Source organism: Rhizomonospora bruguierae (assembly GCF_018397995.1).
Taxonomy (GTDB): Bacteria; Actinomycetota; Actinomycetes; order Mycobacteriales; family Micromonosporaceae; genus Rhizomonospora; species Rhizomonospora bruguierae.
Window position 1 is genome coordinate 1 of record NZ_BBQH01000028.1, and the last position, 57,375, is coordinate 57,375.

Genomic DNA, 57,375 nt, shown 5'->3' on the forward strand with positions numbered 1-57,375 from the left:
TTTACCATCTCACCTCCCTGCTGCTCACTCATGGGCTATGGACGGCCAGCGGCCACACCTCAGCAGGCATTCTGAACACGACCAACGGGACAGCGACAAGAGACCCATTCAGGTGTCACCGCCGCACGCTGCCGCATGAACCGCCCCGGTCTACCCGCCGTCATACGTGCATGCAGCCAAAGAACGCATCGAATGACCCCTACCTCAGCCAACTTGAGACACTTCAGGATCAGCTCCAGCAAGCGGGGGCCGCACTGGCCGAGACCGAGGTGACCGGCATCGCCGGCGAGGGCGCCGTCCGGGTGACGCTCGCCGCTTCGGGCCAGCTCCGCGAGCTCCGCCTCGACCCGCGGGTGGTGGACCGCAACGACGTCGCGCGTCTTGAGCGGCTCATCATGGAGGCCCACGCTGACGCGTCCGATGGGATCCAGGGGCTTGCGGCCGGTCTGGCGGCCCCGCTGTCGAACCTGGCCGCGACGCTCCAGGCCCAGGTACAAGCCGGCTGACCTGTCGACAGGGCCCAGGTGACCGGTGTCAACGCACACCAGTCACCTGGTGACCTATCGGACGATGTCACGGCCGGCGGTGACGAAGATGTCGAGAACGCCAAGGGCGCCAAGGGTCGCCGGCGCCGCGAGGACCATGCAGAGGGTGCCGACCACGTCGACGAGCCGGCGCCGTTGCGGACCGGCGAGGTCGGGTAGTGCGTCGGGCTCCTCGTCGGGTCGCTGGGCCATCGCCACCGTCACTCCAGCCACGACAAGGACGAGGCCCAGACCGACCAGGATCATCGAGATCAAAGCCCAGCCGACGACAGCCGCTCCCGCGGTCAACAGCCCGAACGCGCCGACCATGCCGGCCAGGCCCAGCAGGGCCGCCTCCGCGCGGACGATGGATTGGCGGGCCCGCACGAGCACGGCGATCACGGCTACGACGGCGAGCGCCACGGCATACAGTTGGCCCGACCGGGCGAGTGCCGGCACGGCGACGACCAGCGCGACGACCGGGCCCAGGACGACGACGGGCATCAGCCGCTGGGCGCCAACCAACCAGCCGGTTATCTCCTGACGATTGCTCACCTCCGCGCGGCGGGTCCGGCGCACGTACGCGGCGATCGTGGCCGCCACGGCCCTGGACACCGCGATGAGCGCCAGCGCGGTCGCCGTGGCCGCGGCCGCCACCTGGATGCGGTCCGCGTCGATCACGGTGAGGATCGGCACCAGCACGGCCGCCAGGCCGAACTGCAACTCCACGGCGAAGAGGACCGCTTCCGGCACGGCGGCGAGGGTCAGCAAGGCGGCCGCGTTGGCGCCGACGACCGCCCCGATCCAGGTGAGGGTGGCGCCGCCGAGCGAGTGCGCGAGCAACGCCCCGGCGACCGCGAGGCAGGGCACGGACACCAGCGACATCGCCAGCGGGAGCCCCGGCGGCGTGTTCGTTGCGCGGACCTGGAAGCCCCACGCGGTGGCCAGGAGCGTCAACGCCGCGGCGGTCAGGCTCACGGCCGGGACGAGCCGGTCGGCGTCCCGGTGGAGAGCCAGCACGGCGGCCACCGCGACGAGCCAGAGGAGTCCGGCGACGGTGACCGCCAGACCACGGTTGCGGCTCGCCTGGCTGAGCTGCCGGGCCTGGTCGAGCACGAACTCGTCCGTGTCCTCCACCACCGGAATCAGGGTCGGATCGCGGGCGATGTCACACAGGTAGAGGACCTGCCCGTCGAGGATGCCGGCCTCGACCAGCGACGCGCCCAGCGGCAGCGGCGGCGCCCCGGCCAGCGCCAGCGACCACACCGGGTGCTGACCCTTGCGATCCAGCCCACACAGCGTCGCCAGGTCGGCGACGTACTCGCCGACCGGCGCCCCGCTCGGCAGCGCGATGTCGACCCGCCTGCCGCCGCCGGCGACGGTGATCCGGCTTCGCTCGTCCTGCATGGCCACTCAGTTCTCCACGACGACCGGGCCGACGCCGGGGCTTCGCCGCCAGAGGTTCGGGTCCTTGGGGTCGACATCCGGAGGTTCTTGGGTGAATGCCGAGAATGCCTCGATGACGGCTCCCTCGGCCGCGTCGAAGTTCGCGGCCACGCGCGCGAGTGCCACCGCCATCTTCACGAGTACGGCATCGTTCGGTGTCTCGTCGCTGAGATTTTCCTTGCCGGTTCCGAAGAGATCGCGGCCGAGCTCGTTGTATCGATCGAAGTACGCCTGCACCTCGGTGGCGGTGCTCCCCGCCCAGCTGCCCGGCATGGTTTCCCACGTCCTCGACAGCTCGGTCAGCTGCGCGCCGTAGTCAAGGATGCGCTCCTTCAGGTCGACGGTGGCCAGCTTGTACAGCTGCATCGGGTCGATCCTGATCGACTCCCAGTTGTAGTTCCCGCTGGCCATGGTCGGTCTCCTCTCTCGGAAAGTCCGTCACGGTGTGGGAGACAGGGAGGCGACGTTGGCCTGTTCCGCCGCGGTGATGTTCGCCTGCACGGTTTCCAGTCGCCGGACCGCGTCGTCGAGCTTTTCCTCCATCTCCGTGGCGGCGAGTTCGAACTTGCCGGCGAGCGTCGAGAAGGAAAGCGACGAGCGCGAGTGCCATACGTCCTCGACCAGCTTGAAGGTCGCGCGGAGGGCGGCGTTGTGCTCCCGTACCTTGCCGTGCACCCGCCGGGTGGTTTTGATGGCCGCGTCCAGCGCGACCGGGTCGACGTCGAACATCCCAGGGACCGCCTCGGCTAGCCGGCCCGCCAGGCGGCGGTGTTGCCCTGCTCCAGCTCCACGTAGTTCAGCCACACGCGATCCATCGCGACCGCGATGTTGTTGAGGAACCCCTCCGGCCCGAGCAGCGAGTCGGCCGAGGCGTCCCATGCGGCCTGGTGCTCCGTGTAGGCGACTGCCGCGTCACCGCTCCACGTGTCCCGCAGCGCGACGACACGCGCCTTCAGCCGGGCGAGTTCCCCACCCAGCGTCGCCGCCTTGGTGTGCAGGTAGGGCCCCGCGTCGCCCAGCTCGGCCGGCACCCGAATGCGGTCGTAGATTGTCATCCCGTCCTCCCTTCGATTGCTGATCACGATCAGAGGTTCGCCGGCGGCAGCGTCTCCCCGGTGCCGGCCACGTAGGCGACGTTGTTCAATTCGCCCGTGGTGTAGCCCTCCATGTTGTTCCGCAGCCCAACGGCGATGCCGTGCAACGCCGCCAGCAGGGCCTTGGTGTTGCTCTCCCACGGCCCGCCGGGTCCCATGATCTTCTCGAACTCCTTCTGCGCCGGCCCGATCCACGGGCCGTTGAGCCCGAGTACGTACGACTTGAGCGCCGCTAGCTCGGACTCCAGGGCGACTGCCATGGCGTCACAGTCATTAGCGGTGGTGCTCAGCTCTCTGGCTCTGGTATCGAACCCGTTGATCATGGTGTGGCCCGCCTCCTCCTGCCGGCCCTCGCCGACCGTCCGATACCGACCGTGCCAGGTGGACCGGTGCGTCGGGTAGGTCCCGAAACGATGGACATCCCGCTGCGTCCGATGGGAACATCGCCGCCCGCTCAGCGGTGGCTCGTAGTCGGGGCTTCGACCTCGACCGCCCGATCTGCGATGGCGATCTGGGTCAACAGCGGCGGCTGGCCCCGCCGCACCAGGACGGCGCGGCCGGGCGGGCGGCGAGCCGCCCGCTCCTCACCCACCAGGGCCCCCTCGCGCGGGTCCCCGGAGAGGATGAGCCCGTTGGTACCCAGTTCCCGCAGCCGCACGGTCAGCAGATCCGAGTGGGAGGTACGCGACGCGCCGGCGACGCGGCGGGCGAGGACGATGTGCAGCCCGACCTCGCGCGCGTGGGGAATGAACCCGACCAGCGGGCCCAGCGGGTTCGCGGCGCCGAGCACGAGGTCGTAGTCGTCCACGACGAGGTAGATGTCCGGCCCATCCCACCAACCGCGCGACGCCAGCTGCTCGGGCGTGACGTCCGGGGGCGGCATCCGCTCCTTGAGCCGCTCGACCAGTTGGTTGACGTAGGTGCTCGCCGCCGCCGCGTCCGGGGCGTACGCGGCCAGGTGCTCGTCGGGCACCACGCCCAGCATGCCGCGCCGGTAGTCCACGAGCAGCGCACGCGCGCGTGTGGCCGGCTGCCGCCGCACGAGGTTGGTCAGGAACGTCCGCAGGAACTGGGTCTTGCCGGACCCGCTGTCGCCGAACACCAGCAGGTGGGGGTCGGCGCTGGTGAGGTCCAGACCGACCGGTCGCAGGTCGTGCTCGCCGATCCCGATGGGCATCCCGGCCGCATCGTCGATCTCCATCGCGAGCAGCTGCGAGGTCGACAGCCGGTCAGGCAGCAGTCGCAGCCTGGGGGCCGCCGGGCCGGTCCACGCGGCCGTCACCTTCTGCAGGACGTCCTCCTGCGCTTCCCGGAGCCCCTCGGCGCTCTCCCGCCCGTCGACCCGGGGCAGCAGGAACTGGACGAACAGCCCGGGGCCGCTCAGGCCGCGCCCCGGCAGCGCCGGCATCGCCGCCGCCGGACGCCGGGCGATCTCCGACTCGCTCGGGTCGTTGAGCCGCAGTTCGAAGCGGACCCCGATGCTGTCGCGCACGGCCGGCCGGATGTCGAGCCACCGGCCGACGGTCAGCATGAGGTGGACGCCGGCGCCGAGACCACGGGCCGCGATCTCCTGCACCTGCGGCTCGAACTGCTCGCTCTGGGTCCGCACAGCGCCCCAGTTGTCGATCATGAGGATAATGTCCGCCGCGCGCAGGCCGGCCGGAAGCAGTCCGGCCGCCCGGCGCTGCCGGAACTCGGTGATCGAGTCGATGCCCAACGCGCGGAAGGTCGCCTCCCGCTCCGTGATCAGGGCGCGAACCTCGGCCAGCGTGCGGTCGACCACCGCGAGGTCGGCTCGGTCGGCGACCGCGGACACGTGCGGCGCGCTCGTGTACGGGTGCAGCGTCCCCCCGCCGAAGTCGACGCAGTAGAACTGCACCTCGTCGGGCGTGTGGGTGAGCATCGTGGCCAGCAGGATGGTTCGCAGCAGGGTGCTGCGGCCCATGCGCGGTGCCCCGACGATCGCCAGATGCCCGTGATGGCCGCCGAAGTCCAGGAGCATGGGCTGCTGCTCCTGTTGCAGGGGCAGGTCGACCACGCCGATCGGCACCTTGAGCGAGCCCAGCAGGGGCCAGTCGCGGGCGGACAGTCCGCGGCCGGGGTGGACGGCCGGCTGGCCGAACATGTAGTCCAGCGGAATCGCCGCGGGCAGCGGGGGCAGCCACACCTGGTGGGCGGGCCGGCCGACCATTTTGATCCGCTCCACCACAATGGATAGCTCGGTCGGCCCGCTCGGCTCGTCCGCGCCCGTCGCCGGAACGTTGTCGGGCTCCTCGGTGGTGGTCGACCGGAACCCGAAGGGGACGATGGTGGGGCCGATCCCGGCGGTCATGGTGGCCCGCTCGGCGGGGCTCAGATACGGCGCCGACACGTGGGCGACCCGGAACCGGCGGTAGACCGTTTCGTCCACCTTGAGGTACGCCGAGCCCGGCAGCGCCGGCAGGCGGTAGGCGTCGTTGGTCCCGATCACCGTACGGCTCTCCACCGCGCTGAAGGTGCGCAGGCAGATCCGGTACGACAGGTGGGACTCCAGGCCGCGCAGCCTGCCCTCTTCCAGCCGCTGGGTCGCCATCAACAGATGCATGCCGAGGCTGCGTCCCACGCGTCCTATTTGGACGAAGAGGTCGGTCATGTCGGGCCGGCCGGAGAGCAGCTCACCGAACTCGTCGACAATGATGAGCAGGTAGGGCAGCGGAGGCAACGGCTGCCCGTCGGCGCCCGTGCCCCCGGCCGCCCGGCGCCGCTGGTACTCGTGGATGGAGTCCAGGTTGCCCGCCGCCCGCAGCATCCGTTGCCGGCGCTGCTGCTCGCCCCGCAGGGCCGCGTGCACGCGGTCGATCATGCCGGCGTCATCGGCCAGGTTGGTGATCAGGCCGGCGACGTGAGGCAGTCCGCTCAGCGGCGCGAACGCCGCACCGCCCTTGTAGTCCACCAGCACGAAACTCAGCAGCTCCGGCGGGTGGGTGATGGACAGGCCGGTGACCAGGGTGCGCAGCAGCTCACTCTTGCCCGAGCCGGTGGCACCCACGACCAGCCCGTGCGGCCCGTACCCGCCCCTGGCCGACTCGTTGATATCGAGCACAACGGTCTGACCCTCGCCGTCGGTGCCGACCGGAACCCGGAGGAGGTCTTCGGGCGCGGTGGCCTTCCAGCGCTGCGCGATGTCGGCGTCGCCGGGGTCGCCGGCGACCAGCATCTCGGTCAGCGGCACCGTCCGGGCCAGCGTCTGCTCCTCGTCGTCGACGAGCCGCAACGGCGACAGACCCCGGGCGATCAGTTCGCAGAGGCTCGGCGGCACGGCGTCGGGCGTGCAGTCCTCCATCGCCGTAGGCCCGCCCGGGCCGCCTTCCGCGCTCAGCTGCCCGTCCTCAGTCAGCCGGATCCGCAGGTCGACCCGGCTCGGCTCATCGCTTTCCTGTTCGGACAGAAACACCAGCGTGTAGCCCAGCTGCGGGCCGGCGCTCTCGACCAGCGAGCGCACCAGGTTCGAGCGGCCCCATTCGGACTTCGGCTCGAACCTGGTGAACACGACCACCAGGCGCCGCTGGACCGGCGTACCGCGGTCCATGGTGATCTGGGCGCGGCGCGTCCGCTGGCGTTCCCGGCGCTCCTGCAGGTCCTGTTCGAGGTAGTCAGCCAGTTCCTGGGGCGCCCGGGCGACCAGCGGCACCACCCCGGCGTCGCCGCTGGTGCCCGGTTCGAACGCGTGGGGCAGCCACTTCGCCCATTCCCAATCGCCGTTGTCGGAGGCATCTATCGCCACGCCGACGTCGTCGGGGGCGTGCAGGACGACCAGCTGGCACAGCAGGGCCCGGGTTACGGCCGCCGCCGCCCGATGCGGGCCGAGGATGCTGACCACCCCGCACGCGCCGAGGTCGGCGACGAACGGTTGCGCGTCGACCTTGCCCATCCGCGCCGCCAGCCGGCGGGCCGACCGCAGCGACTCCCAGTCGTAGTCGGCCATCGGGTCGAGCCGGTTGCCAATCTCGATCGGGCTGGCCAGGTCCGTCCGGCCGACCCCCATGCGCAGGTGCAGGAAGTCCGGGTCGACGGGCCGCCGTTCCCACACCCGGTCGAGGGACCGGACGATGCCCCACAGCCCTTCGGGCTCCGGGTGCAGCGTGGCTGCGGTCAGCCGCTGGGCGGTGGCCACCTCACGGGCCTGTTTCCGGGCGATCGTGAGGTTCGCCCGGTACTTGCGGCGTTGCCGCCGGCTGGCGCGGCGTCGCGTACCACGCGTGTGCAGGGCCATACCGATGGTGGTGCTGATCGCTACCGCGACATACATCGCGCCGATCACGATCATCAACGGCCGACCGAAGCTGATCATGTATACGGACATTCCGATACTCGACATCATCGCGAAGACGATGGTGAACATCGACCCTGCGCTGGCCGTTCCCTTCGCTTCCGGCGGGTTGGGTAACGCGACCTTGTCGTGGGGCGGCTCGGCCGGACGGAACCGCGCCGGCCGGTGGAAGGCGAGACGACTCATGGGGCTCTCGCTTCTGCGTTCAGGAGGAACAGGTGACGCGGGCCTGCGCGACGGCCAGGCGGCTGGTGGGGGTGGTCGGCACACCCTGGTCGCCCAACGCCAGCGCGAGCCCGTTCCTGGTGGTGGGGAACGTGCCGATCGCCACCCACTGACCGGGCGCGGCTGCCTGGTCGACCACCTGCTCGGCTAGCGTGCCGCCGCTGCGGCCGGCGCGCACGACGTAGGTCGCCTGCCCCGCCGCGTCCTGGGGCCGTTCGGGCACCGGCACATAGACCGCCAGCTCGCAACGGGTGTACTCCGGTCCAGGAAGGAACCACCACATCGCCGCCTGGCGCGCCGTGCCCCGGTCGGGGTCACCGCTCATCGGGATCGTCTGGAAGGTGCCGTGGCACCCGTCGCGGTTCCAGGCCCCGGTGGCCATCGTGGTCCATTCCGGCGTACGGCCAGTCACGTCGAAGCCGTGGTCGGCGGTGCTCTCGCAGTCCCACCCGGCCACCGCCGTGTACGCCTCGGCCGGCGGCGTCGTCGTCGCCGTCGCCTCCGACGGCGGGAACGCGAGCTGCAGCACGACGCCGACCAGCAGCGCGAGAACGCTGGCGATCGAGCCCACGACGGCGACCGTCGCCGGCCGCGCCAGGGGTCGCTCCGCGCCGGGTTGTGCCCAGACATGTTCGTCGAACGCCCGGACGAACTCCTGGCGGTCGCGCCAGGACAGGCGGCGCGGGCCCGGATCGGACACCGTCATCACCGACCGCGGTCATGGTCGTCGCCGGCCGCACCGTAGCTGCTGGCCACCCCAAGCTCGCCGGAGGCGGCGGGACGTACGCCCCGGGGAATGGGCACGGTCGGTGTCTCGGCGACCCGCCGCGGCGCGGGCGAAGCCTCGTCGTCGGGCGCCCCGGGTTCGGGCGCGTCGGGCGCGCCGTATCGGACGACCCGGCGGATACGCCAGAACAGGAAGACGCCCACGATCAACGCCAGCACGACCGTGACCAGGATCGCGGTGCGGGACGGGGGCGATGACGTGTCCGGCGTGGACCGGGCGCCCGCCGCCGACCCGGTCGGCTCGGCCGGCCCCGCCTGCCCGGCCAGCGCCACCGCCTGGGCGGGGTCGATGAGGCCGAACCCGTACTGCGGATCGGGCGCCTCGCCGGAGGCCATGGGACTCGCGGAGCGCAGGATGTCGTTGACGATCTGCGCCGCGGGCGCGTCCTTGTCGGCGCCGCGCAGGAGCGCCGCCTCCCCTGCGACGAACGCGACCGCGTACTGCACGCCCGAGCCGGAAAACGTTCCGGTGCCCAGGATCCCGACGCTGGACACGCCCACTCCGGGGGCGACCACGTCCACGTCGCCCGCCGCGTACGTCGCGGCCAGTTCGCCGTCCACGCCCATCCCGCCGACCTGGATCACTTCCGCCGGCCAGGTCCCGGCCTCGCCGGTCGACGCGCCCATCACCACCACGACGTCGTGGCTGGCCGCTTTGCGGATCGCCGCGCCGACGGGCTCCTGGGCGGGGTCGACGTAGGAGCCCAGGGCGATGATCCGGGCGCCGGCGGAGACCGCCACCTCGATCGCGGCCGCCTGGTCGGCCACCGTCGCCTTCGGCTCGTTGGTCGCGATGCGTACGGGCAGGATGGTCGCCTCGGGCGCCATCCCGACGATCGGGCTGCCGCCGCCCTCGTCGGCCGCGATGATGCCCGCCATCGCGGTGCCGGTGCCGAGGCAGTCGACGTCCCCACGGCCGGAGCCGGTGACGATGTCGGGGCCGGAGGCGACCCGTTTCTGCAGGGCAGGCACGCTGCCGTCGACGCCGGAGTCGATCACCGCCACGAGGACGCCACCGCCCCGCCCCCGATCCCACGCCTGTTGCGGGGCGAGCCGCAGATGCGCCCAGTCCGAGGCGCTGCCGGGCACGGGCACGCCGGCGCACGAACCGGGCTTGGCGCTCGGCGCCGCCGAGGCGCTGGCTGTCGGCGTCGCCGACGCGCCGGCCGTCGGCCCGGCCGTCCCGAGCGGGTCCGCGGGCATCTTGGTGGGTGCGCCCGCCCCCCGCTCATCCCGACTCTCCGGCTTGGTCGGCTTGGCGGGTGCCGCCTTCTTGGTGGACTTCGTCGGCAGGACCCCGTACTGGACGCCGTCCCCGACCGCGTCCCACGGCAGCACCAGGAACCACCCGACGCGCAGCGTCGCCGGGTCGGTGAGCGAACCACCGTCGGGTTGGGTCCGCCCGACGTTGAGATCGAAGATGTCGGCGGACCGGCCCGCGCTGCCGAGGAACCGCACCGCGATGTCGGTCAGGCTCTCCGGCTTGCCGGATGCGGTCGCGCCGACCTCGTAGTACTTGACGTTGACCGGGGTGGGCGCGGCCGCGCGGGCCGCCGGGGCCAGACCGGCGGCAAGGACCACCGCGCCGAGCAGGGCGGCCACCTTACGTACCCAGCCGGTGGCTGGCATGTGCTCTCCTCAGGTCGGGGACATCGGGCTCCGCCGGTAGACGTTCGGGTCCCCGTTCGCGGTTCACGGAACGCTGAACTTCGGGTCGCGTTTGTCCGTCTACCGGTGACCAAGTGACAACGCGAGTCCGTCAGGGAGGACGACCGTGGCACCACATACCGCGATCCGCTACCACGCTGACCTCGCTCCGCCGCCCGGGTCCGACGGGTTGATCAGCGTCGCGATCGTCGACGACCAGCCGGTGACGCGGGCGGGCATGGAGCAGGCCCTCGCCGGAGACCCCGACCTCACCGTGGTGGCCTCCGTGGACTCGGTCGGGGACCTGCCCGCGGGCAGCCGTGCCGACGTCGCGATCATCGCGCTCCCCCTGGTCGGTGACGGGCCGGCGGCCGTGGCATCGGCGGCCGCCATCGCCCATCCGCTGGTCACATCGATCTGGGACGGGCCGGCGACGCTGCTGCACGCGATCCGCGCGGGCGCCCGGGGGTGCATCACCCGGCACTCCGATCCCGAGACCGTGCGCACCGCGGTAGGCGTCATCGCCCGCGGCGGCTTCTATCTGTGCAGCCGGCTGGTGGGCCAGTTCCAGGCCGGCCTGGTCCGCGCCTCCCGGGAGGACGGGCACGTCCTCGCCCCCCGCGAGGTGGAGACCATCCGGCTGATCGCGCTCGGCTTCACCCAGGCGCAGATCGCCACCCGGATGGGCCTGACGCAGGCGACCGTCAACACGTACACCAAGCGCATCCGCAGCAAGCTGAACGTCAACAACAAGGCCGAGCTGACCAGGATGGCGATCGAACTGGGCTACCTCGACGACCGTCGCCACGTGGCCGCCTGAGGTCCGGCGTGGGGACACGGCCACAGGAGCGGGTAACCCCGCGGGGGTGGGGAAGCCACCGCACCATCAGCGCGGCCGTCAGGGCAGCGGATGACGGGGCGCTCATCCTCGTCTCGCCCGGTGTCTACCGGGAGAGCGTCCTGCTCGACCGGCCGGTGGCGATCGTCGCCCAGTCCGCCGGCGGACCGGTCGAGATCGTCGCGGCGCACGGCCCGGCGATCGTCGCCACGGCGGGCACGGTCTCGGTGACCGGCGCGACGATCCGCGGCTGCGGCCCGGACGGCGTCGCGGTCGCCATCTCCGCCGGGGACCTCACCCTCACCGACTGCGAGGTGTCGTCCGGGCGGGTCGAGGTGACCGGCTGGGCCACGCCCACCCTGAACAAGTGCCGCGTCCACGGCTGTAGCGGCGCCGGGATCCACGTGACCGGCGACGCCCGGGTCACGGTGTCCGGCTGCACCGTCGAGGACGTCGCGGGGGCCGGCGTCCTGCTCGACCGGTCCGCCTCGGCCACCGTGTCGGGCACGACGATCACCCGGGTGTCCACGCACGGCGTGTCCGCGGCCGGCGCCGCGTCGGCCGCGCTCGACGACTGCGAGATCACCCACACCGGCGACGCCGGCGTGGCGGTGGACACCACGGGCCGCCTCACGGTGTCCTCCTGCCGCATGTCCGACCTGGGCAGCGACGGCATCTACGTGTCCGCGCCGGCCGGCCCGACCGACGCGGCGGAGATCATGGACTCCAGCATCGCCCGCGCCGGCGGTCGCGGGCTGGCCGCGACCGGGTACGGGAAGGTGGCGCTGCGTCGCTGCCGGTTCACCGACGCCGGCAAGGGGGGTGTCGAGTACTCCGACCACACGCGGGGTGAGATGGCCGACTGCGAGGTGACGGGCAGTGCCAGCACCGGGGTGGTCGTGCGTGGCTCGGCCCGGTTGACCGGCGCCGACTGCGTGGTCACCCGACCCCAAGCGAACGGTCTCTTCCTCGGCGACGAGGCCGCGGTGACACTCGATCGCTGGCGGGTCGCCGACTCCTCCTTCACCGCGTTCCACCTCGCCGACCACGCCGACGTCGACCTGCGGGACTGCGTGGTGTCCGGATCCCGGGAGCACGGCGTGCGGGCCACCGGCCGGGCGATGCTGCGGATGGCCGGTGGCACCGTCGAGAACGCCCAGATGACCGGCGTGCAACTGGAGGAGACCAGCGACGCCAACCTACGCGAGGTGTCCATCAAGCACACCACCGTCGGCATCCGGGCACAGACACCGCACCGGCCCCTGGTCGAGAGCTGCACCGTCTCCGCGTCCTCGACCTGCGGCCTGGAGATCGGTCCCGAGACCGGCCTGACCGCGCTCAACTCCCGGTTCGTCGGCAACGGCACGGCCGGCGTGTTCATCGACCGGGACAGCGCGGCCCACCTCGAGGGATGCGAGGTCGAGGGCAGCGAGGGCAGCGGGGTGGTGGTGTGGAACGCCGCCCGGCCGTCGATCCGTTCGGTCACGATCAGCCGGTGTCGCAAGAACGGTGTCTACCTCGCCCCCGAGACCAGGGCGACGCTCGACGACGTGACGCTGTCCCACACGGAATTCCCGGCCCTGTTCGTCGGTGACGGCGCCGAACCGGTGATCCGTCGCATGTGGATTCGCGATGCCGAGGTCGACGCCCGGATCGCCGAGACCGCGCGGCCGGTCTTCGAACAGTGCCGGGTGGACGACGCGATCGAGCGGAGCATTCCGGTCGAGGACCCGGCACCGGCCCGCCGCACGGTCTCCGGCGCACCGGTCGGGGCAGGACAGCGACCGGGTCACGCCGGCGACGCGACCGGCGCGCCGGACGACCCCACCGAACGCCTGCCCGACCTGCTCCGCCAGCTTGACGAGCTGATCGGCCTCGATCGCGTCAAACAGGACGTCGGGACGCTGGTCACGCTGATGCAGATGGTCAAACGCCGACAGGAGGCGGGGCTGCCGCCGCCCCCGCTGTCGCGCCACCTGGTCTTCGCCGGCAATCCGGGCACCGGCAAGACCACCGTCGCCCGGCTTTACGGCCAGATCCTCGCCGCCCTGGGCATGCTCAGCAAGGGTCACCTCGTGGAAGTCGACCGGGGCACCCTCGTCGGCGAGTACGTCGGGCACACCGCGCCCAAGACGCAGGCCGCGTTCCGGCGGGCCGCGGGTGGGGTGCTGTTCGTCGACGAGGCGTACGCCCTGGTCCCGGACGGCCAGGGCAGCGACTTCGGCCAGGAGGCGATCGCCACGCTGGTGAAGCTGATGGAGGACCACCGCGACGAGGTGGTGGTCATCGTCGCCGGCTACCCCGACGAGATGGAGCGTTTCATGGCCGCCAACCCGGGTCTGGCCTCGCGCTTCACACGCACGCTCAGGTTCGATGACTACGAGCCCAAGGAACTCGTGCGCATCGTGGAGCACCACGCGGGCGCGCACCAGTACGGCTTGCACGCCGACACCGGTGCCGCGCTGCTGGAGCTGTTCGCCGCGACCCGCCGCACGGACAGCTTCGGCAATGGCCGGTTCGCCCGCCAGGTATTCCAGGAGATGACGGAGCGACACGCGCGACGCGTCGCCGAGGTCAGCGACCCGACCGCCGAGGAGCTGACCATGCTGTTCCCGGCCGATCTGCCCGCGACAGCGGGGTGACATCCGGACAGCGACTCGAGAACAAGGAGAACGAAGTGACCGAGCAGACCGATGACACGACGCCGCAGACCGATGACACGCCGCCCCCGCCCCCGCCGCCGGAGCCCGACGACCTACCCAAGATCACGATCCGGCCGGGATGGCCGCGCGATCTCATCGGCCAACTCATCAAGGACGGAGGATCGGAAGAACCGCCAGCCCCGCCGCAGACACCGTCACGTCCACCATACAAGGTCTATCTCGCCAACCTCCGCGATGCCGAGGCCCAAATCCTCGAGGCCGTCAAATGGGCGAAACAGGAGTACGACGACCTGGCCGGCCAGTTCGCCAAGGACCAAAAATGGATCTTCACCTTGGACGAAGAGAGGGAACTCTACGAGTATCACGGGGTTTGGGAGGGTAAGCACCCGAGCATCGTGCTGGGGGACACCTATCCGGAGCGCACAAAGGATTTTTCGGACCGGGGCAACTCGCTGCTGATGTCGGCGGCAGATGTGATCAGAGCCGCCGGCGACTTTACCCTGGCCCTCGATACGGCCGGCCAGATCTATTCCAAGGCCGACATCGACGCGACCTTTCCTTCCGAATGAGGCACGCGAGATGGCCCGCAGGACCAACCTGCGGGCCATCTCACGCTCGCCCGGCGCGTTACAGCCGGCTTGATATGTCGACCTCGCTGAACTCCACATGGAGCGGCCTGTCGCTTTCATCGAAGTTCGTATAGACCGTGCCGTTCGGATCCGTCTGCTCCAGGATGACCGCGTTGTCACCGCTACCACTGAACACGGTCGACGAACCATCCGACACGTCCAGCCGCGTCGTACCATCCGACAGATACGTGTAGTTGCCCGACTTCCCGTCAGGAAACTCAACGTGCCCCGGATTGCCGTCGCTATCGAACTCGGTGTACTTCGTGCCGCTCGCCAGCGTCCGCGACAGAGTGACCGTGTCATTACCGGTACCGCTGTACACGCTCGACGAACCATCCGACATGTCCAGCCGCGTCGTACCGTCTTTGAAGTAGGTGTAGTCACCCGTAAGTGCCATGCTTGACTCCTGATCTCACTACCAGATGCGCTATTGCTTGATGGGGCGCGCCCCGGACTCCGGCGGCGGGGCGAGGGCGGCTTCGAGACGCCGACCGACATTCAGCGGCGCCCGCACGATGAGCGCGGCCGCGGGCGGAAGTGACCGCCGCGGAGCCGGGAAGCTCGCCGTCGGGCTACGGATCGCCCGCACGGCCGCCATCGACCTGCTCGCGGCCCGCACGGCCGCCGTCGGCTCGCGGGCGGCCCGCACGGCCGCCATCGACCTGCTCGCCGCCCGCACGGCCGCCATCGACTCGCGGGCAGCCCGCACGGCCGCCGCGGCCGATGCGAGGGATGGCGGTGCCGGCGGTAGTTGCCGCACGGGCGCCACCGAAAGGCGATGACGGAAGTCCCGGACCTGGGGCGGAGCCCCGTGGCGGACCGGGCGATACGGTGCATACGAATTGAGCGATGCCATGGGGGCGACATCCTTACCTGGTCTCGGGGGCGGCGCAGCTGATCCGCCGAGCCCGTTGCCGCATGCTAGCCCGTTGCGGTGGGCACACTCCAGATCCTTATCTGGTCCAGACGCCGCCGATAAGAGGCGCCCCGGATATGGCCACACCATGTCATCTTCGGGCGCGTTGACGGGTGTACTTTAGTTCCGTTCGCATCAGCCCCACGCGCAAGCCGGCGGCGATACCGGCAAGCGTCCCACCGGTCCCGATCGGGCAACAGATGACGTCGAACTGCTCGACGATCTCCGCCGGTAGCTCCGCACAACCGCGCACGGCGAGGGCGTTGCTGCCACCCTCCGGCAGCAGGTAGAACCGGCCCCAGACCTCTCGCAGAACCCCGATCACCGGCGGGCTGCGCTTCTCCCGGTACGTCGCTCGATCGAGGTAGGTGAGCCGCATCCCCCGGCTCACCGCGTAGGCCAAGGACGGGTTCAGTGGCAGATGCTCCTCACCCCGGATCACTCCGACCGTGTCGAATCCGAAGTAATACCCAGCCGCTGCGGTCGCGCGAATGTGGTTCGAGTAGGCCCCACCGAAGGTCAACAAGGTGTCGTGGCCTTGGTCCACCGCCGCCACCAGGTTGTACTTCAGCTTCCGCCACTTGTTTCCCGGAAACTCCGGATGGATCAGATCGTCACGCTTCACCAACAACCGCACGCCCGCCCGGTTGACCCGCTCGTCGTGCACGTCCACGACAGGCGACGGAAGCCGGAGGGAAACGCCAGCGCGCCGCAGCAAACGATCCACAGCACCACGGCCTGCCAGGTCAACGTGATCTTGCCTTAGGCCGACCCCGAATGGGCAGACGCATGCCACGGGTCGTCACGACTGGATGGCGGACCAGGACAGCACCGACTCCTTCCCCTCCGCGGGGGCGACCCGGCCGGTGCTGCCGGTGAAGCCGATCCACGCCTTGTCGGTGCCCAACTGCGCCCGTAGGTCGATCGAGTAGGTGAACAGCGGAGCGGCTGGCTGCTCGCTTGACTGTCCGGCCCGGACGGTCAACGTTCCGGCGCTCGCGCTGTAGTGGACCCAGACGTAGAACGGTTGGTTGTCCGTCACGCTGAACCCGGGCGGGGCCGAGATGTGGTGCCGGGTGATGTCGCCGTTGGTGGTGACCGCGATGTGCGGGTTCTGGCCCTCCGGGTCCCATCCGGCGTTGGCCCAGGTGTCGATCTCCACGGCGACACTTGGCCGGATCATCCACTCCGGCTCGACGTCGGGGCGCCCGCCGTACCCGATGCCGCCGCCGGTACCGCCGAGAGCGTCCTCCCCCGCGGCCTGGATGACGAAGGCGAGGCCGTCGGTGTGCGCCTTGATGGCAACCTTGAACCACGACGCGAACGACCGGTTGGTATCCACCCGCTCCGTCGCCCAGAGGCTGCCCTTCTGCTCCAGGCCCTCGGCCAGATCCACCCGGCCGTCGACGGCCTTCGCCGAACCGTTCAGGCGCAGGTTCGTCGTCTTGCTGAAGTCGGGAAAACTCACCGAGAACGACGGCGCCTGCGGTTCCGGCGCCGTGGCGGACACCGTCGGGGAGCCGGTCGGCGAGGCCGCCCGGGTAGGTGCCGCCGTGGTCGGTGTCGTCGTCACGGTCGGGCTGGTCGTCGGCTCGGGGGTCCCGGTGTCTTCGGCCATCACCCCCACCCGCAGCGCCTGCTCGTACGCCGAGGCGTACGTCTCCACCTCGTTCACGAAGGTGGTCGCCCGCGCGGGCACTCCGGCGGCCTGGTGCACGTCCTGCAGCGACGAGGCGAAGGCACCCACGGCCAGCCGCCACACGTCACCCGGCACGCCGCTCGTGCGCAGGTTCCCGATCAGGTCGCAGGTCAGATGCGCGAGCGCCAGCACACTGGCCGACTCGTCGTCGGGCCGCGCGGCCTGCCAGGGCTTCCAGACCTCCCACTCGTTGGCCGACAGCCCGGCGATGCCGCCTTCCGGCGTGCCCTTGAAGCCCGTGGCGGCCATGACCTGACCGGCCAGCCGGGCCGGGGTGACGGCGGGGCAGGACGCCGAGGCTTCGGTGAGGGCGGCCAGGCGCGCGTCGTCCAGCGGAACGATGCCCTCGGGCTGCGCGTTGGCGGTGGTCACCACGGTCGCCACGCCGGCCAGGACGAGGACGCCGACGGTGGCGACCACCACGCGTCGCCGCTCGGGCCGCCAAAGCGATCGGGTCCACCGGCTGCCTGCGCGAAACTTCGTACCCATCCGACGCTGCTCCCCTCACTGTGGCGTATTCGCGCCTCGCATCGTTGACGGGCCGCGGGCCCCGGTGGTTCACGGCCGGCGGTGAACCGAATCGCGCGGCCGCTCGTCCATGCCGGGCGTGGGGACTTCCTCCAAGCCTCGACGCCCACCGCCGGCCGGCCGGGCGGGTCGGCGCGCCGTGCGGTGGCTCGTGTGCGCCGCGCTGCTGGGCGCCGTGGGCGCGGCCGGCCTGACCGGAACCGCCGCCGCCGAACCGGCGCCGTCGGTGTCGGCCACGACGCCGGCCACCGTGAAGTACTACGTCGTCGGGCGGACCGGCGGGGCCGAGCGGGAGTACCTGTTCCAGATCGCCGCCCGGACCCTGGGTGACGGGCACCGGCAAAAGGAGATCTTCGAGCTGAACCGGGGGCGGTTGCAGCCGGACGGGCAGCGGATGGACGACCCGCTGGTGGTGCTGCCCGGCTGGGTCCTGCTTCTCCCGGCGGACGCGAAAGGGCCCGGCGTGCTGTCCGGCCCGGCACCGACGGTCAGCGACCCGCGCACGCCCCCGCCCGCATCCGCGGCCCCCGACGCACGGTCCGACGATTGGCTGCTGCGGGCGGGGGCTATCGTCCTGGTCACGACCATCCTCGGCGTCTCGCTGCACCTCCTGCGCCGCGGGCAGCGCATCGAGCTTCACCGCCCGGTCCGGGCCACGGGCCGGGCCCGGCTCGACCAGCCTGCTCCGGCGGGCCGTCGCCCGCGCGATCTCCCGACCGACGACGGCTGGCCCGCGCTCGAGTCGCCTCCCCCACTGCGCCGCCCGCCCGATCTCCCCACCGACGACCGCTGGCCCACGGTCGAGTCGCCTCCCCCACTGCGCCGCCCGCCCGATCTCCCCACCCGCGGCCGGGGCAGGGAATCCGTGCCCACCACGGCGAACGGGTGGGCCGAACCCAACGACCGGGGCGCGGAATCCGTGCCCAGCACGGCACACGGCCGGGAACCCGAGCTGCGCGGCGCGGAATTCGCGCCCACCACGGCGAACGGCCGGGAACCCGAGCTGTGCGGCGCGGAATTCGCGCCCACCACGGCACACGGCCCGACCGAACCCGACGACCGGGGCACGGAGTCGTCCGGCACGGAGTCGTCCGGCGCGGTGTCGGCCGACCAGGCACCGCGCTGGGCTTCGGCGCGGTTGCTGGAGGCCCCGGCGCCGGCCAGGCCGGCCGACACCGCGCCACCGCGGGTGGAACTTCGCCTGCGGTCCGGCTCCGACCAGGTGGCGATCCGCCTCGTCGGCGCTCGTCCCGACGCGGGCGACGCGTTCTTCGGGCGTGGTGAGATCGGGTCGCGAACCGGTGCGGCGGTGGTGCACCTGGGCGACCCGGGGCCGGGCGCCGCTTGGCTGGATCTCAGCGCAAGCCCCGACGTCGTCACGGTCAGCGGCGACCCGGCCGGCGTCCGCCGCCTGACACTGACGCTCACCCGCCAGCTGTCCCGCGCTGGCGTGCCGACGATCGCCGTCGGCGACGCGCTCGGGGAAACCGGCGGGACAGACCACTGGATCGGGTCCCTCGACGAACTGGCCGACCGGTTCGGCGACACGCCGCTACTGGTGGCCTTCGTCGGTGACCTCCCGGCGGGGGATGTCGCCACGCTGCACGAACTGCTGGTGCGCTGGCAGCCCCGGGTGGTGCCGATCGTGGTCGGATCGGGACCGCGGTCCCGTTGGTCGATCGACGTGGCCTGACCGTGTCCGCCGTCCTGCCTCCGGCGACGCGATCCGCGCCCGGCGACGACCACCCGCCACCCCGGACACCCGGCCTGCACGACCTGGCGCTCGTGGTCGGACCCGACGGCGGGCTCGCCCGGCCGGACAGGGTCGACGTCGCCTTGCGCGCGGCGGACCTGACGGCGCTGGTGCGGCAGGCCGGGGCCGAGGACTGCGACCTGCGGATCCTGACCGCGCCGGGTGAGCGGAACGTGCCGCTGCTGCGCGGCCTCGCCCGTCGCCTCGGGCGCGACGTGCTCGTCCCGCCGGCCGGGGCGCAGGTCGTCCGCAGGCCGCTGGCGCGCACGACGGGCGTCGAGGACGATCTCGTCGCCGTCGACGCGGACGGCTACCCGGTCGACTGGCTGATCGTGCAGCCCGGTGGGCAGGTCGGGTCGGCCTTCGGCTGGTTCGAGCTGTCCGGCGGCCGGGTCCGGCAGCGGACCGGCCCGATCTCGCTGCCCCTGCCGGACGGCGGTGTGATGCTGGCGACCCGCGAGACGTTCGTCCACACCCGTACGGCGGCCGCGGCCATCCGGGTCGGCCATCCGGCGTTCGTCACGCTCGGCGTGCAGGTGCGCTCGGGCGACTTCGTGCTCGGGTACTACGATCGCAGCACGACGCGGGTGGACGCCGCCGGGCTGGCCGCTGCCCTCGCCGCGCTTCCGCTCTACCGGCGTCAGGTACGGCTCTGGCTGCGCTGGCCGGACGACGAGGCCGACCGGGGCCGGTTGCGGACCAACCTGGCGGACTTCGCCGAGGTGACCGGGGCGACCGTGTGGGTGCCGGCCGAGCCGGCCGAGGCGGTCCTGCTCGGCGGCTGCCTCGACCTGGCGGCCGTCGACCCGCAGGGCGCGGCGGGCCACTGGCAGGCATACGGTCCGACGGGCCCGTTCGAGTCCGACGTGGACGGCCGCCTGGTGCCGACCGGCGGGGTGCGCGTGGCGCACCTGCCCGCGGTCGACCTCGTGAGCGGCCTCCCGGCGCGGGAACGGGAGCTGGCCGAGCGCCGGGGCGCCGCGAAGGAGCCGGCGGCGGCGCCGTTCACCTGCGACCTGGCGGTGCTGGTGGACGGCCGCCTGGCGGTCCGGTACGGCGACGGCAGCCTGCTGGCCGTGGGCGGCCGGCAGTTCACTCACCTGCTCCGTGACGCGGGCTGGACCGGGTCGAAGGTGGCGCTGCTCTCGTCGGTCACGCCCGAGCAGGCCGCGGGCGTGCGCCTGCATCTGGCCGACCTGGTCAGCCACCTCGGCACGGCGATCCGACTCCATGAGGGACGGACGGCATGAACCCGCGGCGTCTTCGCGAGCGGTCCTCGACCCTCCCTTCTCCATGCGGGTTCTGCCGAGAGGCGGGCCGAGGCGACCGGCCGGCTCACCCGCTCGCCCGGTTCGCCCGTACGCTCAGCCGGTCAGCCGGATGAGCGCGCGCTTGACCATCCCGCTGTCGCGGTCATCGATCCAGCGCTGGACCTCGAACGGCCGGCCCGACCGGCTCAGCGCCTGGGCGTGGCCGGCCGCGCTGGCGGCGGCGGCCACGTTGGTCAGCAGCAACATGCCCGCGATCGACTGCCACCGGCCGCGCCGGGCCGACTGGTCCACGTCGAGGTCCGTCAGGGGATCCAGCCGGTAGCGGACGGCTACCTGGATGCTCTTTCCGAGCACCTCGGCCAGCAGGTCGCCGGTCCACTGGTCGAGCCAGGAGACCGCGCTCGCGGTGCGCACCATCAGGTTCGCCGCGTCCCGTTGGTAGAGCGCCGACGCGAACTCGACCGGCTGGTCGGGGGTGAGCAGCTCCCGCAGTCGCGACTGCACCGCGTCGGGAAGGCTGGAGACGATCTCCGCCACCGCCCGGGGGGCGAGTTCGCGCAGCAGCTCACGGGTGATCGCCGGGTCGAGCCGCGGGAGCAGGTCGGCGAACTGGCCTATCGTCAGCTGCTGTAACAGTGTCACCCGGACCTCGGCGGGTAGGCCGAGCAGCAGCTTGCCCGCCCGGTCAGCGGGAGCTCCGAGAATGATCCGGATCAGGTCGGCCGGCGGCAGCTCGGTGACGATCACCGCCATCCGGTCCACGGTGACGCTCTGGAGGAGTCTCGCCGCCTCGGCCGGCTTGACGGATCTCAGCATCGCGATCAGATGAGGCGTAGGCATCCGGTCTATCAATGTTCTGTCCTAACTGAACTGTTGATATTCGTCACGTTGACGGTCGGCGGTGACGTCCCGTTCAAGGGACGTCCGATACGTCCGCACGACTTGAAACTTCCGACAAATAGGCTAAACGGCCCAGGATTTTACAATTTGGTAACGACCGATTTTTGTTTGCTTGGCATTCGGCCACTCGGCGCCGTAGTTTCCACGTAGACCTACATTCACGCTCCCTAACAGACATCCGGAAGCCGACATCCCCCGCCTCCGGTCTCCGAGGAGGGCCCGCCGTGACGCACATCGTTCCCGCAGCGCCCCGGCCGCCGGTTCCGGCCATCAACGGTGCCGCGTCGGCCCTTCCTCACACGGACCAGGGTCCGTACTATGCGGATCACGCGACATCGTGGCGCTCGGCCGCCTGCCCGGCAGCGGAGCGCCATGATGTCGAACAATAGGACCTTTTCGGTGAATATGGACCGGAGGCCCCACCGCGAGGACGATTTGGTGATGTCTGGCCGTCAGAGTACGCACAAGCCGACGTCGGGCACCGAGTCGACGACCGAGGCCGCCCTACGCGATCTCCGGGACGCGCACGGCGCGGTGCTGCTCAGCTTCCTGCTGCGCCTCACCCGGAACGACCGGGACCGCGCCGAGGACATCCTCCAGGAGACGATGATCCGAGCGTGGCGGCATCCGGAAGCCCGCGGAGCGGATGGCGCGTGGAGCCGTCCGTGGCTGTTCACCGTGGCTCGACGGATCTTCATCGACCAGCAGCGGGCCGCCACCAGCCGGGTCACGGAGCTCAGCGATGTCCGACTGGACAGCCGCCCGGACGAGACCGACCTGCTGGAGCAATCCATCAACGTCGCGGAGGTACGGTCCGCGCTGGAGTCGCTGCCCGACCGGTTGCGTGACGTGCTCGTCGAGGTCTACCTGCGGGACCGATCGGTGGGCGAGGCGGCCGAGACGCTGGACATCCCGGCGGGCACCGTCAAGTCGCGGACCTTTTACGCGATGCGCGCGCTGCGGGAAGCCCTGATCCAGCGGGGGTTCGATCTGCCGGCTCGGTGACGGTCAATGCGGGACGACGACGCGGGCCAGCACGGAACCGCCCACCTTCGTCACCGTGAAGAACGCGATGTCCCCCGGACGCTTACTGACGGTCGCCACCATCTCCTCCTCGGCGTGCGAGGCGATGATCTCATCGACGACGACGGTGGCGCCGTCCGTGGTCACCGCGATGAGCTGGATCTGCTGTCCAGGCGTCAGGCCGGCGGTGACGGCGCGCACGATGGAGCCGGACTCCCTCGGCTCAAGGGTGACCGAGAGCGTCACGCCGGTCACCTCGTCGGTGTCGCTGACCGAAACGCCGACCGGGCCACGCTCGCCGGACGTCAGCGCGGCTCCGATGCCGATGCCCCCCACGAGAACAAAGGCCGCCGCCACGGCCATCACCTTGGCCCGGGCGGTGAACCATCCGTTGCGCCGGATGGGGATGGGGGACACCGCGGGAGCCGGTGACGGTTCGGCGACGGGCACCCGCAGCGCCCGCGGTGCGGTCTGCGGACGAAGCTGGTCGGCCAGCGCGCGGCGCTCGTCCTCGCGCAGCGAGGCCAGCACGTCGGTCAGGTCTCGGAGCTCCTGGTAGTCGGCCAGGCAGGCGGAGCACTGGTCGAGGTGGCGCCGCACGGCTCGCTGTTCGTCAAGGGGCAGCTTACCGAGCACGTACAGCCCCAGATCGAACCGCACGTGCTCGTCGCCGTCGGTGGCAACGCTCATGCCGCCATCCTCACCCTGTCCTCACCCTGCCCCGCTTCACCTCGGTTGGTCTCCGTTCAACGTCAGCCCGGAGGCAACCGTTCACACGGCCGACGAATCCGTCCTATCGGGTTACCACGGTACCGCTATCCTCGGCACCAGACTACGGCGTTGCCGCCCGGAACCGCCGGCGCCGGGCGCGCGCCAGCAGCCACCCCGCACCGCCGAGGCCGATCGCGGCACCGGCGACCAGCACGACCGGCAGCGCCCCACGCCGACGTTCGGGCAGTACCGTCGAGCCGCCGGAGGACGTGAGGGAAGCGGCTGGATTGATCACACCCCAGCCCCGGACACCGTCGGGGACCTCGGCTCTCGCGTCCGCGGTCCGCTCGATGTGCTGCGCCGCCTCCGCCGCGGTGAGTTCCGGCTGCGCCGACCGGACGAGGGCGACCAGGCCGGCGACGAAGGCGACGGACAGGTCGGGGGTGGTGGCCTCGATGTGGCCCCGGCCGTCGGCGTCCAAGGTGAGGATCCGTTGCCCGGGCGCGAGCACGTCGACCCCGCCCGGGGCGTACCGCTCGAACAGGCGGTCGTCGGCGGCGACGGCGCCCACCCGCAGCAGGCCGCGTCGGGGTGCGCCGGCACCCCGGCCGCCGGGTGGCGGGGCGGCGACGACGACCACCACGTCGGCGTTCACCGCCTGGTCGATCGCCGCGCTCACCGCCGGATCGGACACGTCCACCACACCGGGCACCGCGACGACCGCGGCGCCGGACTCAGCCGCCACCGTCAGCGCGGCCACCAACTCGTTCCGGGTGATTCGATCGGTGCTGGCGACCGTCAGCGGCAGGATGGTCGTCGCTGGCGCCACCCCGATGAGCGGGCTGCTCGGGTGCGGTTGGGCGGCGATGATGCCGGCCAGGGCCGTGCCTCCCGGCGGGCAGTCCGCGCCGGGCCGGGCACGGCCGCCGCTGAGGTCCACCGGCGCCAGCACCCGACCGGTCAGCTGCGGTGCGTCGGCTGCGACGCCCGTCGTCACCACGGCGACCGTGGCATTCTCGCCCCGGCTGTGACTCCAGGCCTGGTCGCTCGCGAGTCGCAGCTGTGCCCACGGTATCCCGGCCGACTCCGGGGGAATCGCCTTGCACGCCGCCTCCCGGCTCGCCACCAACGGCACTGAAACCGGCGGCGCGGAGCTGACGGGTCCTGCCGCCGGGGTGGTCGGCAGGATGCCGAGCACGACATCCCGGCCGACCGCGTCCCAGGGCACGACCAGGGCCCATCCCGTGTGCAGCTCGGCCGGATCGCTCAACCGGCCGCCGTCACGCTGTGGCCGCCCGGCGTTGAGGTCGAAGATGTCCGCACTGCGACTGCCGTCCCCGAGCAGCCGCTCGGCGATCGTGGGCAGGGTCTCCGGGCGGCCGCTCGCATCCGCCTTGACGACGTAGAACTTCACGCTCGGTGACTCGGCGCCGGGGCCACCGAGGGCCGGTGCACCCCACCCGGTCAGGCTCGCCACGAGCATGAGACTCGACGCGATCACGAGTAGCACGGGGAGGCGTCCCCGACCGGCGCGTGCCTCCACGTCCGTCCCTCCATCATGGCGCCGATGCATTGTATAACAACGGAGCCTTGGCGGGCGGCCCCCGCTATCCGTTGACGACCGCGGCGCGGGCCGCCGCCGGGTCGCCGGCGGCGCGGGCGGCGGCAGCCAGGGTACGGCACTCGGCCACGGTACGCGTGGCCAGCGCCGCGCGTACCGCGGGCAACGCCCGGGCCGACATCGACAGGCTGGTCACGCCCAGGCCCACGAGGACCGGAGCCAACAGCGGATCCGCCCCCGCCTCGCCACAGAGCCCGACCGGCTTGCCGGCCGCCGCCCCCGCGGCCCCGCAGGCGCCGATGAGGTCGAGCAACGCCGGCTGCCACGGGTCCAGCAAAGCGGCCAGTTCACCGCACTCGCGGTCGGCGGCGAACGTGTACTGGCTGAGGTCGTTGGTGCCGATGCTGAGGAAGTCGACCACGCCCAGCAGGGCGTCGGCGCGCAGCGCCGCGGCCGGGATCTCCACCATGACACCCGCCCGGGCAAGACCGGCGGCGCGGCAGCGGTCCACGAACCGGCTCGCCTCGTCCACGGTGGCCACCATCGGCGCCATGACCCAGACGTCGGCGTCCATGCCGGCGGCGGCCTTCGCGATCGCCGTGAGCTGGGCATCCAACATGGACGGATCGCGGTGGGACAGCCGCAGTCCACGCACCCCGAGAGCGGGGTTCGGCTCCCGCCCCTGAGCCAGGAACGGCAACGGCTTGTCCGCGCCGGCGTCGAGGGTACGCACCACGACCCGCCGCCCGGCCGCGACGCGGAACACCTCGGCGTAGGTGGCGATCTGCTCCTCCAGGGACGGCGCCACGGTCCGGTCCAGGTAGAGCAGCTCCGTGCGGAACAGTCCCACCCCCTCGGCGACCGGCACACCCGGATCGGCCAGGTCACGCGCCGATCCGATGTTGGCCAGCAGCGCGACCGGGTGGCCGTCCGCCGTCCGGCCGGGCCCGGCCGGTGCGGCCAGCGCCGACCGGCGCGCCTGCTCCTGCGCGCCGGTCGCGGCCACCGTCTGCTCGTCCACCCCGACGCTGACCGCCCCGACCGCCCCGTCGACGCGCACCAGCGTGCCGTCCGCGACGTCCCGGATTCCGGGGCAGCGCACCACGGCCGGCAGCCCGAGCGAGCGGGCCAGGATCGCGGTGTGGCTGGTCGGTCCGCCCTCCTCGGTCACCACCGCCAGTACCCGCGTGAGGTCCAGGCCGACCGTGTCGGCCGGGGCGAGATCGCGGGCGAAGAGCACGAACGGGACGCCCGGCGCCGGGACGCCGGGCATCGCCACGCCCGTACACACCGCGACCGCCCGGTCGCGCAGGTCGTCGAGGTCGGCGACCCGCTCCGCGAGGTAGCCCCCGGACGACTCGAACCCGGCCCGGTAGGCCGCCAGCACGGCGGTGATGGCGTGGGCCGCGTCCCGCCCGGCCTTCACCTCGGCGGCGACCGAGTCCTCCAGCACCGGGTCCCGCACGATCATCGCCTGGGCGACCAGAATCTCGGCCGCGGCCCGGTCGCTGCTCGCCTCCGAGCGCCGCATCAGGTCATCGGCGACCGCGCGCAGCGCCGCGGCCGCCCGGGCCAGCTCGGCCTCCGGGTCGGTCACCGGCCGCGGGGCGGGCAGCGGGGGCGGCTCGGTGAGTCGGTATGCCGGGCCGGCCGCCCACCCCGGACTGACCGGCACGCCGGTGAGCTCAGGCACCGGTACCCGCCGTCTCGGTGGACGACGCCGGCTCCTGGTCCAGGTCGCGGACGAGCAGATCGGCGAGCACGTCGAGTGCCGCCTCGGCACCCTCGCCGTCGGCTTCGAGCGTGACCTCGGTGCCGCGCTTGGCGCCGAGCGCCAGCACCGAAAGAATGCTGCCGGCCGGCACCGCCGGGCCGTCCCCGGTGCGGATGGTGACCCGGACGGGCTGGGCCGCGGCGGCGGACACGAACAGGGCGGCCGGCCGGGCGTGCAGCCCGCTGGCGGAGCCGACGACGACGGTACGCGAGGGCATGGCTGTTCCTCTCCTCTGTGGACGCTCAAAAGGATTGCTAGGGCTCGATGGTGACCTTGATGGCGGCCCCCCGGGCCACGATGTCGAACGCCGACAGGGCCTCGTCGAGCGGCAGGCGGTGGGTAATGAGGTCGGCCACCGGCACGGCCCCCGCGGCGATGAGCTCCAGCGCCTTGGCGTTGTGGGTGGGGCTGGACCCGTTGGCCCCGACGATGGTCAGCTCCCGGTAGTGGACCAGGTTGGAGTCGCAGGCGATGACCGGGTTGTCCTTCGGCAGTCCGCCGAAGAAGCTGATGCGTCCCTGGCGGGCGGCCATCGCGATCGCCTGTTCCTGCGCGGCGCCCGACGCCGCGGCGGTGATGACCACGTCGGCACCGCGGCCGTCGGTGAGCTTGCGGATCTCGTCGACCACGTCCACCTCGGCGCCGCTGACGGCGGCGTCCGGTGCGACCAGGTCGGCGGCCATCCGCAGCCGGGGCGTGTTGACGTCGACCAGGAACACCCGGGCGGCACCCCGGGCGCGGGCCAACCGCACGTGCAGGCAGCCGATGGGACCCGAGCCCATCACCACCACGTCGTCGCCCTTGCTCACCCGGGCCAGCATCTGGCCGTTGAGAACGCAGGCGAGCGGCTCGGCCACCGAGGCCTCGGCGTAGCTGAGCGCCTCCGGGATCCGGTTCAGGCCCTCGACCGCGAGCACCTTCGCCGGCACCACGAGATACTCGGCGAAGCCGCCCTCGTAGTGGTAGCCCATCGACTCCTGGTTCGGGCAGACCGTCATCCGGCCGCGCCGGCAGTCCGGGCACCGTCCACAGGGGATCGCCGCGATCACCTGCACCCGGTCGCCGGGAGCGAACCCGGCGACGCCGTCGCCGATCTCGACCACCTCGCCGGCGATCTCGTGCCCCATGATCCGCGGCGGCACGATGTGGTGGTGACCGAACTTGAAGATCTTGACGTCGGTGCCGCAGGTCGAGCAGGCGCGCACCCGGAGCTTGACCTCGCCGGCGCCGGTGGACGGTTCGGCCGCCTCCTCGATGCGCACGTCGCCTGGCGCGTGGAAACGAACGACCTTCATGCGGTGCTTTCCTTCCTTACCGGGGACAACAGGGCCAGCACCTCGTCCGGCTCGGTCGCCTCGCGCAACGCGCGGGCGCGCTCGGGATCGAGGAGGATCTGGGCCAGTTCGGACAGGATCTCGACGTGGCCGTCGCCGCGGGCCGCGATCGCCACGCAGACGAGCACGCGGTTGCCGTTCCAGTCGACGCCGTCCGGGAAGCGCAGCACGGCCAACGCGTCGCGGCGCACGCACTCCTTGGCGGTCAGGGTGCCGTGCGGGATGGCAACCCCCTCCCCGACGTACGTGGAGATCGTCTGCTCGCGGGCGAGCATCGCCTCCACGTACGCCGGGGTGACCGCGCCGACCTCGACCAGCGTCTCGCCGCACCGCCGGATCGCCTCATCCGTCGTGGCGGCGCGTTCGCTCAGCCGAATCGCATCACGGTCCAGCAGGCCGGCGCCGGGCCGGGTGCTGGCGGGTTCAGCCATGAAGGTCCCCGCCGTACTGGACGGCCATGATGATCGTGTTGATCGCGGGGTCGCCCAGGAACACCCGGATCGGCACGATGACCTTGTCGGGGGCGCTCGCCCGGGCCCGGTCGGCGAGTCCGACGTGGGTGACCACGACGTCGGCGTCGGCCGGGATGTCGTTGACCGGGGTGTGCTCGACGGTGACCGAATGCCGGCTGAGCTGGCGGCGCAGCGTGCTGGCCAGCATCACGCTCGAACCCATCCCGGCGTCACAGGCCACCACGACCTTGTGGATGTCGTTGCCCTTGATTGACGGCATGTCATGCCTCCGTGGTCGCGGCGCGGCCGGTCTGCGGCGCGCGGTGCTGGGCCGGCACGGCGCCGGCCGGTGAGACGGGCGCGTCGGCCAGCGCCGCGTCGGCGTCGTCGGTCCGCTTCTCCAGTCGGCCGAAGCCCAGCAGCACCGAGGCGACCACAAACGTGACGGCCGCGGCGATGATCACGCCGGCGATCATGCCGAGGTACGAACCCTTCGGGGTCACCGCGAAGTAGGCGAAGATACTGCCCGGCGAGGGGCTGGCGACGAGCCCGGCGCCGGTCACCATGAACGTGAGCACGCCGGAGGCGCCACCGACCATCATGGCCAGGATCAGGCGCGGCTTCATCAGCACGTACGGGAAGTAGATCTCGTGGATGCCGCCCAGGAAGTGCACCACCATCGCGGCGGGCGTGGACGGGCGCAGCGCGCGCGGGCCGAACAGGAAGAACGCGACGAGAAGCCCCAACCCCGGCCCCGGGTTCGACTCGATCATGAACAGGATCGAGTCGCCGGTCTTCGCCGACTCGGCGATGCCCAGCGGCCCGAACACGCCGTGGTTGATGGCGTTGTTGAGGAACAGCACCTTGGCCGGCTCGACGATCACCGACGCGAACGGCAGCAGGTGGTTGCTGACCAGCCAGTCCACGCCGTCACCGGCCCTGCCCGCGACCCAGGAGACCACCGGCCCGATGCCCCACCGGCCCAGCAGTGCCATGCCGCCGCCGATGATGCCGGCCGAGAAGTTGTCGATGAGCATCTCGAAGCCGGGCTTGACCTTGCCCTGGATCAGCTCGTCGAAGAGCTTCAGGAGGTACGCGGTCAGCGGGCCGATGATCATGGCGCCGAGGAACATCGGCACGTCCGACCCGACACAGATGCCGGCCGTGGCGATGGCGCCGACGACGGCACCGCGCTGACCGTGCACGAGGCGACCACCGGTGTACCCGATCAGGATCGGCAGCAGGTAGGTGATCATGGGCCCGACCAGTTCGGCGAAGAACGTGTTGGGCACCCAACCGGTCGGGATGAACAGGGCCGTGATGAGGCCCCACGCGATGAAGGCGCCGATGTTCGGCATGACCATCGCGGCGAGGTTGCCGCCGATGCGCTGTACCCGGGCCTTGAATCCGCTGCCGGTGACCGGCGGTGTGTAGGGGGTGGCCATAGGGACTCCTTGTGGTGGGATGGGGGATATCTCTAGAGGACGGACGCTCCGTCCGTTTCGGATGGGTTCTGGACGGGCGGTTCCGCACCGTCCACCCGCTGGGTGGTGCCTGCCGGCGCCGCACGCTCCGTCTGCAGTGCGACGCCGGCAGGAGTAGGCGACCCGCCATCGACGGCATGGATGGTGACCTGTTCACACCGGATGTCGTGCGGCTCCGGCATCCGGCTTCCGGGCAGGCTGACGGCGGCCGCGCCCCAGGCCACGGCCTCGGCCAGGGCAGCCTCCCCGCTTGCGCCCGCGGCCAGGAATCCGGCGAGCAGGGCGTCACCGGCCCCGACCGAGCTGCGCGGCCGGGCGACGGGGCACTCGGCCCGCACCACGCCGTCCGCACCGACCAGCACCGCGCCCTCCGCACCGAGGCTGACCAGCACCGCACCGACACCCCACGACCGGAGCACCTGCGCGGCGGCGACGGCGTCGGCGACGGTGGCCAGCGGCGCCCCGATCACCTCGGACAGCTCCTCGCGGTTGGGCTTGACCAGCGTGACGCCGGCCTCCGCGGCCGCCCGCAACGCGGCCCCGCTGGTGTCGACCGCGACCCGCAGTCCGGCCCGACACAGCCGCCGGCACAGGTTGCCGAACGCCACATCGGACAGTCCCGGCGGCAGGCTGCCGCTGACCACCACCCAGTCGGTGCCCCTGGCCTCGGCCAGCGTCTGGGTGGTGATCGCCTCGAATTCGTCGGGCGTGAGCACCGGGCCGGGCTCATTGATCTTCGTGACCGTGCCGTCCGGCTCGGCCAGCGTCACGTTGGACCGGGTGTGCCCCACGATCTCCACGGTCAACACGTCGACCATCTCGACCTGCAGCAGGCGCACCAGGTGCAGCCCCTCGTCGCCGCCGCAGGGCAGCAGGGCACGGGATTCCACGCCGTTAGCCAGCAGTGCACGGGTCACGTTCACGCCCTTGCCACCCGGGTCGACCCGTACGCTGGCGGCGCGCAGCACCTCGCCCCGGACCAGGCTCTCCAGCTCGATCGTCCGGTCCAGGCTCGGGTTGAGGGTGAGAGTGAGTATCACGCGCGCACCACACGAACGCCAGCGGCCTCGACCTCGTCGGCCAGTCCGTCGTCGAGCCCGGCGTCGGTCACCAGCGTGTCGACGTCGGCGAGGTCGCCGAACCGGGCCAGATAGTCGTTGCCGATCTTCGTGTGGTCCGCCAGCAGCACCGCGCGGCGGGACGACGCGATCATCGCGCGCTTCACCGCCGCCTCCGCCGGGTCCGGCGTGGTCAGGCCGCGCTCGACGGACGCACCGTTGGTGCCGAGGAACACCACGTCCACGTAGACGTCGGCGAGCGGTCGCAGCGCCCAGTCGTCCACCGTGGCCATCGTCTTGCCCCGGATGCGCCCACCGAGGATCAGCACGTTCAGGTTGGCGCGGCTGCCGAGCATCGTGGCCAGCACGGGCGAGTTCACGATCACCGTGAGCTCCCGGTCGGGCGGGAGGGCGTGCGCGAGCCGGGCGGTGGTGGTGCCCGCGTCGAGGATGATCGAGCCTTCGTCCGGGAGCTCGGCGAGCGCCGCCTTGGCGATGCGTTCCTTCTCCGCGATCAGTAAGGCATCGCGCGCGGCCAGGGCGGGCTCGAAGCCGATCCGCTCGACGGGAATCGCCCCGCCGTGCACCCGACGCAGGACCGCGGCCCGCTCCAGGGTGGTGAGATCGCGGCGCACCGTCTCCGCCGTTACGTTGAACGCCTCTGCCAGCGTCGTCACGTCAACCCGTCCGTTAGCCCTGGCCAGGCGCAGGATCTCCTGCTGCCGTTCCTCGGCATACATATGGTTTCACCGCCGTTTCGCTTTTGCTTGTGACTTGTTTACGTCCGTATATGTGGGAAGTCAACCCTTCACTCCGCGGGCGTGCACCATCCGCTGGGGCCCCTCCCCGTGAACACGCCCGCCAGCAGCGAAAACGGGTGCCGCCGCGGGTCCGGTGACATCCGAATCGGGACCGGCCGACGTCCCCCGTTCCGGGCGCCACCGCGGAACAGGTGACATCGTCCACCTCTTCCGTGAGCCGACGGGCTCCCGCGTCCGTCATGTGGGTATGGGGTTCGCGATGCAGGCGCCGAGCAGATCCCGGCCGGCGACGGAGGTCGACCGGCTTCCCCACCTGTATGACCTCCGCCTCGTCGTGGCGCCCGACGGCGGCCTGGCCCACCCCGACGAACCGGGTCGGTCCCTGGCCGCGACGGAGTTGGCCACGCTGGTCCGGCTGGAGGGGGACGCCACCTGCGACATCCGGGTCCTGGTGCCGGTCGACGAGGCAAACCTGGGCACGGTCGCGGCGATGGCCCGCGAGTTGGGACGGGACGCGCTCGTCGTCCGTGACGGCTGCGAACTGCACATCCGGCCCCGGCCGCCGGATCGACGGGCCGGCCAGGCGGGCGCCGACCACGAAGTGGTTCCGGTCGACCGGAACACCGGCAACCTCGTCGACTGGACGCTGGTCCCGCCCGCCGGGACCACCGCAACCGGACCGGGCTGGTTCGCGCTGCGGGGCGGACGCGTACTCCCCCGCGAGGGCCGCGCCACCCTCCCCCTGCCGGGACGCGGCCTGGTCTTCCCCGGCCGCGACGACTTCGTCGAGTGGCGCGAGGCGGCCGCGACCCTGCGCGCCGGCCATCCGCGGCTGACCACGGTCGGCGTCCGGCACGTCGACGGCCACTTCGTCCTGGCCGCGTACGACGGGCGCACCCACACCTGCGACGGCCTGGGCCTCGCCGCCGCGCTCGGCGCGCTGCCCCTCTACCGGGGCGACCTGCGCCTGTGGATGACGTGGCCGGCCGACCCCGGCCAGCGCCGGCGGCTGCGGGATCACGTCGGGCAGCTCGCTGCCGCGTGCGGAGCCGTCGTCTGGGCCCCGCCGTGGGGTGGGCGGGCCACGATCCTCGACGGCTGCCGCGACCTGCACGCCGTCGACGCGGACGGCCGACCCGGCCGCTGGGAGGCGTACGGCCCGGGGGCCACCCGGACGTTCGTGTCCGACGAGGACGGCCGCCTCATGCCACCCGGCCCCATCGCGGTGACGAGCGCACCGGGCATCGCGCTGGTCGCCACGGACCCGGCGGCCCCGCCGGAGCACACGATCGGCCGGGTGGCGTCGGACTCGGCGGCATTCCGGGTCGCGCTGCCGGCACTGGCCGACGGTCGGCTCGCGCTGCGCCACTCGGACGGCACGCTGCTCGCCGTCGGCCCCCACCAGCTTCGGCAACTGTTGCGGCGGGCCGGCTGGCAGGGCGGGGCCTTCACCGTCGTCACCAGCGTGGCGCCCGAACGGGTCGAGGGCACCCGCCGCCACGCCCACCAACTCGCCCAGGCGCTGGGCTGCCGCGTCCACCTCGGCGACCCGCCCGCCACCCCCGAAGACCCGCCTTCGGCCCCCGTCGACCCGCCTACCGCCCCGGTCGACCCACCTTCCGCCCCCGTCGAGCCGCCTTGGGCCCTGGTCGACCCGATCGCCGCCGGGCCACTCGGACCGGTGACCGCGCCCGACCGCCCTCGCGCCCGCCCCGACGACCGCACCGCGGCCGAGCCCTCCGGACCGACGAGCAGCCAGTCAGACCGCCACCGCCCACCCGCGCACACGGCGACGAGGTCGACCACCAGACCGCCGAACCCTCCGTCCGGCACCAACGGTCCGGTCGGCGCCGGCGCCGCGGCCGGCACCAACGGCGCGGTCGGCACCAACGCTGCGGCTGGCGCCAGTGGGGCCGGACCGGGTCGGACCGACACGCCCAAGGCCGCGGGCGACCGGGTGCGCGTCAACGACACGCCGGCGATGCGCGGCAACCACATTGATGTCTCTGAAGCTCCGACGATGCCGTCGCGGTTCCTCGACGGGCCCCGCGTCGACGTGGCGGCACGATCCACACCCCGCCACAGACTCGGCTGGCTGCCGGCCCGACCCCAGGTCAACCAGGAGGAATTCGACGTGGTCGTGGACTGCCCGGAGCCGGACCGCGCCGTCCGCGAGGGCGTCCCCAGCCCGCGCCTGCTGCTGCTCGGCAACCTCGCCACCGGACGGCTCCGCCCCCGCCACCCCGGCGGCCTGCTGCGGATCCGGGTCGGCGCCGGCGCCGCGGTGGACGTCGCCGCAACCGAGGTGTACCCACCGCGAGCGCTGGCCGGCGCGCTGGCCAGTCGCGACGTCTGGCTGCTGCCGGCCGCCTGGCTGGACCGCTGCCGGGTGGTCGCGGTGGTACGGACCGACCCGGCGACCGGCCGGCCGGTCGAGGAGCCGATCGACGCGCCGGTGCGGCTGACGAGCAAGGGCGCCGCGCACGGCGTACCCGGCCTGCCCACCGAGATATGGCGCTGGCCACGCCTGCGCCGCGTCACCCGCTACCTCACCATCGACCCCGCTCGTGTCGACAACGACTGGCACCAACTGCACGCCGCACGCCCACCCGCCCAGTCCGGACTCCGGCTGCTCCAGGTCCGCGTGGAGCGTGGCGCGGCCGTCGATGTCCGCCGGACCGAGGCCGCGTTGAGCGGCCTGCCCGCGCTGCGGACCCGTCTTCCCGCGCTGCGTGCCGCCGGCGTCGACCATCTGCTGCCCCGGGCGGCCTTCGCCGCCGTCACGGTTCGCCGCGAATTCCGGGCTGACGGGTCCACCTGGCGGCCGGTACGCCGGCCCGCCACCACCCTGGCCTCCTGGCGCCCCGCCGGCAAAGGGTGACGCTGCGCTGGTTGACTAATCCCGTGGTGGCTTCTCGGCGGCGCCCGTGGTGGCTTCTCGGCGGCGCCCCTCCTTCGTGAGCCACGACTCGCGCACCAACCCGTCACGGCATGCCGGGATGGCCGCCGAAGTCGTCCACAGCACGCTTGGCTGCGGAACGGGCGGCCATCCCGGGAGGCTGAGACAGACAGGGCAGCGCCGCCGTCGGGCGACGGGACCGCACGCGAGGGCGCCGCGGCAATGCGTCCCTGGGAGACGGACAAGCCACGCCGGCTGCGTCAGGTCGGCCGTGCCGGCTCAGCGCGATCCTGCGCGCCAGACCTGGTTCTCCTGGGGGGCAGGGTTACAGTCCCAGATCTGCAGAGGTGCACCGTTGGCGGCGTTCCAGTCACGCACGTCGACGCACTTGCCGGAGTGCGGGTTGCGCAGGAACGTACCCTCGATGACCCAGACCTGGGCCGGCCCGCCATTGCACCAGGCGAGCTGCACTTTCGCACCATTCTCCTGCGACGCCCAGGCGACGTCCATGCACTTGTCGAGCACCGCCAGCGAGTCGTTGGGGCCGCGGGTGAAGCGCTGTCCGGGCATGCCGTTGCAGTCCCAAAGTTGCAGCTGGGCGCCGTCGGCCGAAATTCCGCCCGGCACGTCGATGCACTTGTCGGCGTACCCGCGCAGCTCGAAGCCGGCGACATCCGCGGAGGGCACCGCCGGCGTCACAACCGGTTCGGCCGGATCAGCCAGTCGCCTGGACAGGGACACGTCCGGGTCAGCCAGTCGCCTGGACAGGGACACGTCCGGGTCAGCCAGTCGCCTGGACAGGGACACACCATTGTGGAAGGTAATCACGAAGTCCGTGCAGTCGGCACAGTTGAACATGGTCTCGTTGCCGGCAACCTTGTCGTTTGTGGACCACAGATAGGCTCGCGGGGCGAAGGCGCCGAGCGCGGCGGTGTAGTCGGTCTCCGCGTCGCGGTCGGGGTTGACGCAGTTGATCCGGTTGGCGTTCTCCGGGTCAGTGACGGCGAGCGCCGCCGGACACGCCGCGAGCAGCTGCCCGCCCGTACAGTCCGACGCGGCGCAGCTGCCGGCGATGTTAGGCCGGGGGTGATCAGGTGTGTCAATCGTGATCGTCAACGACAACGCATCGACGTAGCTGACGTTGTACCAGGGGGCAAGGGAATCACCCTGATCGAAGTTGAACTCTGCCAGGCTCACCGGCTCCGACGTGGTCGCGCACCGGTCGGCGTAGACGCCGCAGTCGCCCACCAGGCAGTGAAACGTGCTACCGGGTTCCCCGGTGCAGCGTTGGCGCGCGAAAAAGCGCCCACGCCAATGGTTCGGTTGGTCACCATCCGGAATGCTGACCGCGGCCGACTCGCCCGGCTGCAGCACCGGCAGGCCCGTGAGTGGTCGTGAACCGTCGTCGCTCGCGACCGCGCCGATCCAGAGCGTCTCGCCGGTCGCGTTGACGAGCGTCACGCGTTCGCCGGCGACCGCATCGGACACGTTGGACATGACCACGATCGCGCCCAGCGTGAGCACCGCGACCACGACATACGCGACTGCCCTTCTTCGCTGACCCGCGCGGGTCCTCGATATCCATGCATTTCCAATCATGGTCCCTCCAGTCAGGGAGACGAACGACGGAGTGCTGACGTCGGCGACTCGCTCGCCGTCGCGCACCCTCATGACGGCGCCGGCGCCGCCCGCGTTCAAACCCAGATGCCAGCAATGCCGTCACCGTCGTCAAGGAGTCGTCTCAGTGCCGTTTGGACGTGACGGCCTTGCGAGGTTCGGGAACGGGCCGTGACCGCACCGCAACCGTGCCACGGCGAGAGGCGGAGGCTGCGCCGCCGCCTGGGCGACGATCGAGAAAATTCGTAAAAATGGCGCGATTCGATTGCTTGGTTCACATTGACCCATAATCTCATCAGATCGCCTGTCAATGGAGGACCTCCACGACACGCCGAACGGGTCACCTCTTCCGGGACATTGACACTTGACAGCGCACTGGTCATGCGGCACGCTCACGATCAAGCCGGTAGATCCACTAACAACAGTCGGACCATCGACGAGCCCGCTATGCGACGACATCACCTACCACCGGTCCGTATTCAACGCTTCCCGGAATGTCCGCTGTACAACGTCGACGCTGACCGCGTCGAACGTGGCAATACGTCGACGACGTAGGGCCAGCAACGACTGCCGCGCGGCAAAGGTAACGGAAAGCTGGTGACCAGGTACCGGTTTGCAGCTGAACCCTGCCCCGCGCCACCAAAGGTGCATTCGTGTCGTTTGGAGCTCCGCATGCCCGAGACGAGCAATCAGCTACTCGAACCTAAGACCGTCCGCTCCGCCACCAAAGCCTGGCGGCCACGTCACCGCCTGGCCGCGTTCATTATCGTCCTTCTTGTCGGTGCCGCTTCGGGACTGATCAGCGCGTCCCCCGCGCAGGCGGGGTACGTCGGCACCAACTACCTCCGGAACTGGGCGACGGGGCGGTGCCTGGACAGCAACGCCGCCGGCAACGTCTACACCCTCCCATGCAACCTCCCCGTCGGGAGTAACCGATACCAGACCTGGGAACCGATCTTCACGAAGAAGATAGATGGCTTCGATCTCATCCAGCTCAAGAATGTGGCAACCGGACGGTGCCTCTACTTCTACCCTGGCACCTCGGTCTATACGACACTACCGTGCCCAGGAGCCAACAACCTGACCTCCGTGGCCGCGGGTGTTTACTGGTTCGTGGAAGGCACCCCCTGGTATCAGGTGCGGTTCGAGAGCTTTGGGGGCCTCGGCAGGTGCCTCGACAGCAATTCCAACGGGAATGTGTACGGGCTCGGCTGCAACAGCGGAGGATACCAGTTCTGGCGGTTCGGCTACTAGCGTCGCATCGGTTTGCAGCACGCCTCGATGAACCTGACCGGGTTCCGGTCGGATGACTTCAGATGATCATTGAGGTTCCTCCGCCTCGTTGATCATCTGAAGTGGATCGTGCCCGCGTGCCGTCATCGCCGATCTCGCCCTTGGCCACCGCACCGACCGTCATCGTCGTCACTGCCCCCATTGATGCACCGTGGTCGGGGCGGTGTCGGATGGTTCGAACCACTCGTCGCTTGGCTGCGTGTGTGAGGTTGACGTCGGCTCCCGCTGACGCCCGGCTCCCGTGCCCGCGGGTGCCGCCTCGGTAGCACGAATGGAGGAGAGTGGATGACCACAGGGAGAAGAGCGCTGGTCAAGCTCGGTGTGGCCGTCGGTGCGGTGGTAGCAGCAATGGCCGTCGCCGCACCTCAGGCCATCGCATCCACTTCGGAGAGTGGTTCGGTCACGGGGTACACGAGTAGCGACCGGACACACTTCGGAACGCTGGCGCAGTGCCACAACGTCTTCAGTGGTCCGGTGATCGCTACCAACGGCAGCGGTAGCATCGTGGCCAGCATCACCGACATCGCGTTCAACTTCTGTGATGCTGGGACGAGCGTAACGCCCAACGCCCTGCCGTGGACCCTCAAACTCGATGTGGATTCCACGTACACCATCGAAGGGTTCGACGTCAATGTCAGCACGCCCCAGGGAACGTGCCGGTACAGCGGCTCGGTAGTTGGCCTGAGTCAGTTCCCCAACGCGTATGACATGCGGGGTTCCCTGACCCGTCGCACTGCCGGCTGTGGTGGGTCCAAAGAGATCAACATCAGCAGCCTGGGCCAGGTCATCGGCGTCTAGGTGACCCGGGGGTAACGCCCCACGCGAGTCCGGTGTTTCATCAAGCCAGCCATCGCGGCCGACCGCGCGCTGCCCGTCAGCGCCGGCCGGCCGCGTTTGGATGCAGGGGTAATGCCCGGTAGCCAGGAGCCCCAGACCGGTCCCAATCCCGCACCGCGAAGTGCCCGGGTTCCATCGATGCCGCGAGGATTGCCCGAGCGGCCGATTCGCCACCGCACCGATCCGCAGCAGGGTGAACGGCACGACCATCATCGGCTGAACGACGGCACCGAAAGGAGTCCCGGTGGACCCACTGAGGAGGACCGCGCTGGTCGCGGGCGGGTTCTACGTGCTCACCTTCGCCTCGATTCCGACCGTCGCCCTGTACGGCCCGGTGCGCGACGCGGACTACATCGTCGGCACCACGTCGGAAACCCCGGTCGTCATCGGTGGCATCCTTGAGGTGATCGTTGCCCTCGCCTGCATCGGCACCGCCGTCGCACTGTACCCGGTGGTCAAGCGACAGGGCGAAGCGCGAGCGCTCGGCTTCGTCGGCGCCCGGGGTCTCGAAGCCGCCGGCATCTTCCTCGGCGTCGCGAGCCTGCTGACGGTCGTGGCCTTGCGCCAGGCCGAAGTCGGGGCAGGTGCGCTGGTCACCGGCCAGGCACTGGTCGCCTTCTATGACTCGATCTTCCTGCTCAGCCAGGGCTTCATCCCGGCCGTGAACGCCCTGTTGCTGGGTTCCCTGCTGTACCAGTCGCGTCTCGTGCCACGGGTTCTTCCCGTGCTCGGACTCGTCGGGGCTCCCCTGCTGGTCGTCTCCGACGCGGGTGTCCTGTTCGGACTCTTGGACCGACTGTCGCCGGTGGTGGCGATCGCGGCCATCCCCATCGCCGTATGGGAGTTCTCGTTGGGTGTCTACCTGATCGTCAAAGGCTTCCGGCCCTCCCCGGTCACAGCGGGAATGGTCGCCGCCAGCGCCCGGCCCGTCCAGGGCGCCACCGTCTAACCGGCAGCGACGGGGCGCGCTGAGGAGGGTCGATGTCGCGGAGCATGGTGTTGCTCTCCAGCGCGGTCATCGTCCCCGCGGAGTTCCTGGAACTCGTCCGGGTGCTGGGCGGTGAGTCGAGCCCCGCCGGGTAGCGGAAGTGACGCTGCTGCTCCCGGCTGCGGTGGAGCCGGGCAGCGTCAAGCGGCTCGTCCGGTCGCTCGGCGGCGGGATGGATCCCGACGACCGGACGGATGCGGTACTGGAGCGCGGGCTGGCCCGGGTGTGGGTGCGGTTGTCTGAGCCGGCCGCGATGCCGGTCGCTCCCGGCATGGCGAGCCGCTGCCGTGAGGTGCTCGGCGACGGTCCCTACAACTCGGTAGCGCTGGAGGTCTTCGGGACGGCCGCTTCACGGTTGCTCGCGGTGGAACTCGTCGAGGCCGTCGCGGCGCACTGGCCCGTCGTTGTGCGCGGTGTCTCGGGGCAGGCGATGACCGTACAGGACGTCCGGGACCGCGTCGCCGCCGGCGCGACCAATGTGCTGGACCCGTAGCGTCCTGGCGCAGCGTCGGAGCCCCGCCGGTTCCGGGACTCCCAAGTGGACGGGAACCCACCGGCGGGTATCCGTCGTCGAAGGGCACGGACGGGAGCGAGGCTGGAATTCCCAGTACCTTGGCCGGCCATGGGACGGCCGACGGAGATACCAGCCGTGGACCGTATTGCCGGAGGAACCGAGAGGGTGTGTTGGACGTGCGGAAACTGGCCGTCGTGGCGGCGGTGGGTGTCATGGCGATCATGGGATGCTCGTCCGGCGAGACGGAACGGACGCCGCAGGGCTTCGTGCGAGGCGACGCGAAAGTGCTGTCGGTCGCCCACCCGAAGGACTGGCAGCGCGGCCCGGAGTCCGACATCGCGCTGTCGATGCAGGCCCCGGAACAGACAGCCTTCCTGTCGGTGCTCAGTGACGTGGCGCGCGGGGGCGACTCGGCCAGGCTCGAAACGACGATCGAGATCGGCCCCATGATGAACGCGAAGGACTACGGACCGGGTGGTGGACGACATCGTCAGCTCGATCAAGGTGCACTGACGGTGGGTCAGCGCCCTCGAAGCCCGGTCGGAAGACGGGGCCGTTCGGGATAAGCGCGGCCAGCGCCGGCCGCTACGCTCGGGCCGAATCGACCGGGGCGCGGCTGTCGTGTGCGTCGAGGACGTAGCGCGCCGTCGCCCGGGCCCGGTAGAGGCGGAGCTGGCTGGAGCGACGACGTCGGCCACCAGCCAGGGACGGCCACCGGCGGCCACCGACCGGGCGGATAAGACCGCCACCGCCGCCTCCGCCTCGGCGGCGCCTGGCGTCGGGGCCGGCGGACGGCGTATCGATGTAGGGTGACGCCCCGGTCGAAGGACTTCTGCTCGAGACCGGGTGGACAGTAACAACGAGACGAAGCCCACCGTGTTGCCGGCGGCGACGAGCCGGATCATGGCCGCCACGGACATCGGCTGGCGCAGACAGAACGCCACAACCAGCAGTGCGGCGAAGTAGCCGACGCTGAGCATGAACGCGGTCCGCGGTCAAGACGCGGCGGAACCCCTTGTCACGTACTTCGGCCTCACCTAGCATCCTCTCTCATGGAACGAGCCGACCTCTCACTAGACGAGAGGCAAGACGTGCGCCTCCCCGATCGGTTACTGACGATCGTCGAGACGGTTGCGAACAGTGAGCACCCGATGGGAGTCATGGCGATCGCCGCTGCCACCGGGATCGACAAGAGCGCTGTCTCGCGCCTGCTCAAGACCCTTGCCTCCCGCCGCTGGGTCGAGAAGGGCCCGGAGGGGTACGTGGCGGGCGCCGCGCTCATCCAGCTCGCCTCGAAGGCGGGTCTCGACGACATCATCGGCCGGCTCGCCGCCCGCGAACTGAACGTGCTGCTGCAGGCCACCGACGAAACCGTCAGCTTCCACCGCGTGGTCGGCTCCCAGCGCATCTGCATCATGGGTCTGGAGAGCCCGCAGATCATGCGCGGTCGCATCCCGCTCGGCGAGGCGATCCCGCTCACCCACGGCACGTCCGGCAAGGCGATCCTGGCGTGGGTAGACGAATCGCTGCGGGCCCGGCTGCTCGCCGAGCTCGCGCCAGCGGTCCGCGAGAACGTCACACGGCAACTCGCGGTCATCGAGGCGAACGGCTATCTCAGCACCGAGCACGACCCGAACCAGGGGGTCGGTGCCCTTGCCGTCCCCGTTTTCGGCCCCTACGGCATCGTCGGATCCCTCGGCGCCATCGGGCCTGCGGAGCGGTGGAACGCCGACCAGCGCCGCAAGCACGCCCGCGTCGGCCTCAAATGCGCGGCCCGCATGGCCGCCGAGCTCGGCTACATCGGGGATCGATACGAGCGTTGGGCCGCCGCCGAACTCGAGCAGACAATGGCCGAGGCATGAACAACGTCGCCGAGCGGCCCCTGCTCATCACGATGCTCATGATTCCCGGGCAGGCCCCCGACGCTGCCGACCAGGTCGCGCTCGGCCACGCCGACGCCTACCTGCTCGACCTTGAGGACACCGTGCCCGCGGCGGCAAAGGACGAGGCCGTCCGCGCCACCGGTGACCTGCTCAGCAACGAGCAGGGTGGGCGCGTTGTGTACGTGCGGGTACATTCCGTCGACGCCGGTCGCCTGACGCAAGAGCTCGACGCGATCGTCGGCCCCTCCCTGACCGGGATCAACCTGCCGAAGGTCGAATCCGCCGCCGACGTCATCGCGCTCGACAGCCGGTTGGCGGTGCTGGAGGCGGCTCGCGGCCTGTCGGTCGGACACACCGAGATCATGGCCACGATCGAGACCGCGCGCGGTGTGCGGCACCTGAACGAGATCGCCGCCGCGTCCCCACGCCTTCGGTGCTTGTGCGTGGGGGTGGGCGACCTGACCAGGGACCTCGGCCTGGAGCCGCAGGGCGTCGAACTGTCCCCGACGATCGTCGCCGCCCAGATCCAGGCCGTCTTCGCGTCCGCCGCGGCCGGCCTGCAGCCACCGCACGATTCCACCTACGCCGTGGAGAACGACCTGGCCACCCTGTGCCACCGCGCCCGGGCCACCCGTGCGCTCGGTTTCCGCGGCAAACACGCCCTGCACGCCGCGCACCTGCCCATCATCACCGAGATCTACACCACTCCCTGATCACCGAGACCTCGGTCATCGTCGAACGAAAGGCCCCGACATCATGACCCTGCCGGACCGCGACTATGTCGGCTACGGCCGCCACCAGCCCAAGGGCGCCTGGCCGGGCGGAGCGCGGGTGGCGCTGAACATCGCCGTGAATATCGAGGAGGGCAGCGAACGTTCCTGGTGGGCCGGGGACCGCCAGAACGAGGGCCTCAGCGAGGTCCCCCGCGCGATCGACCCCCGCTACCGCGACCTGGGCGTCGAATCCGTCTACGAGTACGGCAGCCGCGCCGGCATCCACCGCCTGCTGCGCATGTTCGACCGGCTTGGCATCCGGGTGACGGCGTTCGCCGCCGCCGCCGCGCTCGAACGTACCCCCGAAGTGGCGCAGTGGCTGAACGAATCCGACCACGAGCTGTGCTCGCACGGATATCGATGGGCCGAGGCGTGGCATCTGAAGGAGGACGACGAACGCGCGCTCATCGCGAAAGCCGTCGACGCGTTCGAGCGAGTGACCGGGCGACGCCCCGTCGGCTGGTACAGCCGGTGGATGCCGTCACTGAACACTCGCCGCCTGCTCGTCGAGGAGGGTGGATTCATCTACGACTCCGACGCCTACAACGACGACATCCCCTATTACGTGAAGGTCAACGACAGTGCCCACCTGGTGGTGCCCTACACGATGGCCTACAACGACACCCACTTCGCCTACGGCCAGATGACCAGCCCCAGCGATTTCGAGGAGTACTGCACGAAGGCGCTGGACTATCTGCTGGCCGAAGACGACGGCGTTCCCCGGATGATGTCCGTGGGTGTGCACCCCAGACTTGCTGGCCAGGCCGCCCGTGCCAGCGCGTTGGAGAGCTTCATCGCCGTCGCGCAGGCACGGGCCGACGTCTGGATCGCCACCAGGGAGCAGATCGCCCAGTGGTGGCGCACACAATTCCCACCGGTGGCCACCGCGACCGGATTCACCTCCAGCGAATTCCTGGGCGGTTGAGGAACGTGCCGTCAAGGGGCACGACATGCCCGGCCGCCCATCCATGTCGTCCTTTTTGGAGAAATTAGACAGTGAAATCCCTTACGCTGCTCATCAACCATGGCATCCTGAGCCTGAACCCCAACAGCCGGTTCGCCGACGGTTCCACCCCATGGAGCGTGCTCGCCAATATCGCCCCCGGGCTTGTGCGGTTGAACGAGGACGGGGAACTGCTGCCCAGCCTGGCCACCGAGTGGAGCCATGACGAGGGCTTCCGCACGTTCCGGTTCACGCTGCGCGAAGGGGTCCGGCTCCACTCCGGCCGGCTCCTCACGCCCGATCTCGTGATCTGGAACTTCCAGCGCTTTTTCTCCGGTCGCTTCGACACCCACTTCGGCCGCGACTACCGGGGTCTGACCGACATTCGAGCCGACGGCGATCATGGCATCGTGTTCGAGTTCGGCCGCCCGTTCCCGGACTTTCTGCACTACCTGGCCTGGCGTACCTGCATCGTCGATGGCGTCGCCGACCAACCCTGCGGGGCGGGCCCCTTCAGGCTCGCCGAGTGGAAGCGCGGGGAGTACATCCGCCTCGAAGCGTTCGATGACTACTACGTACCGGGGCAACCGGCCGTCGACGAAATCAGGGTGATCTGGGCGTCCAGCGCCGAAGCCAAGCTCGCCGCCATCCGTAGCGGCAACGTCGACGTCATCGAGAACGTCCCGATGCTCGCCGCGGCTTCCCTGGCCGAAGAGGGCCTCATCGAGTACCGCACGGTCGCCTCCACCCGCCGTGCGGCCCTCGTCCTGAACGCGCAGGCGAGCCCACTCGCGGATCTGCGGGTACGTCGGGCGATCGCGCACGCCATCGACCGTGTCGAACTGACCCGCATGCTCTTCGGCGACAAGGCAGCCCCGCTCACCCGATCGGTGTTGTCCAGCACGCCGAACCCGGCGATAACCCCGTACGCCTACGACGTGGAGACCGCCAGGACGCTCCTGAAGGAGGCCGGCGTCGGCGAGGGCCTCGTGCTGCGCGGGGTGGCGACGAAGGTCGCGCCGGTGCCGAAAGTCAGCGTCTACGTGGCCGAGGCACTTGCCGAGCTGGGGATCAGCCTGGACGTACGGTTCTACGAGGACCCGCCGTGGTGGCCGTTCGTCTACCTCGACACCGAGTGGGACGTCGCCTTTCAGGGCATGGGCGTGCGACCCGCGCTGAACGTGGCCCTGCAACGTGATCACCGGTCCGACGGCCCGTTCAACGCGTCCGGCTTCGACGATGCCGGCCTCGACGCCCTCATCGACCAGGCAGCCCAGCTCCCGGCGGGGTCGGCCCGCGCCGAGGTGCAGTCCAGGGCAGAGATCACCTTGCACGACAACGTCCCGCTCATCCCGCTGTACAGCGCGAAAGCCTGCTACGGCTGGAAGCCGGGCGTAACGGGCGTCACCACGAACGCGTTGGGCTATCTCGATCTGAGCGCCGCCACCGCGGCCGACGAAAGTTCCTGACCATGAAACCGTCTACGCCCCCGTCCGGCGTCCCCCAAAAGGCAAAGATCATGAGCGCACCATCTGCGCACCCCGCCGGGGCCCCCACGACCGGCGGAAACGAAACGAGGCAGGCCACTCTCACGGTGCGCAACGCCTCCATCGCCTACGGGCCCAAGAACCCGGTCATCGTCAACAACGTCTCCTTCGACGTCAACCAGGGTGAGGCGTTCATCCTCATCGGCCGCTCCGGGTGTGGGAAGTCCACACTGCTGCGGGCCCTGGCTGGTTTCCAGGAACTGCGCAGCGGACAGATCCTGCTCGACGGGAAGAACGTAACCACCCCCGGTCCCGACCGAATGATGGTGTTCCAAAACTTCGACCAGCTGCTGCCCTGGCGCACGGCCGTGCAGAACGTGGAATTCGCCATCAAGAAGGCCGGCTCGAAGGGCGCGGCCAGTGTTCGGCAACGCGCCCTTGACGCGCTGCAGATGGTGCACCTGTCAGCCGCAGCCGACAAGTTTCCGTCCCAGTTGTCCGGTGGCATGCAACAGCGCGTCGCGATCGCTCGCGCGCTCGCGGTACGCCCCCGGATCGTCCTCATGGACGAGCCGTTCGGCGCTCTCGACGCCATGACGCGCGCTTCCCTGCAGGCCGAGGTCCTGCGCCTGCACAAGGAGATGAACATGACCCTCGTGTTCGTCACGCACTCGATCGAAGAGGCCGTCTACCTCGGTGACCGGATCGGGCTGATGACGCCGCAGGGTGCGTTCGACGGCATCTTCCCCAACGCCTTCCAGGGGCAGGTAGACAGCCCCGAGGGTACCGAGTTCGCCAGTGAACTGCGTACGAGGCTGGAGGCGAGCGCGGTATGAACAAGCCGATCCAGAAGACGGCCGTCCGCCTCACCGTGGTGGCCGTGGTGGTCCTGGCCTGGGAACTCGTCCCGCGCATCGCCCAGATCAGCCCCATCGTGCTCCCGCCGTTCTCCAGCGCCGTCGCCGTGCTGTGGGAGCGGGCGCTCGACGGATCCCTGTGGCAGAGCTTGCTCGCATCACTGTCACTGCTGGTGCGTGGCGTCGGGCTGGGCATCCTGATCGCCATCGTGATGACGGCCGGGTGTTTCATCATCCCCGGCGGACGTGAAGTCCTACAGACCCTCGTGGGCCTCTTCAACCCGTTGCCGGCGATCGCCATCCTCCCGCTCGCGCTGTTGTGGTTCGGCTTCAGCGAGCGCTCGATGATCCTGGTGATCGTGTTCTCGGTGGTGTGGGCCATGTCCCTCAACGCCTACACCGGGTTCTCCACCATTCGACCGGTACTCGTCGACGTGGGACGCAACCTCGGGCTGCGCGGACCGCGCCTGATCGCGAGCATCTACTTCTCGGCAGCATTGCCGCACCTGCTCTCCGGCCTGCGCATCGGATGGGCCTTCGCCTGGCGTACCGCCGTCGCCGCCGAACTCGTCTACGGTGCTGCCGGCGGTCAGGGCGGAATCGGCTGGCAGATCTACCTGGACCGCTCGGAATTCAACACCGGCGGTGTGTTCGCCGGACTACTCACGATTGTCCTCGTGGGCCTCGTCGTGGAGTACGGAATCCTCAACACCATCGAAATGCGAACCGTCAAGAAGTGGGGAATGGTGAATTGAAATGAAGACATCTCGGAAGGTGACCCCGCCGATGCGACGGCGCAGAATAAGCGGCCTCCGGGCGGCGGCAGCCGGCACCGTCATCGCGTTGCTCGCCGGGTGCGGCTCGACCTCGACCGGCGCCACCGGCAGCGACGGCGAGACCAGCACCGTGAAGGTGGTCACGAACTTCGGAACTATTTACTACGGCCTGCTGCTCGGCCTGGACCTTCTGGCGGAGGAACACCCCGACCTGAAGGTCGAGCACGTCCAACTCTCAGCCGGAGGTGACAGCCTCACCGCGCTCGCCTCCGGCCAGGCGGACCTGGTTTCCGTTGGCGTTTCACCCGTCCTCATCGCCCGGGAAAAGGGCTTACCCGTGCGTTTCGGTGGGGCGCTCGTGACGGCGCACATCGCGCTGGTGGCGATGGATGAGAAATATCGATCCCTGGCCGACTTCCAGGCCGGTGACCAGATCGCCACTCCTGGCCCCTACGCCGTTGGCTCCATCGCGCTACTCGGAGCTGCGAAGCGCGAGCTTGGTGACTGGAAGAAGGTCAACGGCATGTTCCGCATGATGCCCCACCCCGACGCGGTGACGGCGCTCACGCAGCGGGAGGTGCAGGCCCACATGGCTACGCCCCCATTCCTGCAGGAGGACCTGGCGAAGGGAGCCCACGAGGTGATCGGTGGCAACAGTCTCCTGGGCGCCCCCGTCCCGCTGGGAGCCTTCGCGTTCAGCGAGACCTTCCACAAAGCCAACCCGAAGCGGTACGCCGCCCTCGTGGATGCAATCGAACGCGGCACCGCAATGATCAACACTGATCCACAGGCCGCGGCCACCCGGCTGGCCGGCATCAAGGCCGTGCAGACGACCAAGGAGAAGATCCTCGTCGAGCTCACCGAACAGGGAATCACGTTCGACACCAAGTTCGAAGGCTACACCGAAACCGCGGACACCATGCTTCACATGGGACTCATCAAAAAGAACCCGGCCCTCTCCGACGTGTCGTTCCCGGGTGTCACCGGTTCATAGCGACAAACCGCAGGAGATCGCGTGGCCCCAGCGCCAGCCGGGGCCACACACCTTGCCGGCCTCGACTCCGTTTGCCCCGAGCGGCTCGCAGGAGTGTCAGGGGGCCGGCTTGGCGTGGAAGCGGGATTACGCAGGCGCCGAGGCCGGCCGCCCGCCGGGCAACAGGATCGGTGTCGTTTGCGCGCGCCGTACTGACAGTTCGGGTGAGGCAGGGACGATGGCCGGGTCGTGGACGCAGGCAGTACCCATTACTTCTACAGACCTCCACACGGTGAGTGCATGAGTACGACGCGTTGGCCCGATCTGGCCAGCCTCGAGCTTCTGCTACTCGTCGCAGAGCAGGGCAGCCTCGGAAAGGCCGCGCGACTACAGGCAATTACCCAGGCGTCAGCCAGTCGACGGCTGGACACCCTGGAGCGTGAGCTCGGTGTCCCGTTGCTGCACCGATCGACGTCGGGGTCGCGCCTCACACCGCAGGGACAGGTCGTTGTGGACTGGGCCCGTGCGGCGTTAGCGGCTTCCAACGATCTGCTGCTGGGAGTGCGGCTCCTTCGCCGGCAGCACAACGCGTCTTTGCAGGTCGCGGCCAGCATGACGGTCGCCGAGTACCTCATGCCCGCTTGGCTTCTGAGCCTTCGCCGCACCATGCCCGGCGTCGAAGTGGACCTCCGGGTGGTCAACTCCCGACGGGTCGGTGATCTGGTTCGGGCCGGCGATATCGACGTCGGATTCATCGAGTCGCCGTCCGTGCCACAGGGGCTCGCGGCTAAGCGCGTCGCCCAGGACCGGCTTGCGGTGGTGGTCGCACCGCAACATCCATGGGCGCGACGGCGTGAGCCGCTCAAAGTCGTGGACCTGGCTGCGACGCCACTGGTGGTGCGCGAGCCCGGCTCTGGTACACGTAATGCCCTTGAGCGCGCGTTGGCCGGGCGAGGTGTGATCGCCGCGCCCGTGCTGGAGCTGTCTTCGAACGCCGCGGTGAAGGTGGCGGTCGAGGCCGGTGTCGCTCCGGCCGTTCTCAGCGCCCTCGCTGTCGCTGCCGAGCTGCGTGAGGGGCGGCTCTTCGAGGTGCCCCTCGGAGACCTCGACCTGCGACGGCCGCTGCGTGCGGTGTGGCGGCGCAAACCCCGACTCCCCGAGCCGGCAGCGGGGCTCGTTCGTCTCGCGATGACGGGCAGCCGCTGAACTGTGCGGATGGAAGCGCTCCGCGGAGCCTGCGCCGCCCCCGAGAGGGGCATGAGGTCGGCGGGGATACCGACTTTGCGGCTCTGCGCCACGATCGCCATCCCGGAACACGGCCACCGGCGGCGGCAGTCAGCTGAGGGCCAGCACTCCACCCAGGGAGATCAGCATGATCAGGGCGGTGGAGAGCAGGCCGACGGCCAGGCCCGACCAGCCGGTACGCAGCAGGGCGCGTAGCCGGACCGCGGCACCCACGCCGAACAACGCGGCGGTGAACAGCACCGCCTGGGCCACCTTGAGCGGAGCCAACACATCGACCGGCACCAGGTTCAGGCTGCGCAGCGCCATCATCGTGAGAAAGCCACCGACGAAGAGTGGGACCAATGGCGCCTTCTTGCCACCCGCTGCCTGCGCGGTCCGCCGCCGCCAGAAACCGATCCCGGCGATGAGCGGGGCGAGCAGCACCACGCGGGTCAGTTTGACCACGACCGCGGTGGCGAGCGCCGCCGAACCGACCACCTCGGCGGTCGCCACCACCTGCGCCACCTCGTGCACGCTGGCACCGGCCCAGATGCCGAAACCCTCCTGCGACAGATTCAGGAAGGTCTGCGCGACGGGCAGCGCGACGATGGCGAGGCAGCCGTAGAGGGTAACCAGGGAGATCGCCGTCATCACGTCCTCCTCGTCGCTGTCGGTGACCCCATCCACCGCCGCTACCGCGGCCGCGCCGCAAATGGAGAAGCCGGTGGCGACCAGTAGCGTGCGATCGCGGCTGAGCCCCAGCCGCCGGCCGAACCACTGCGTGCTGAAGAAGGTGACGATCACCGTCGCGAGCACCAGCAGCAGAACCGGAAGACCCAGGTTGAGGACGTCCGGGACGGCGAGTTGCACGCCGAGGAGCACGATCCCGACCCGCAGCAACCGCCGAGCGGCGAACGCCAGGCCGGGGGCGAGCGCGACGGTGGAGATCCCGCAGTTGCCCAGAACGGCGCCGAGCACCAACGCGGCCATAAGCGGGCTCACGGCGGGTAGCACGCGGTTGATCGCCATCGCCAATACGACTCCGACCACGACCACGACCAGTCCTGGAAGCAGCGATGACCTGCGGGCGCGGCGCACCGGCGTAGCGGATTGGATCATGCTGGCGACCCTGCCCGCACCCGGGCTCCCCCGGTAGCCGCCAGTGGCACAACAGCTCATACGGTAAGTGCATGACGTCTGGTACGGCGGTCACCGCACCGGCAAAACGCTCGGGTTCAGGGCTCTCCATCAGGCAGAGAGCGCGGCGGCGAACTCGTGGATGTCCCGGGCCAGCACCTCCGGCTCCTCGTGCGGCGCGAAGTGCCCGCCCCGGTCAAAGCGGCTGTAGCGGACAACACGGTAGGTCCGCTCGGCGTACTCCCGCGGCGGCACGGAGATGTCGTACGGGAACGCGGCCACAGCGGTCGCCACGTCGCCCATCGCGGGCCGCGGCGTCGGATGCGCCACGTGGTCGAAGTAGGGCCGGAACGACGTGCCGATCGTGTTGGTGAACCAGTAGAGCGATGCCTGCACCAGGATCTCGTCATCGGTCCATCGAGTGCTTACGTCTCCGCCGCTGTCGCTCCACCCGCGGTACTTCTCAAGGATCCAGGCCAGCAGACCGGCCGGCGAGTCGCTCAGGCCGTACGCCAACGTCAGCGGTCGAGTCTGCTGCTGATGCTCGTAGGCGCCGCCGTCACTGGTCCAGGACTCGATCCCGGACAGGTAGGCTGCCTCGTCCGCCGTGAGGTCGCTGTGGTCGGCGGCCGCCATCACTGCCATCAGATGGATGCCGGCGACCGCCGCCGGGTGGGCGGCCCCGAGACGCGAGGTGATCCCGGCGCCGAGGTCACCCCCGTGCGCGAGGTATCGGTGGTAACCGAGACCGGACATGAGGCGGTGCCAGAGCTCGTACGTCGGAACCGCGGCCGGAGCCCCGGCGGGCTGATCGGAAAAGGTGAATCCGGGCAGAGACGGTACGACGACGTCGTGGCCGAGGCCGGCGAGCCGGTGCGCCAGCGGTATCATCTCGGCGAAGGTGCTCGGCCACCCGTTGGTGAGGATCGTCGGAAGACCCGTCGGCTCCTCCGCCCGCGCGTGGAGGAAGTGCACCCGCTGTCCACCGACCGTCGCGATTCGCTGTGGCTCAGCATTCAGGCGTCGCTCGTGGCTGCGCCAGTCGAATCCGTGGGCCCAGTAGTCGACCAGGCGTGCCAGGACGGCACGGTCGGTTCCCGCCGACCACGCGGGCTCGGGCCACGGCCGGGGCCAACGCGTCGACGACAGGCGACGGCGTAGATCCGCGACGTCGTCCTCCGGCACCGCGATGGCGAACTCGGCAACCTCGAGTTTGCGCACGCTTCCACCTTCTCTGAATGCTCCGGGGATGCCCGAGCGCGGGCGCCGGCGGCACTACTGCCCGAGCACCCGGGACTCGCCGGTAGCGGTCTGGACGAAGTCGCGCACGCGCGCGCGGAAGGCCGGGTCCGCCGCGCCGCCGCGCACGGGCACGACGTGCAGCCGGCGGTCCCGGCGCCGCAGCGCGGGCCCGACGAAGACGCCCTGAACCACATCCCGCGAGGTCGCCGACCAGATCACCGACCGCGCCGCATCGTCCGCCGGCCTGGCGAGCCTGCTCAGGACGACCGCCGCGATCGCCTTGGTCACCACGTTGTCGGCCTGAGCCGCCATCGCGGTCGCAGCGACGCCCGGGTGGGCGATCACCGAACGCACCGGCGAACCAGCCGCCGCCAGCCGCTCGCCGAGGTCGACCGCGTAGGCCGCCGCCGCGATCTTGGAGCCCCGGTAGGCGGCGAGCTGGCGGAACCGTGCCGGGTCGCCGACCGCACCGAGATCGGGCATCGCCTGCGTACGCTGCGAGAAATTGGATCCGACGAGTACCACCCGGGGGTCGGGCCCGGTCAGCTGAGGCAACACCCGCTCGGCAAGCCACGCGGCGCCGACCAGGTTGGTCGCGTAGGTGAGCTCGACCCCGTCGCGGCTCAGGGCGAACCGGGAAGCGCTGATGCCGGCGTTGTTGACCAGCGCGCCCAGGGCCACGCCGTCGCCGGCCAACTCCGCGGCGAAGGCATCGATCGAGCGCAGGTCGGACACATCGAGCGGCCGCGCCTCCACCCTGCCGGAGGACCCGCCGTCGAGGCCGTCGGTGAGCCGCGGGATCAGCGCCGACATCTTCGCCACGTTCCGCACGCCGGCGATCACCGTCGCCCCGGCCCGGACCAGACTTTTGGTCACCTCCAAGCCGACACCACTGCTCGCACCGGTCACGACCACGGTCCGCCCGCCCTGGTCGGCCAGGTCGCCGGTGTCCCACTCGAACTCTCGCACCATTCCTCCATTACGCCGTCCCGAGCGGCTCGGCGATGGTCACATGCCTGTCTTCTTCTTTGTCGGGACGGCACCAGCCTGCGCGGACGCACCGGGCGGCAACCAGGGAAGGGACTTCCCTGGTACGTGCGCCGGGGCAGCCAGGGAAACCTCTTCCCTGCCACGTGGGCGATCGGGGTGCTGCGATGTGACGCAAGGCCACCAACAACGGGGCAGCCACGAGACGACCCGGGGAGTTCTGATGCCACTCAACCTGTTCACGCCCGACGACACCGCGATCCTGCTCATCGACCACCAGATCGGCACGATGAGCTGGGTCCGCTCCACCGAGCACGCCGAGATGCTGGCCAACGCCGTCGCGCTGGCCAAGGCCGCCAAAGCCCTCGACCTTCCGCTCGTCCTGACGACGTCCTTGGAGGACCACGACCAGGGTCCCCTGGCGCCCGAGATCGCCGTCGTCGCCCCCGATGAGTACGCCGCCCGCATTCAGCGCATCGGCGTGGTCAACGCCATGGACGACCCTGCCTTCGCAGCCGCCGTTGCCGCGGCCGGCCGCCGCAACCTGGTCATCGCCGGGGTCACCAACGACGTCTGCACGGTATATCCGACCCTGACCGCGCTCGACCAGGGCTACCAGGTCCAGGTCGTCGCCGACGCCGGCGGATCGATGAGCACCCAGGCAGACGAGGTCGCCCTACGGCGGATGGAGAACGCCGGCGCCGGGATCACCTCCACCAACATGATCCTCACCGAACTCGCCAAGAGCTGGGCCAGCCCCGCCGGCCAGGCCCTGATCCCGGTCGTCGGCGAGTTGATCCCCTCATGACCACCGGCGGTTCCGACCCGCTCCCGGACGGCTTCACCCGCTACTCCGGCACGGCCGCGCTCAAGGCAGGGTTCGCGCACTACCGCACGCTCCTTGACGACGGCCAGGCCAACAGGGCCTGGTACGCGGCCGGTGGCCGCCTCCGCATGCCGACCCTGGCGGTCGGCGGGGAGCATGCCGCCGGCTCCCGCCTGGCCGAGGCCCTGCGCGACGTAGCACCCGGAGTGGCCGCCGGCGTCGTACCCGGTAGCGGTCACTTCGTCGCAGAGGAGAACCCGGAAGCCCTCCTCGCGATCATCACCCCCTTCCTCACGCGCACGACCGGAGCAGGCTCATGAGCATCCCGTACCTGGCCCAGTCCGACCAGCACCAAGCGCTGGAGTGGCTTGACGGCGGCACCCTCTCCCTGCTGCTCGACGGGGCCGCAACCGGCGGCAGCCTCACCGTCGGCCGATTCGCCGTGTCCAAGGACGAGGCGCCACCGTTCCACATGCACACCCGCGAGGACGAGGTGTTCCTCCTCCTGCGGGGCACCGCCCTCGTGTGGGCGGGTGAGGAACAGTTGGAGCTGGCCGAAGGCGGCATCGTCTACCTGCCCCGCAACATCCCGCACGGCTACCGCGTCACCTCGGCCACCGCGGACCTCTTGATGATCTGCACGCCGGCCGGCATCGAGGGCATGTTCCGCCAGGCCGGCCGCGACCGCGCCACCCCGCGCCCCGACGGCTTCGAGATCGACCCGGCCGTCCTGGCGCAGGCCGCCGACGAGTACGGGCAGGTCATCGTCGGGCCGCCACGCTGAACGTTCCACGTGCCGACCGAGGAGACGGGTCGGTGTCGGCTTCCTCGTCGAAGATCCCGAGCACGGCGAACCGGGCGGTCAGATCATCGACCCACTGTGCCGGTGTCAAACGTCTGGCGGGAATCTCTTACCCACAAGTAAATGGACGGTGAGTCCACATCAGTACTTATATGTACGTGGCGTCCACATCAGTCGGAGGGAACCCACCATGACCACCACCCGCACAGCACTCGTCACCGGCGGCTCCGGCGGCATCGGCAGCTCGGTCGTCGAGCGCCTCGCCCGGGACGGCTTCGCCGTCGCCATCCACTACGCCGGCAACGCCGACCGCGCCGAGAAGCTCGCCGCGACGGTCCGTGAGCACGGCGGCCGGGCGATCACGGTCGGCGGTGACATCGCCGACGAGGTCGCGATGGCCGCGGCGTTCGACCGCATCGACGCCGAACTCGGCGGGGTCGACGTCGTCGTCAACACCGCCGGGATCATGCTGCTCTCGCCGATCGCGACCCTCGACCTCGCCGACCTCGATCGGATGCACCGCACGAACATCCGCGGCACGTTCGTCGTCTCCCAGCTGGCGGCCAACCGCGTACGTACCGGCGGGGCGATCATCAACTTCTCCACCTCGGTGACCCGCACTCAGCTACCGGCCTACGGCGCGTACGTCGCCTCGAAGGCCGCGGTCGAGGGGATCACCCTGATCCTGGCCCGCGAGCTGCGCGGCCGTGACATCACGGTCAACGCCGTCGCCCCCGGCCCGACCGCGACGCCCCTGTTCCTCGACGGGAAGAGCGAGGAGCTGGTCGCCCGGATCGCCTCGACGAACCCGATGGACCGCCTCGGCACGCCCTCGGACATCACCGAGACCGTCGCCTTCCTCGCCGGTCCGGCCCGCTGGGTCAACGGCCAGGTGGTGTTCACCAACGGCGGCATGGCCTGACCCTAGACTCGGCCCCGCACCAGCCGGAGGGAGCAGCTGTGACAGAGCCCGAAGCGCTTCCCGAGCGCCACGGCCGGGGCCGCCGGCCCGCCGACGAGGTCCGGGCTGACGTGCTCAAGACGGTCGGAGCGCTGCTCCTCAAGGAAGGCAGCGCCGACCTCACCTTCGAGCGCGTCGCCCGACACGCCGGCGTCAGCAAGACCACGCTCTACAAGTGGTGGCCGTCGAAGGGCGCCCTTGCCCTCGACGGCTACTTCCACGCCGTCCAGCCCGCCCTTGCCTTCCACGACACCGGCGACATCCGCGCCGACCTGGTCGACCAGCTCCGCGCGTTCGCCTACATCATGATCGCGGCGCCCGGCGGGCAGGCGCTCCTGGAACTGATCGGCCAGTCCCAGACCGACCCCGACCTCGCCACCGCGCTGCGTACGCTCTACACCTCCGAGCGCCGCCGCCTCGCCGGCGAACGCCTCACGGTTGCCCAGGAGGCGGGCCAGATCCGTGCCGACGTCGACGTCCAGGTGCTGGTCGACCAACTGTGGGGCGCGACGTACTACCGCCTGCTCGTCCCGGACGAGCCCGTCACCGACGACTTCCTCGTCGCCCTCGTCAACAACCTCCTCGACGGCATCGCGCCACGGTGACGGCCCGGCGGGCGGCTGCTATCGCGGCGGACGGAACGGGTGCAGGAACCTGACACCGTCCTCGATCGTGCCCTCCATGAGCTCCAGGAGTCGCGGGACGAGTTCGGTCATTCGCGGTGCGTTCAGGTGGCGGTGCAGCGCTTCGCGGGTCTCCCAGCGTTCGAGGATGACGAAGGTACCCGGCTCGCCCTCCACCTCGTGCGCCTCGTACTCGATGTTGCCCGGGTCATTGCGGGACGGACTGATGCCACGCGTCAGGAATGCCTTCATCTCGGCCTCCTGCCCGGGCTTGGACCGGGCCTCCCAGATCAGAGTGACGTAGCCGTCCGGCGTCGCCTTGTCGCTCATCACGCTTCCTTCCGTCTTTGTCGGGACGGAACCAGCCTGTGGGTACGCGCCGGCGGCAACCAGGTAAGTGTCTTCCCTGCCAGGCGCGTCGACGGCGGCGACCGTACTCGTACCGGTTGCTTCCGGTCAGGTCGCGGTACGCAGGCGCTCGAGTTTCTCCGCGGCGTCGCTCCCGGCCGCCGCGGTAAGGACGACGACCCTCAGGTCGGAGTCGGGGACGGTCAGCATGTCACTGTCGACGGTGACATCGCCGACGTCCGGGTGGTGAACCGTCAGTACCAGGCTCTGGTGTGCCGCCACGATTCCCTCGGCCCACAGTTCGACGAATCGTGGGCTCTCATTGCGGAGCGTCTCAAGCAGGGCCGCGAAGCCCGGATCGTCAACCGCGTACGACGCCGTGCGACGCAGGTCCGCCACGATCGCCCGCTCGAACATGTCGGCGCCGACCTCGGGATACGCGACGACCATCGACGTCTTGTTCACGAACATGTCGACCGCGAGGTTCTGCCCCGGGACCTCCATCGGCGACGGCCTGAGGAACAGCCTGTCGTGCAACGGCGTCGCCGCCAGCATCGTCCAGTCCGCCGCGAACACCGCCAGCGGCAGGTCGGCCAACCGCGCCAACATGCGCTGCACGCCCGGCGGAATGTGGTGGGAGATTCCTCCGGGGCAGGGCGTCGCCAGGCCGGCCGCCCGATAGAGCAGATCGGCCTCCGTGCGGTCGAGTTGGAGAGCTCGCGCCAGGGAAGCGACAACCTGGGGCGATGGGGTCTGCCATCGCCCCTGCTCCAACCGGGTGATGTAGTCCGAACTCACGCCGGCCAGTTGTGCCAGCTCCTCCCGGCGCAGCCCCTTGGTGCGGCGGCGCCCATACGAGAGCAGCCCGACATCCGACGGGACCAGCCGCTCCCGCCACACCCGGATCAGACCGGCGAGCGAGTGGACGTCTGAGGACACCGCGCCATTGTATGGGGCCGTGAGCTTCGGCAGCCGTGGCGTTCACTACGGCATCGCCGTCGGACGGCCGTTGAGCGGCACCGGTCAAGGGGCGGCACGGAAACCTGCCGGGCCCGATCGTCGACGGCCTCCAGACTGGTACGAGCCTTACTAGGAAGTTCCTGGCCTGTGCACGCGCGCTCCGACGCAACACGCTGAAGTGGTCAGGCCCGGCTCGCGGGCCCCCGGATCAAAGGCGGCCGTCATGAACGCGTCCACCATCCTCGTGACCGGCGCGACCGGCACTGTCGGTTCCGCGCTCGTCCCGGCCCTGCAAGCGCGGGGCGTCAACGTACGCGCCATGGTCCGCGACCCCACACGACCCGTTCCCGGCGTGGAGAACGTCGTGGCCGATCTCACCGACGCCGACTCGATCACCGCCGCGCTCACCGGTGTCGACGCCGTATTCCTCAACAGCCCCTCGGCCGAGGCCGCTGCCCGGCTCCAGATCCGCTTCGCCGACCTCGCCCGCGACGCGGGCATCGACCGGCTCGTCCTGCTCTCCCAGTACGCCGCCGACCTCGACTCACCGGTGCGGTTCCTGCGCTGGCACGCCCGGGTCGAGGCACACGTCCGGCGGCTCGGCATCAACCACACGATCCTGCGACCCAACCTGTACATGCAGGCCCTCGTCGGCTTCGCCGAAACCATCGCGCAGGGCTGGTTCGCCGCACCGATCGGGAACGCCGCTGTCAGCATCATCGATACCCGTGACATCGCGGCGGCTGCCGCCGCCACGCTCAGCGACCCGGCGACCGCCGGCCGCACCTACACCCTGACCGGCCCACGGGCGGTCACCCACACCCAGATCGCGCAAGCGCTCTCGCAGGCGACCGGCCAGCCGGTCACCTTCCAGGACGTGCCGGCCGAGCAGTTCGCCCAGGCGCTGCGCGGTGTCCTGCCGCCCTGGCAGCTCGACGGGCTGGTTGAGGACTACGCCCACTACGCCCGCGGCGAGGCCAGCGAGGTGCACACCTCCGTCACCGATCTGACCGGACGCCTCCCGCGCGACATCACCACC

General features: G+C 70.5%; 55 protein-coding genes and 1 pseudogene (1 of these 56 only partly in view). 28 read left to right on the top strand and 28 right to left on the bottom strand.

From position 1 onward, the window contains the following. The coding region (locus tag KJS59_RS15830) for a YbaB/EbfC family nucleoid-associated protein (protein WP_213453657.1) at positions 1-506 on the top strand (506 nt) is incomplete at its 5' end. A 54-nt stretch (positions 507-560) separates the two neighbouring features. Here KJS59_RS15830 and KJS59_RS15835 read toward each other — a convergent pair. From KJS59_RS15835 to KJS59_RS15870, 8 genes are all read right to left on the bottom strand, one after another. Next, the gene (locus tag KJS59_RS15835) at positions 561-1,931 is read right to left on the bottom strand and encodes an EsaB/YukD family protein (protein ID WP_213453658.1); all 1,371 of its coding nucleotides are present in this window, start codon (positions 1,929-1,931) and stop codon (positions 561-563) included. Positions 1,932-1,937: 6 nt separating this feature from the next. Then, the gene (locus tag KJS59_RS15840) at positions 1,938-2,381 is read right to left on the bottom strand and encodes a WXG100 family type VII secretion target (protein WP_213453659.1); all 444 of its coding nucleotides are present in this window, start codon (positions 2,379-2,381) and stop codon (positions 1,938-1,940) included. 27 nt (positions 2,382-2,408) lie between these two features. Beyond that, positions 2,409-2,699, bottom strand: coding sequence for a WXG100 family type VII secretion target (locus KJS59_RS15845; RefSeq protein ID WP_213453660.1), 291 nt, complete (start codon positions 2,697-2,699; stop codon positions 2,409-2,411). 17 nt (positions 2,700-2,716) lie between these two features. Next, the gene (locus tag KJS59_RS15850; RefSeq protein WP_213453661.1) at positions 2,717-3,025 is read right to left on the bottom strand and encodes a WXG100 family type VII secretion target; all 309 of its coding nucleotides are present in this window, start codon (positions 3,023-3,025) and stop codon (positions 2,717-2,719) included. Positions 3,026-3,054: 29 nt separating this feature from the next. Beyond that, positions 3,055-3,324, bottom strand: coding sequence for a WXG100 family type VII secretion target (locus KJS59_RS15855; protein WP_213453662.1), 270 nt, complete (start codon positions 3,322-3,324; stop codon positions 3,055-3,057). 194 nt (positions 3,325-3,518) lie between these two features. After that, positions 3,519-7,559, bottom strand: coding sequence for a type VII secretion protein EccCa (eccCa, locus tag KJS59_RS15860; protein WP_213453663.1), 4,041 nt, complete (start codon positions 7,557-7,559; stop codon positions 3,519-3,521). Between the two features lie 19 nt (positions 7,560-7,578). Then, entirely contained in the window at positions 7,579-8,298 is a 720-nt protein-coding gene (locus KJS59_RS15865; RefSeq protein ID WP_213453664.1) for a hypothetical protein, read from the bottom strand. 5 nt (positions 8,299-8,303) lie between these two features. After that, on the bottom strand, positions 8,304-10,013 hold the full coding sequence (locus KJS59_RS15870; RefSeq protein ID WP_213453665.1) for a S8 family serine peptidase: 1,710 nt from the start codon (positions 10,011-10,013) through the stop codon (positions 8,304-8,306). Positions 10,014-10,158: 145 nt separating this feature from the next. On the opposite strand from KJS59_RS15870, the gene KJS59_RS15875 reads away from it, so the two are divergent. The 3 genes from KJS59_RS15875 to KJS59_RS15885 are packed head-to-tail and all read left to right on the top strand — an operon-like array spanning position 10,159 to position 14,101. Then, positions 10,159-10,851: a response regulator transcription factor gene (locus KJS59_RS15875; RefSeq protein WP_213453666.1), complete on the top strand. Its 693-nt coding sequence runs from the start codon at positions 10,159-10,161 to the stop codon at positions 10,849-10,851. Positions 10,852-10,859: 8 nt separating this feature from the next. After that, positions 10,860-13,511, top strand: a complete 2,652-nt coding sequence (locus KJS59_RS15880; RefSeq protein WP_213453667.1) for a right-handed parallel beta-helix repeat-containing protein — start codon at positions 10,860-10,862, stop codon at positions 13,509-13,511. A gap of 35 nt (positions 13,512-13,546) precedes the next feature. Further along, positions 13,547-14,101 carry a hypothetical protein gene (locus KJS59_RS15885; RefSeq protein WP_213453668.1) on the top strand — a complete coding sequence of 185 codons (555 nt, stop codon included), beginning with the start codon at positions 13,547-13,549 and terminating at the stop codon, positions 14,099-14,101. Positions 14,102-14,159: 58 nt separating this feature from the next. On the opposite strand, the gene KJS59_RS15890 is transcribed toward KJS59_RS15885, so the two are convergent. Beyond that, positions 14,160-14,558 carry a hypothetical protein gene (locus tag KJS59_RS15890; protein WP_213453669.1) on the bottom strand — a complete coding sequence of 133 codons (399 nt, stop codon included), beginning with the start codon at positions 14,556-14,558 and terminating at the stop codon, positions 14,160-14,162. Positions 14,559-14,676: 118 nt separating this feature from the next. Here KJS59_RS15890 and KJS59_RS15895 point away from each other — a divergent pair, with 118 nt between their 5' ends. Continuing rightward, positions 14,677-14,943 (top strand): hypothetical protein, encoded by a 267-nt coding sequence (locus tag KJS59_RS15895; RefSeq protein WP_213453670.1) that lies wholly within the window; start codon positions 14,677-14,679, stop codon positions 14,941-14,943. Between the two features lie 225 nt (positions 14,944-15,168). Here KJS59_RS15895 and KJS59_RS15900 read toward each other — a convergent pair whose 3' ends face one another. Both KJS59_RS15900 and KJS59_RS15905 read right to left on the bottom strand, forming a co-directional pair. After that, positions 15,169-15,750, bottom strand: a complete 582-nt coding sequence (locus KJS59_RS15900; RefSeq protein WP_249714268.1) for a 1-aminocyclopropane-1-carboxylate deaminase/D-cysteine desulfhydrase — start codon at positions 15,748-15,750, stop codon at positions 15,169-15,171. Between the two features lie 129 nt (positions 15,751-15,879). Beyond that, positions 15,880-17,199 carry an L-type lectin-domain containing protein gene (locus tag KJS59_RS15905; RefSeq protein ID WP_213453671.1) on the bottom strand — a complete coding sequence of 440 codons (1,320 nt, stop codon included), beginning with the start codon at positions 17,197-17,199 and terminating at the stop codon, positions 15,880-15,882. A 244-nt stretch (positions 17,200-17,443) separates the two neighbouring features. Here KJS59_RS15905 and KJS59_RS15910 point away from each other — a divergent pair, with 244 nt between their 5' ends. Both KJS59_RS15910 and KJS59_RS15915 read left to right on the top strand, forming a co-directional pair. Then, positions 17,444-18,997 carry a LysM peptidoglycan-binding domain-containing protein gene (locus KJS59_RS15910; protein WP_213453672.1) on the top strand — a complete coding sequence of 518 codons (1,554 nt, stop codon included), beginning with the start codon at positions 17,444-17,446 and terminating at the stop codon, positions 18,995-18,997. A gap of 2 nt (positions 18,998-18,999) precedes the next feature. Beyond that, entirely contained in the window at positions 19,000-20,307 is a 1,308-nt protein-coding gene (locus KJS59_RS15915; protein ID WP_213453673.1) for a hypothetical protein, read from the top strand. Positions 20,308-20,421: 114 nt separating this feature from the next. Here KJS59_RS15915 and KJS59_RS15920 read toward each other — a convergent pair whose 3' ends face one another. Next, positions 20,422-21,168 carry a magnesium transporter MgtE N-terminal domain-containing protein gene (locus KJS59_RS15920; RefSeq protein WP_283775787.1) on the bottom strand — a complete coding sequence of 249 codons (747 nt, stop codon included), beginning with the start codon at positions 21,166-21,168 and terminating at the stop codon, positions 20,422-20,424. A gap of 501 nt (positions 21,169-21,669) precedes the next feature. Between KJS59_RS15920 and KJS59_RS15925 the strand changes: the two genes are divergently transcribed. Next, positions 21,670-22,233: a sigma-70 family RNA polymerase sigma factor gene (locus tag KJS59_RS15925; protein WP_213453675.1), complete on the top strand. Its 564-nt coding sequence runs from the start codon at positions 21,670-21,672 to the stop codon at positions 22,231-22,233. A gap of 3 nt (positions 22,234-22,236) precedes the next feature. On the opposite strand, the gene KJS59_RS15930 is transcribed toward KJS59_RS15925, so the two are convergent. From KJS59_RS15930 to KJS59_RS15975, 10 genes and pseudogenes are all read right to left on the bottom strand, one after another. Next, on the bottom strand, positions 22,237-22,941 hold the full coding sequence (locus KJS59_RS15930) for a zf-HC2 domain-containing protein (protein WP_213453676.1): 705 nt from the start codon (positions 22,939-22,941) through the stop codon (positions 22,237-22,239). Positions 22,942-23,083: 142 nt separating this feature from the next. Next, on the bottom strand, positions 23,084-24,472 hold the full coding sequence (locus KJS59_RS15935; protein ID WP_213453677.1) for a S8 family serine peptidase: 1,389 nt from the start codon (positions 24,470-24,472) through the stop codon (positions 23,084-23,086). A gap of 97 nt (positions 24,473-24,569) precedes the next feature. Beyond that, positions 24,570-26,216 carry a phosphoenolpyruvate--protein phosphotransferase gene (ptsP, locus tag KJS59_RS15940; RefSeq protein WP_213453678.1) on the bottom strand — a complete coding sequence of 549 codons (1,647 nt, stop codon included), beginning with the start codon at positions 26,214-26,216 and terminating at the stop codon, positions 24,570-24,572. After that, the gene (locus KJS59_RS15945) at positions 26,209-26,514 is read right to left on the bottom strand and encodes an HPr family phosphocarrier protein (protein ID WP_213453679.1); all 306 of its coding nucleotides are present in this window, start codon (positions 26,512-26,514) and stop codon (positions 26,209-26,211) included. Before KJS59_RS15945 ends, ptsP begins: the two co-directional genes overlap by 8 nt. 37 nt (positions 26,515-26,551) lie before the next feature. Further along, complete coding sequence (locus KJS59_RS15950; protein WP_213453680.1) at positions 26,552-27,592, bottom strand: zinc-dependent dehydrogenase; 1,041 nt, start codon at positions 27,590-27,592, stop codon at positions 26,552-26,554. Continuing rightward, positions 27,589-28,062 carry a PTS sugar transporter subunit IIA gene (locus KJS59_RS15955; RefSeq protein WP_213453681.1) on the bottom strand — a complete coding sequence of 158 codons (474 nt, stop codon included), beginning with the start codon at positions 28,060-28,062 and terminating at the stop codon, positions 27,589-27,591. Before KJS59_RS15955 ends, KJS59_RS15950 begins: the two co-directional genes overlap by 4 nt. Next, the gene (locus KJS59_RS15960; protein WP_213453682.1) at positions 28,055-28,363 is read right to left on the bottom strand and encodes a PTS lactose transporter subunit IIB; all 309 of its coding nucleotides are present in this window, start codon (positions 28,361-28,363) and stop codon (positions 28,055-28,057) included. Before KJS59_RS15960 ends, KJS59_RS15955 begins: the two co-directional genes overlap by 8 nt. Position 28,364: 1 nt before the next feature. Beyond that, positions 28,365-29,528 (bottom strand): PTS mannitol transporter subunit IICB, encoded by a 1,164-nt coding sequence (gene mtlA, locus KJS59_RS15965; RefSeq protein WP_213453683.1) that lies wholly within the window; start codon positions 29,526-29,528, stop codon positions 28,365-28,367. Positions 29,529-29,701: 173 nt separating this feature from the next. Beyond that, positions 29,702-30,607 (bottom strand): annotated as a pseudogene (gene pfkB, locus KJS59_RS15970) (1-phosphofructokinase); the annotation flags it as partial. Further along, positions 30,604-31,365 carry a DeoR/GlpR family DNA-binding transcription regulator gene (locus KJS59_RS15975; RefSeq protein WP_213453685.1) on the bottom strand — a complete coding sequence of 254 codons (762 nt, stop codon included), beginning with the start codon at positions 31,363-31,365 and terminating at the stop codon, positions 30,604-30,606. The pseudogene pfkB and the gene KJS59_RS15975, both read right to left, overlap by 4 nt. Positions 31,366-31,633: 268 nt before the next feature. Here KJS59_RS15975 and KJS59_RS15980 point away from each other — a divergent pair, with 268 nt between their 5' ends. Beyond that, complete coding sequence (locus KJS59_RS15980) at positions 31,634-34,267, top strand: hypothetical protein (RefSeq protein WP_213453686.1); 2,634 nt, start codon at positions 31,634-31,636, stop codon at positions 34,265-34,267. A 297-nt stretch (positions 34,268-34,564) separates the two neighbouring features. Here KJS59_RS15980 and KJS59_RS15985 read toward each other — a convergent pair whose 3' ends face one another. Further along, entirely contained in the window at positions 34,565-35,818 is a 1,254-nt protein-coding gene (locus tag KJS59_RS15985) for a thaumatin family protein (protein WP_249714270.1), read from the bottom strand. A gap of 756 nt (positions 35,819-36,574) precedes the next feature. On the opposite strand from KJS59_RS15985, the gene KJS59_RS15990 reads away from it, so the two are divergent. The 13 genes from KJS59_RS15990 (at position 36,575) to KJS59_RS16050 (ending at position 48,432) form a co-directional block, all read left to right on the top strand. Further along, a complete protein-coding gene (locus tag KJS59_RS15990) occupies positions 36,575-37,156 on the top strand; it encodes an RICIN domain-containing protein (RefSeq protein WP_213453687.1) in 582 nt (193 codons plus the stop codon). A gap of 324 nt (positions 37,157-37,480) precedes the next feature. Next, entirely contained in the window at positions 37,481-37,993 is a 513-nt protein-coding gene (locus tag KJS59_RS15995) for a hypothetical protein (protein ID WP_213453688.1), read from the top strand. A 283-nt stretch (positions 37,994-38,276) separates the two neighbouring features. After that, positions 38,277-38,981: a DUF4386 domain-containing protein gene (locus tag KJS59_RS16000; RefSeq protein ID WP_213453689.1), complete on the top strand. Its 705-nt coding sequence runs from the start codon at positions 38,277-38,279 to the stop codon at positions 38,979-38,981. Positions 38,982-39,120: 139 nt separating this feature from the next. Continuing rightward, positions 39,121-39,513, top strand: coding sequence for a hypothetical protein (locus tag KJS59_RS16005; protein ID WP_213453690.1), 393 nt, complete (start codon positions 39,121-39,123; stop codon positions 39,511-39,513). Positions 39,514-39,710: 197 nt separating this feature from the next. Further along, the gene (locus KJS59_RS16010; protein WP_213453691.1) at positions 39,711-40,100 is read left to right on the top strand and encodes a hypothetical protein; all 390 of its coding nucleotides are present in this window, start codon (positions 39,711-39,713) and stop codon (positions 40,098-40,100) included. Between the two features lie 486 nt (positions 40,101-40,586). Beyond that, positions 40,587-41,396: an IclR family transcriptional regulator gene (locus tag KJS59_RS16015; protein WP_213453692.1), complete on the top strand. Its 810-nt coding sequence runs from the start codon at positions 40,587-40,589 to the stop codon at positions 41,394-41,396. Further along, positions 41,393-42,130: an HpcH/HpaI aldolase/citrate lyase family protein gene (locus KJS59_RS16020; protein ID WP_213453693.1), complete on the top strand. Its 738-nt coding sequence runs from the start codon at positions 41,393-41,395 to the stop codon at positions 42,128-42,130. The genes KJS59_RS16015 and KJS59_RS16020 overlap by 4 nt, the downstream gene beginning before the upstream one ends. 43 nt (positions 42,131-42,173) lie before the next feature. Continuing rightward, the gene (locus tag KJS59_RS16025; protein WP_213453694.1) at positions 42,174-43,115 is read left to right on the top strand and encodes a polysaccharide deacetylase family protein; all 942 of its coding nucleotides are present in this window, start codon (positions 42,174-42,176) and stop codon (positions 43,113-43,115) included. A gap of 158 nt (positions 43,116-43,273) precedes the next feature. Further along, the gene (locus tag KJS59_RS16030; protein WP_213453695.1) at positions 43,274-44,602 is read left to right on the top strand and encodes an ABC transporter substrate-binding protein; all 1,329 of its coding nucleotides are present in this window, start codon (positions 43,274-43,276) and stop codon (positions 44,600-44,602) included. 125 nt (positions 44,603-44,727) lie between these two features. Then, on the top strand, positions 44,728-45,456 hold the full coding sequence (locus KJS59_RS16035; protein ID WP_213453696.1) for an ABC transporter ATP-binding protein: 729 nt from the start codon (positions 44,728-44,730) through the stop codon (positions 45,454-45,456). Then, entirely contained in the window at positions 45,453-46,232 is a 780-nt protein-coding gene (locus tag KJS59_RS16040; protein ID WP_213453697.1) for an ABC transporter permease, read from the top strand. The genes KJS59_RS16035 and KJS59_RS16040 overlap by 4 nt, the downstream gene beginning before the upstream one ends. 31 nt (positions 46,233-46,263) lie before the next feature. Then, positions 46,264-47,247: an ABC transporter substrate-binding protein gene (locus KJS59_RS16045; RefSeq protein ID WP_213453698.1), complete on the top strand. Its 984-nt coding sequence runs from the start codon at positions 46,264-46,266 to the stop codon at positions 47,245-47,247. A 279-nt stretch (positions 47,248-47,526) separates the two neighbouring features. Continuing rightward, a complete protein-coding gene (locus KJS59_RS16050) occupies positions 47,527-48,432 on the top strand; it encodes a LysR family transcriptional regulator (protein ID WP_213453699.1) in 906 nt (301 codons plus the stop codon). A gap of 129 nt (positions 48,433-48,561) precedes the next feature. Here the strand turns inward: KJS59_RS16050 and KJS59_RS16055 are convergent, their stop codons facing one another. From KJS59_RS16055 to KJS59_RS16065, 3 genes are all read right to left on the bottom strand, one after another. Beyond that, positions 48,562-49,569, bottom strand: a complete 1,008-nt coding sequence (locus tag KJS59_RS16055) for a YeiH family protein (RefSeq protein ID WP_249714274.1) — start codon at positions 49,567-49,569, stop codon at positions 48,562-48,564. A 129-nt stretch (positions 49,570-49,698) separates the two neighbouring features. Beyond that, positions 49,699-50,808: an epoxide hydrolase family protein gene (locus tag KJS59_RS16060; RefSeq protein ID WP_249714277.1), complete on the bottom strand. Its 1,110-nt coding sequence runs from the start codon at positions 50,806-50,808 to the stop codon at positions 49,699-49,701. A 54-nt stretch (positions 50,809-50,862) separates the two neighbouring features. Further along, positions 50,863-51,798 carry an SDR family NAD(P)-dependent oxidoreductase gene (locus tag KJS59_RS16065; RefSeq protein ID WP_213453701.1) on the bottom strand — a complete coding sequence of 312 codons (936 nt, stop codon included), beginning with the start codon at positions 51,796-51,798 and terminating at the stop codon, positions 50,863-50,865. 241 nt (positions 51,799-52,039) lie between these two features. Between KJS59_RS16065 and KJS59_RS16070 the strand changes: the two genes are divergently transcribed. The 5 genes from KJS59_RS16070 to KJS59_RS16090 all read left to right on the top strand — a co-directional run bounded on the left by KJS59_RS16070 (position 52,040) and on the right by KJS59_RS16090 (position 55,010). Next, the gene (locus KJS59_RS16070) at positions 52,040-52,624 is read left to right on the top strand and encodes an isochorismatase family protein (RefSeq protein ID WP_213453702.1); all 585 of its coding nucleotides are present in this window, start codon (positions 52,040-52,042) and stop codon (positions 52,622-52,624) included. Further along, complete coding sequence (locus KJS59_RS16075) at positions 52,621-52,962, top strand: alpha/beta fold hydrolase (RefSeq protein ID WP_213453703.1); 342 nt, start codon at positions 52,621-52,623, stop codon at positions 52,960-52,962. The genes KJS59_RS16070 and KJS59_RS16075 overlap by 4 nt, the downstream gene beginning before the upstream one ends. Continuing rightward, positions 52,959-53,426: a cupin domain-containing protein gene (locus KJS59_RS16080; protein WP_213453704.1), complete on the top strand. Its 468-nt coding sequence runs from the start codon at positions 52,959-52,961 to the stop codon at positions 53,424-53,426. The genes KJS59_RS16075 and KJS59_RS16080 overlap by 4 nt, the downstream gene beginning before the upstream one ends. A 208-nt stretch (positions 53,427-53,634) precedes the next feature. Then, a complete protein-coding gene (locus tag KJS59_RS16085) occupies positions 53,635-54,366 on the top strand; it encodes an SDR family oxidoreductase (protein WP_213453705.1) in 732 nt (243 codons plus the stop codon). Between the two features lie 38 nt (positions 54,367-54,404). Further along, the gene (locus tag KJS59_RS16090; RefSeq protein WP_213453706.1) at positions 54,405-55,010 is read left to right on the top strand and encodes a TetR/AcrR family transcriptional regulator; all 606 of its coding nucleotides are present in this window, start codon (positions 54,405-54,407) and stop codon (positions 55,008-55,010) included. Between the two features lie 18 nt (positions 55,011-55,028). Here the strand turns inward: KJS59_RS16090 and KJS59_RS16095 are convergent, their stop codons facing one another. After that, the gene (locus KJS59_RS16095) at positions 55,029-55,358 is read right to left on the bottom strand and encodes a putative quinol monooxygenase (protein ID WP_213453707.1); all 330 of its coding nucleotides are present in this window, start codon (positions 55,356-55,358) and stop codon (positions 55,029-55,031) included. A 126-nt stretch (positions 55,359-55,484) separates the two neighbouring features. Continuing rightward, positions 55,485-56,315, bottom strand: a complete 831-nt coding sequence (locus KJS59_RS16100) for a helix-turn-helix transcriptional regulator (RefSeq protein ID WP_213453708.1) — start codon at positions 56,313-56,315, stop codon at positions 55,485-55,487. Between the two features lie 244 nt (positions 56,316-56,559). Between KJS59_RS16100 and KJS59_RS16105 the strand changes: the two genes are divergently transcribed. After that, a protein-coding gene (locus KJS59_RS16105) for an SDR family oxidoreductase (protein ID WP_213453709.1) crosses the window boundary here: on the top strand, positions 56,560-57,375 show its 5' portion. The gene runs 48 nt beyond the window's last position; 816 of the gene's 864 nt are visible here — the first part of the coding sequence; it begins with the start codon at positions 56,560-56,562; the stop codon falls past the right edge of the window.

Bases quoted from the DNA above. Each gene is read 5' to 3' on its own strand.
- KJS59_RS16055 (WP_249714274.1), bottom strand. From the start codon at position 49,569: ATGATCCAATCCGCTACGCCGGTGCGCCGCGCCCGCAGGTCATCGCTG.
- KJS59_RS15855 (WP_213453662.1), bottom strand. From the start codon at position 3,324: ATGGCAGTCGCCCTGGAGTCCGAGCTAGCGGCGCTCAAGTCGTACGTA.
- KJS59_RS15955 (WP_213453681.1), bottom strand. From the start codon at position 28,062: ATGGCTGAACCCGCCAGCACCCGGCCCGGCGCCGGCCTGCTGGACCGT.
- KJS59_RS15835 (WP_213453658.1), bottom strand. From the start codon at position 1,931: ATGCAGGACGAGCGAAGCCGGATCACCGTCGCCGGCGGCGGCAGGCGG.
- KJS59_RS15890 (WP_213453669.1), bottom strand. From the start codon at position 14,558: ATGGCACTTACGGGTGACTACACCTACTTCAAAGACGGTACGACGCGG.
- KJS59_RS16040 (WP_213453697.1), top strand. From the start codon at position 45,453: ATGAACAAGCCGATCCAGAAGACGGCCGTCCGCCTCACCGTGGTGGCC.
- KJS59_RS16080 (WP_213453704.1), top strand. From the start codon at position 52,959: ATGAGCATCCCGTACCTGGCCCAGTCCGACCAGCACCAAGCGCTGGAG.
- KJS59_RS15845 (WP_213453660.1), bottom strand. From the start codon at position 2,699: ATGTTCGACGTCGACCCGGTCGCGCTGGACGCGGCCATCAAAACCACC.
- KJS59_RS16075 (WP_213453703.1), top strand. From the start codon at position 52,621: ATGACCACCGGCGGTTCCGACCCGCTCCCGGACGGCTTCACCCGCTAC.
- KJS59_RS16025 (WP_213453694.1), top strand. From the start codon at position 42,174: ATGACCCTGCCGGACCGCGACTATGTCGGCTACGGCCGCCACCAGCCC.
- KJS59_RS15840 (WP_213453659.1), bottom strand. From the start codon at position 2,381: ATGGCCAGCGGGAACTACAACTGGGAGTCGATCAGGATCGACCCGATG.
- KJS59_RS16015 (WP_213453692.1), top strand. From the start codon at position 40,587: ATGGAACGAGCCGACCTCTCACTAGACGAGAGGCAAGACGTGCGCCTC.
- KJS59_RS15995 (WP_213453688.1), top strand. From the start codon at position 37,481: ATGACCACAGGGAGAAGAGCGCTGGTCAAGCTCGGTGTGGCCGTCGGT.
- KJS59_RS15975 (WP_213453685.1), bottom strand. From the start codon at position 31,365: ATGTATGCCGAGGAACGGCAGCAGGAGATCCTGCGCCTGGCCAGGGCT.
- KJS59_RS15945 (WP_213453679.1), bottom strand. From the start codon at position 26,514: ATGCCCTCGCGTACCGTCGTCGTCGGCTCCGCCAGCGGGCTGCACGCC.
- eccCa (WP_213453663.1), bottom strand. From the start codon at position 7,559: ATGAGTCGTCTCGCCTTCCACCGGCCGGCGCGGTTCCGTCCGGCCGAG.
- KJS59_RS15925 (WP_213453675.1), top strand. From the start codon at position 21,670: ATGTCTGGCCGTCAGAGTACGCACAAGCCGACGTCGGGCACCGAGTCG.
- KJS59_RS15870 (WP_213453665.1), bottom strand. From the start codon at position 10,013: ATGCCAGCCACCGGCTGGGTACGTAAGGTGGCCGCCCTGCTCGGCGCG.
- KJS59_RS16070 (WP_213453702.1), top strand. From the start codon at position 52,040: ATGCCACTCAACCTGTTCACGCCCGACGACACCGCGATCCTGCTCATC.
- KJS59_RS16045 (WP_213453698.1), top strand. From the start codon at position 46,264: ATGCGACGGCGCAGAATAAGCGGCCTCCGGGCGGCGGCAGCCGGCACC.
- KJS59_RS15930 (WP_213453676.1), bottom strand. From the start codon at position 22,941: ATGAGCGTTGCCACCGACGGCGACGAGCACGTGCGGTTCGATCTGGGG.
- KJS59_RS15950 (WP_213453680.1), bottom strand. From the start codon at position 27,592: ATGAAGGTCGTTCGTTTCCACGCGCCAGGCGACGTGCGCATCGAGGAG.
- KJS59_RS16085 (WP_213453705.1), top strand. From the start codon at position 53,635: ATGACCACCACCCGCACAGCACTCGTCACCGGCGGCTCCGGCGGCATC.
- KJS59_RS15850 (WP_213453661.1), bottom strand. From the start codon at position 3,025: ATGACAATCTACGACCGCATTCGGGTGCCGGCCGAGCTGGGCGACGCG.
- KJS59_RS15990 (WP_213453687.1), top strand. From the start codon at position 36,575: ATGCCCGAGACGAGCAATCAGCTACTCGAACCTAAGACCGTCCGCTCC.
- KJS59_RS15895 (WP_213453670.1), top strand. From the start codon at position 14,677: ATGAGCGCGGCCGCGGGCGGAAGTGACCGCCGCGGAGCCGGGAAGCTC.
- KJS59_RS15920 (WP_283775787.1), bottom strand. From the start codon at position 21,168: ATGCCTACGCCTCATCTGATCGCGATGCTGAGATCCGTCAAGCCGGCC.
- KJS59_RS15980 (WP_213453686.1), top strand. From the start codon at position 31,634: ATGGGGTTCGCGATGCAGGCGCCGAGCAGATCCCGGCCGGCGACGGAG.
- mtlA (WP_213453683.1), bottom strand. From the start codon at position 29,528: ATGGCCACCCCCTACACACCGCCGGTCACCGGCAGCGGATTCAAGGCC.
- KJS59_RS16095 (WP_213453707.1), bottom strand. From the start codon at position 55,358: ATGAGCGACAAGGCGACGCCGGACGGCTACGTCACTCTGATCTGGGAG.
- KJS59_RS16020 (WP_213453693.1), top strand. From the start codon at position 41,393: ATGAACAACGTCGCCGAGCGGCCCCTGCTCATCACGATGCTCATGATT.
- KJS59_RS16050 (WP_213453699.1), top strand. From the start codon at position 47,527: ATGAGTACGACGCGTTGGCCCGATCTGGCCAGCCTCGAGCTTCTGCTA.
- KJS59_RS15960 (WP_213453682.1), bottom strand. From the start codon at position 28,363: ATGCCGTCAATCAAGGGCAACGACATCCACAAGGTCGTGGTGGCCTGT.